Annotated in this window: 45 protein-coding genes and 2 pseudogenes (2 of these 47 cut by a window edge); 19 read left to right on the top strand and 28 right to left on the bottom strand. The window is 72.9% G+C overall.

Annotation, left to right across the window (positions count from 1 at the left end; genetic code table 11):
* A protein-coding gene (locus AC0682_RS00530; protein ID WP_478530244.1) for an exo-beta-N-acetylmuramidase NamZ family protein crosses the window boundary here: on the top strand, positions 1–357 show its final stretch. Its footprint begins 918 nt before the window's first position; 357 of the gene's 1,275 nt are visible here — the last part of the coding sequence; the start codon falls outside the window, past its left edge; the stop codon is at positions 355–357.
* Positions 358–530: 173 nt separating this feature from the next.
* Here the strand turns inward: AC0682_RS00530 and AC0682_RS00525 are convergent, their stop codons facing one another.
* The gene (locus tag AC0682_RS00525) at positions 531–1,013 is read right to left on the bottom strand and encodes a GNAT family N-acetyltransferase (RefSeq protein ID WP_478530242.1); all 483 of its coding nucleotides are present in this window, start codon (positions 1,011–1,013) and stop codon (positions 531–533) included.
* A 234-nt stretch (positions 1,014–1,247) separates the two neighbouring features.
* Here AC0682_RS00525 and AC0682_RS00520 point away from each other — a divergent pair, with 234 nt between their 5' ends.
* Together AC0682_RS00520 and AC0682_RS00515 are read left to right on the top strand one after the other, a co-directional pair.
* Positions 1,248–1,865: a hypothetical protein gene (locus AC0682_RS00520; RefSeq protein ID WP_478530240.1), complete on the top strand. Its 618-nt coding sequence runs from the start codon at positions 1,248–1,250 to the stop codon at positions 1,863–1,865.
* A gap of 155 nt (positions 1,866–2,020) precedes the next feature.
* On the top strand, positions 2,021–2,755 hold the full coding sequence (locus tag AC0682_RS00515) for a 3-keto-5-aminohexanoate cleavage protein (protein ID WP_478530238.1): 735 nt from the start codon (positions 2,021–2,023) through the stop codon (positions 2,753–2,755).
* Here AC0682_RS00515 and soxR read toward each other — a convergent pair.
* Entirely contained in the window at positions 2,752–3,234 is a 483-nt protein-coding gene (soxR, locus tag AC0682_RS00510) for a redox-sensitive transcriptional activator SoxR (protein WP_478530236.1), read from the bottom strand. The two genes, AC0682_RS00515 and soxR, sit on opposite strands and share 4 nt — an antisense overlap.
* A gap of 115 nt (positions 3,235–3,349) precedes the next feature.
* Here soxR and AC0682_RS00505 point away from each other — a divergent pair, with 115 nt between their 5' ends.
* Positions 3,350–3,811 carry a MaoC family dehydratase gene (locus AC0682_RS00505; protein ID WP_478530235.1) on the top strand — a complete coding sequence of 154 codons (462 nt, stop codon included), beginning with the start codon at positions 3,350–3,352 and terminating at the stop codon, positions 3,809–3,811.
* Between the two features lie 4 nt (positions 3,812–3,815).
* On the opposite strand, the gene AC0682_RS00500 is transcribed toward AC0682_RS00505, so the two are convergent.
* The 3 genes from AC0682_RS00500 to AC0682_RS00490 all read right to left on the bottom strand — a co-directional run bounded on the left by AC0682_RS00500 (position 3,816) and on the right by AC0682_RS00490 (position 6,136).
* On the bottom strand, positions 3,816–4,469 hold the full coding sequence (locus AC0682_RS00500; RefSeq protein WP_478530233.1) for a TetR/AcrR family transcriptional regulator: 654 nt from the start codon (positions 4,467–4,469) through the stop codon (positions 3,816–3,818).
* 88 nt (positions 4,470–4,557) lie between these two features.
* On the bottom strand, positions 4,558–4,848 hold the full coding sequence (locus tag AC0682_RS00495) for a YiaA/YiaB family inner membrane protein (RefSeq protein ID WP_019763967.1): 291 nt from the start codon (positions 4,846–4,848) through the stop codon (positions 4,558–4,560).
* A gap of 100 nt (positions 4,849–4,948) precedes the next feature.
* The gene (locus AC0682_RS00490) at positions 4,949–6,136 is read right to left on the bottom strand and encodes an acyl-CoA dehydrogenase family protein (protein ID WP_478530231.1); all 1,188 of its coding nucleotides are present in this window, start codon (positions 6,134–6,136) and stop codon (positions 4,949–4,951) included.
* Between the two features lie 77 nt (positions 6,137–6,213).
* On the opposite strand from AC0682_RS00490, the gene AC0682_RS00485 reads away from it, so the two are divergent.
* The 3 genes and pseudogenes from AC0682_RS00485 to ppk2 all read left to right on the top strand — a co-directional run bounded on the left by AC0682_RS00485 (position 6,214) and on the right by ppk2 (position 8,750).
* A complete protein-coding gene (locus AC0682_RS00485) occupies positions 6,214–6,891 on the top strand; it encodes a TetR/AcrR family transcriptional regulator (RefSeq protein ID WP_478530229.1) in 678 nt (225 codons plus the stop codon).
* A 289-nt stretch (positions 6,892–7,180) separates the two neighbouring features.
* Positions 7,181–7,774, top strand: a pseudogene (locus AC0682_RS00480) (DMT family transporter); the annotation flags it as partial.
* Positions 7,740–8,750: a polyphosphate kinase 2 gene (gene ppk2, locus AC0682_RS00475; protein WP_478530227.1), complete on the top strand. Its 1,011-nt coding sequence runs from the start codon at positions 7,740–7,742 to the stop codon at positions 8,748–8,750. The pseudogene AC0682_RS00480 and the gene ppk2, both read left to right, overlap by 35 nt.
* A gap of 26 nt (positions 8,751–8,776) precedes the next feature.
* Here ppk2 and AC0682_RS00470 read toward each other — a convergent pair whose 3' ends face one another.
* The 4 genes from AC0682_RS00470 to AC0682_RS00455 all read right to left on the bottom strand — a co-directional run bounded on the left by AC0682_RS00470 (position 8,777) and on the right by AC0682_RS00455 (position 14,653).
* Positions 8,777–9,856 carry a Zn-dependent alcohol dehydrogenase gene (locus AC0682_RS00470; protein WP_478530225.1) on the bottom strand — a complete coding sequence of 360 codons (1,080 nt, stop codon included), beginning with the start codon at positions 9,854–9,856 and terminating at the stop codon, positions 8,777–8,779.
* Between the two features lie 36 nt (positions 9,857–9,892).
* Entirely contained in the window at positions 9,893–11,287 is a 1,395-nt protein-coding gene (locus AC0682_RS00465; RefSeq protein WP_478530223.1) for an aldehyde dehydrogenase family protein, read from the bottom strand.
* A 364-nt stretch (positions 11,288–11,651) separates the two neighbouring features.
* The gene (locus AC0682_RS00460) at positions 11,652–13,895 is read right to left on the bottom strand and encodes a molybdopterin-dependent oxidoreductase (RefSeq protein WP_478530221.1); all 2,244 of its coding nucleotides are present in this window, start codon (positions 13,893–13,895) and stop codon (positions 11,652–11,654) included.
* 146 nt (positions 13,896–14,041) lie between these two features.
* Positions 14,042–14,653: a TetR/AcrR family transcriptional regulator gene (locus AC0682_RS00455; RefSeq protein ID WP_478530219.1), complete on the bottom strand. Its 612-nt coding sequence runs from the start codon at positions 14,651–14,653 to the stop codon at positions 14,042–14,044.
* Between the two features lie 347 nt (positions 14,654–15,000).
* On the opposite strand from AC0682_RS00455, the gene hmgA reads away from it, so the two are divergent.
* The 4 genes from hmgA to AC0682_RS00435 all read left to right on the top strand — a co-directional run bounded on the left by hmgA (position 15,001) and on the right by AC0682_RS00435 (position 19,975).
* Complete coding sequence (gene hmgA, locus AC0682_RS00450) at positions 15,001–16,320, top strand: homogentisate 1,2-dioxygenase (RefSeq protein WP_478530494.1); 1,320 nt, start codon at positions 15,001–15,003, stop codon at positions 16,318–16,320.
* Between the two features lie 176 nt (positions 16,321–16,496).
* The gene (locus tag AC0682_RS00445; RefSeq protein ID WP_478530217.1) at positions 16,497–17,306 is read left to right on the top strand and encodes a GntR family transcriptional regulator; all 810 of its coding nucleotides are present in this window, start codon (positions 16,497–16,499) and stop codon (positions 17,304–17,306) included.
* Positions 17,307–17,392: 86 nt separating this feature from the next.
* Entirely contained in the window at positions 17,393–18,709 is a 1,317-nt protein-coding gene (locus tag AC0682_RS00440) for a type ISP restriction/modification enzyme (protein ID WP_478530215.1), read from the top strand.
* Between the two features lie 69 nt (positions 18,710–18,778).
* The gene (locus AC0682_RS00435; protein WP_478530213.1) at positions 18,779–19,975 is read left to right on the top strand and encodes a CaiB/BaiF CoA transferase family protein; all 1,197 of its coding nucleotides are present in this window, start codon (positions 18,779–18,781) and stop codon (positions 19,973–19,975) included.
* Positions 19,976–20,159: 184 nt separating this feature from the next.
* Here the strand turns inward: AC0682_RS00435 and AC0682_RS00430 are convergent, their stop codons facing one another.
* The gene (locus AC0682_RS00430) at positions 20,160–20,423 is read right to left on the bottom strand and encodes a hypothetical protein (protein WP_478530211.1); all 264 of its coding nucleotides are present in this window, start codon (positions 20,421–20,423) and stop codon (positions 20,160–20,162) included.
* Between the two features lie 242 nt (positions 20,424–20,665).
* The gene (locus AC0682_RS00425) at positions 20,666–21,475 is read right to left on the bottom strand and encodes an SGNH/GDSL hydrolase family protein (protein ID WP_478530209.1); all 810 of its coding nucleotides are present in this window, start codon (positions 21,473–21,475) and stop codon (positions 20,666–20,668) included.
* A 245-nt stretch (positions 21,476–21,720) separates the two neighbouring features.
* Between AC0682_RS00425 and AC0682_RS00420 the strand changes: the two genes are divergently transcribed.
* Positions 21,721–22,815 carry a DUF5925 domain-containing protein gene (locus tag AC0682_RS00420; protein WP_478530207.1) on the top strand — a complete coding sequence of 365 codons (1,095 nt, stop codon included), beginning with the start codon at positions 21,721–21,723 and terminating at the stop codon, positions 22,813–22,815.
* Between the two features lie 138 nt (positions 22,816–22,953).
* Here the strand turns inward: AC0682_RS00420 and AC0682_RS00415 are convergent, their stop codons facing one another.
* Entirely contained in the window at positions 22,954–23,328 is a 375-nt protein-coding gene (locus tag AC0682_RS00415; RefSeq protein ID WP_478530206.1) for a GntR family transcriptional regulator, read from the bottom strand.
* 116 nt (positions 23,329–23,444) lie between these two features.
* Between AC0682_RS00415 and AC0682_RS00410 the strand changes: the two genes are divergently transcribed.
* Positions 23,445–24,365 carry an N-acetyltransferase family protein gene (locus AC0682_RS00410; protein WP_478530205.1) on the top strand — a complete coding sequence of 307 codons (921 nt, stop codon included), beginning with the start codon at positions 23,445–23,447 and terminating at the stop codon, positions 24,363–24,365.
* A complete protein-coding gene (locus tag AC0682_RS00405; RefSeq protein ID WP_478530203.1) occupies positions 24,346–24,870 on the top strand; it encodes a ribonuclease FAU-1 family protein in 525 nt (174 codons plus the stop codon). The genes AC0682_RS00410 and AC0682_RS00405 overlap by 20 nt, the downstream gene beginning before the upstream one ends.
* A gap of 33 nt (positions 24,871–24,903) precedes the next feature.
* On the opposite strand, the gene AC0682_RS00400 is transcribed toward AC0682_RS00405, so the two are convergent.
* Both AC0682_RS00400 and AC0682_RS00395 read right to left on the bottom strand, forming a co-directional pair.
* On the bottom strand, positions 24,904–26,397 hold the full coding sequence (locus AC0682_RS00400) for a methyltransferase domain-containing protein (protein ID WP_478530201.1): 1,494 nt from the start codon (positions 26,395–26,397) through the stop codon (positions 24,904–24,906).
* Positions 26,398–26,655: 258 nt separating this feature from the next.
* A complete protein-coding gene (locus tag AC0682_RS00395; RefSeq protein WP_478530199.1) occupies positions 26,656–29,214 on the bottom strand; it encodes a glycoside hydrolase family 9 protein in 2,559 nt (852 codons plus the stop codon).
* A 597-nt stretch (positions 29,215–29,811) separates the two neighbouring features.
* Between AC0682_RS00395 and AC0682_RS00390 the strand changes: the two genes are divergently transcribed.
* Both AC0682_RS00390 and AC0682_RS00385 read left to right on the top strand, forming a co-directional pair.
* Positions 29,812–30,906 (top strand): lytic polysaccharide monooxygenase, encoded by a 1,095-nt coding sequence (locus AC0682_RS00390; RefSeq protein ID WP_478530197.1) that lies wholly within the window; start codon positions 29,812–29,814, stop codon positions 30,904–30,906.
* Between the two features lie 464 nt (positions 30,907–31,370).
* A complete protein-coding gene (locus tag AC0682_RS00385) occupies positions 31,371–32,432 on the top strand; it encodes a lytic polysaccharide monooxygenase auxiliary activity family 9 protein (RefSeq protein WP_478530195.1) in 1,062 nt (353 codons plus the stop codon).
* A 111-nt stretch (positions 32,433–32,543) separates the two neighbouring features.
* Here the strand turns inward: AC0682_RS00385 and AC0682_RS00380 are convergent, their stop codons facing one another.
* The 4 genes from AC0682_RS00380 to AC0682_RS00365 form a co-directional block, all read right to left on the bottom strand.
* The gene (locus tag AC0682_RS00380) at positions 32,544–33,437 is read right to left on the bottom strand and encodes an esterase/lipase family protein (RefSeq protein ID WP_478530193.1); all 894 of its coding nucleotides are present in this window, start codon (positions 33,435–33,437) and stop codon (positions 32,544–32,546) included.
* A gap of 247 nt (positions 33,438–33,684) precedes the next feature.
* On the bottom strand, positions 33,685–34,686 hold the full coding sequence (locus tag AC0682_RS00375) for a DNA polymerase Y family protein (RefSeq protein ID WP_478530191.1): 1,002 nt from the start codon (positions 34,684–34,686) through the stop codon (positions 33,685–33,687).
* The gene (locus AC0682_RS00370; RefSeq protein ID WP_478530493.1) at positions 34,683–38,279 is read right to left on the bottom strand and encodes a DNA polymerase III subunit alpha; all 3,597 of its coding nucleotides are present in this window, start codon (positions 38,277–38,279) and stop codon (positions 34,683–34,685) included. Before AC0682_RS00370 ends, AC0682_RS00375 begins: the two co-directional genes overlap by 4 nt.
* Positions 38,280–38,583: 304 nt before the next feature.
* Positions 38,584–39,669: a S1 family peptidase gene (locus AC0682_RS00365; RefSeq protein ID WP_478530189.1), complete on the bottom strand. Its 1,086-nt coding sequence runs from the start codon at positions 39,667–39,669 to the stop codon at positions 38,584–38,586.
* Positions 39,670–40,053: 384 nt separating this feature from the next.
* Here AC0682_RS00365 and AC0682_RS00360 point away from each other — a divergent pair, with 384 nt between their 5' ends.
* Positions 40,054–40,965, top strand: coding sequence for an alpha/beta fold hydrolase (locus AC0682_RS00360; protein ID WP_478530188.1), 912 nt, complete (start codon positions 40,054–40,056; stop codon positions 40,963–40,965).
* A gap of 160 nt (positions 40,966–41,125) precedes the next feature.
* Here AC0682_RS00360 and fxsT read toward each other — a convergent pair whose 3' ends face one another.
* The 4 genes from fxsT to fxsA all read right to left on the bottom strand — a co-directional run bounded on the left by fxsT (position 41,126) and on the right by fxsA (position 49,157).
* A complete protein-coding gene (gene fxsT / locus AC0682_RS00355; RefSeq protein WP_478530186.1) occupies positions 41,126–45,058 on the bottom strand; it encodes an FxSxx-COOH system tetratricopeptide repeat protein in 3,933 nt (1,310 codons plus the stop codon).
* Positions 45,055–46,404 (bottom strand): FxsC protein, encoded by a 1,350-nt coding sequence (gene fsxC / locus AC0682_RS00350; protein WP_254812891.1) that lies wholly within the window; start codon positions 46,402–46,404, stop codon positions 45,055–45,057. The genes fxsT and fsxC overlap by 4 nt, the downstream gene beginning before the upstream one ends.
* A 111-nt stretch (positions 46,405–46,515) precedes the next feature.
* A complete protein-coding gene (gene fxsBH, locus AC0682_RS00345) occupies positions 46,516–48,903 on the bottom strand; it encodes a radical SAM/SPASM protein FxsBH, inactivated beta-hydroxylase extension form (protein ID WP_478530185.1) in 2,388 nt (795 codons plus the stop codon).
* 86 nt (positions 48,904–48,989) lie between these two features.
* Positions 48,990–49,157, bottom strand: coding sequence for an FxSxx-COOH cyclophane-containing RiPP peptide (gene fxsA, locus AC0682_RS00340; protein WP_478530183.1), 168 nt, complete (start codon positions 49,155–49,157; stop codon positions 48,990–48,992).
* Positions 49,158–49,367: 210 nt separating this feature from the next.
* Here fxsA and AC0682_RS00335 point away from each other — a divergent pair, with 210 nt between their 5' ends.
* Positions 49,368–50,297 (top strand): DUF4231 domain-containing protein, encoded by a 930-nt coding sequence (locus AC0682_RS00335; protein WP_478530181.1) that lies wholly within the window; start codon positions 49,368–49,370, stop codon positions 50,295–50,297.
* Positions 50,298–50,315: 18 nt separating this feature from the next.
* Here AC0682_RS00335 and AC0682_RS00330 read toward each other — a convergent pair whose 3' ends face one another.
* The 4 genes and pseudogenes from AC0682_RS00330 to AC0682_RS00315 all read right to left on the bottom strand — a co-directional run.
* Positions 50,316–50,795 carry a hypothetical protein gene (locus AC0682_RS00330; protein ID WP_478530179.1) on the bottom strand — a complete coding sequence of 160 codons (480 nt, stop codon included), beginning with the start codon at positions 50,793–50,795 and terminating at the stop codon, positions 50,316–50,318.
* A gap of 203 nt (positions 50,796–50,998) precedes the next feature.
* The gene (locus AC0682_RS00325; RefSeq protein WP_254812890.1) at positions 50,999–51,898 is read right to left on the bottom strand and encodes a S1 family peptidase; all 900 of its coding nucleotides are present in this window, start codon (positions 51,896–51,898) and stop codon (positions 50,999–51,001) included.
* 243 nt (positions 51,899–52,141) lie between these two features.
* The gene (locus tag AC0682_RS00320) at positions 52,142–52,966 is read right to left on the bottom strand and encodes a DUF1684 domain-containing protein (RefSeq protein ID WP_478530177.1); all 825 of its coding nucleotides are present in this window, start codon (positions 52,964–52,966) and stop codon (positions 52,142–52,144) included.
* A 228-nt stretch (positions 52,967–53,194) separates the two neighbouring features.
* Positions 53,195–53,428, bottom strand: a pseudogene (locus tag AC0682_RS00315) (hypothetical protein); the annotation flags it as partial.
* A gap of 499 nt (positions 53,429–53,927) precedes the next feature.
* Between AC0682_RS00315 and AC0682_RS00310 the strand changes: the two are divergent.
* Positions 53,928–54,371: a cell division protein SepF gene (locus tag AC0682_RS00310; RefSeq protein WP_478530175.1), complete on the top strand. Its 444-nt coding sequence runs from the start codon at positions 53,928–53,930 to the stop codon at positions 54,369–54,371.
* 67 nt (positions 54,372–54,438) lie between these two features.
* On the opposite strand, the gene AC0682_RS00305 is transcribed toward AC0682_RS00310, so the two are convergent.
* Both AC0682_RS00305 and AC0682_RS00300 read right to left on the bottom strand, forming a co-directional pair.
* Positions 54,439–55,659 carry an acyl-CoA dehydrogenase family protein gene (locus AC0682_RS00305; protein WP_254812887.1) on the bottom strand — a complete coding sequence of 407 codons (1,221 nt, stop codon included), beginning with the start codon at positions 55,657–55,659 and terminating at the stop codon, positions 54,439–54,441.
* 103 nt (positions 55,660–55,762) lie between these two features.
* A protein-coding gene (locus AC0682_RS00300; protein WP_478530173.1) for an MFS transporter crosses the window boundary here: on the bottom strand, positions 55,763–57,304 show its 3' portion. Its footprint extends 246 nt past the window's final position; the window shows 1,542 of its 1,788 coding nt (coding positions 247–1,788); its start codon lies off the right edge, out of view; its stop codon occupies positions 55,763–55,765.

Below are 57,304 nucleotides of genomic sequence, written 5' to 3'. Positions count from 1 at the left end.
TGGGCCGCCGCCGCCAACGCGCTGCGGCTGCCCGGGGTCGCCTTCCGGGAGGCGTACTTCGCGCCGACGTTCTCCAAGTTCCAGGGGAAGACGGTGGGCGGGGTGCAGGTGCACGTCCGGGACCGGGAGGTCTTCGACCCGGTCCGCACGGGCATCGCCCTGCTGGTGACGGCGAAGCGGACGTGGAGCGGGTTCGCCTGGCGCCCGGACAACTGGATCGACAAGCTCACGGGGAACACCAGGGTCCGCACCATGATCGACGCGGGGGCGGACACGGACGCGGTGGTGGCCGCGTGGCAGGAGGACCTGACGGCGTTCCGGGCGCAGCGGCGGAGGTATCTGCGGTACGGGGGGTAGTGCGGGCGGGGCGGTCCGGGGCGGGGGTGGCGCGGACCGGGGACGGTAGGGGCGGGCGCGGGGCGGGGCGACCGGGACGCCGTCGAGCCGCGCGCCGAGCTGGAACGTAGGGGCGGGCGCGGGGCGGGGTGCTCCTTCGGGAGGCACCGCGCCCCGGCCGGTCCCGGCCCGTCTCAGCCCGTGAGGTCCAGGTCGCCGAGGTTCTCGCCGTCCGCGGTCAGGCCGTGCTTGCGGTAGCCGAGCTTGAGGTAGAACTCCTCCGGGCCGCCCTCCCCCGGGTGCCAGGTCACCGTCGACACCGTCCCGCCGCGTCGGCGGATCTCCTCGTTCACCGCGCCCACCGCGAACCGTCCGTATCCCCGCCCCTGCTCACCGGCGGCAACGGCCAGCCGCCAGAGGCCGGAGCGCGGCGGGGCGTCCGGCAGATCCGCGTCGTAGTCGAACGGGACGCCGAAGAAGGCCATCACGAAGCCCACGACCCGGTCCCCGTCACAGATCAGCCGGGGCCAGGCGATCTCGGGGTGCACATAGGCCTCGGCCAACGACTGCGCGACCGGCGAGACGAACTTCCGCTGTTCGGGAGCGACTTCCAGGCGACAGGCTTCGAGGACCGTGTCGGGTGTGACCTTTTCCAGGCGGGGGGATGCTGCTGTCATACGCGCAGCCAACCTCACCCCTCCGAGCAGCGCCATTGACTTTCCCCACCCGCCCCGGCACCGCGGTGCGCCCTCTCACCACCGTCCGCGCGCCCTTCCGCTTCCGTCCGTGGCACCCGTCCGACATGGGGAGTCTCAGCCAATGGACGGTTTCCATCTTTCGATGGAGCCGAAACGGGCAGGCGTACGTCCACTCGTTGACGCCGATGGACGAACGACGGAGGTGGCAGTGGCATGGCCGGTTTCCGGAGTCTTGCGAGACAGGTCCGCGATCCACGGAGCGATCTGGCGCTGCGGCGGTACTCGCTGCGCAAGTGCCTGGAGAGGTTCGCCCCCTACGGACACCGGGCGACCTGGGACCATCTGTGCGCCCGGCACGGGATCGATCCCGAGGACCGGGCCCCCGATCCGGCGCGGCTGCTGGCCGCCCTGGAGGAGCTGGAGGAGGCGCGGGCCATCTGGCTCGCCTACGAGGCGGGGTTCGCGGAGCGGCGGCGGCGCGAGAAACACGAGGGCCTGCGGCGGCCGGGCGCGTTCGACGACTGGCACCGCCGGACGTGGGGCGGCCACGGGGTGGCTCGCTGCGCCGACCCGGAGGTCCACCCCGGCGAGCCGCTGGCCGAGGTGCTGCGCCGGCTGATCACGGCGCTGGGCTCGGGCCCCGGCTCCGCCTGCCCGGTCTGCGCGGACACCGGGATCGAGTGGCGCGAGGTGCCGGAGCGCGGGCGGGAGGCGTGGTCGGGTCCGGTGTGCACGGGGTGCGGGATCGCGGTGCCGCGGCCGGTGCTGACGGAGCACTCGCTGGCCAGGGCCAGGCTGGTACGGCACCGGAGGCTCACGGCGGCGGCGTAGGAGGCCTGGGCTCGGGCCTGTCGCCGGCTTTCGGACTCGTTGCCGCCTGCGCCCGCTGCCGGTTCACCGGCTGCCGGCTGCTCCAGACCTGTTGCCGGTCCCGGCCTGTCGCCGACTCGGACCCGTTGTCAGTGGCGGGTGTCACCATCGGGGACATGATCCAGGTCTGCCTGAACGGCCGCCGTGGTGCGGACGCCTCGGCCGCCGTGCCCCTGTCCCCCGAAGCGCTGGCCCGGTCGGCGGCCGAGGCCGTCGCCGCCGGGGCCACCGACATCCATGTGCATCCGCGGACCCCTTGCGGGCAGGACACGCTCTCGCCCCGGGTGGTGGCCGCGACGCTGACGGCGATACGGGCGGCGGTGCGCGTCCCGGTCGGGGTGACGACGGGCGCCTGGGCCGAGCCGGATCCGCGGCGCCGGGCGGAGCGGGTGCGGGAGTGGACGGTCCTGCCCGACCACGCCTCGGTCAACTGGCACGAACCGGGCGCCGAGGAGGTGGCCGCCGCGCTGCTGGAGCGGGGCGTGGGCGTGGAGGCCGGGCTCTGGTCGGGCACGGAGGGGCACCGCCTCTTCCGCCGCTCCCCACTGGCACCCCGGGTCCTGCGGGTGCTGGCCGAGGTGACCGACACCGATCCGGCGACGGCGACCGGTTCCGCCCGGCTGCTCCTGGCGGAGGTGGGCGCCGCCCACGGCCGCCCGGTGCTGCTGCACGGAGAGGAGGACGGGGCCTGGCCGGTGGCCGCGCTGGCCGTCCGGCTCGGCCTCGGGGTGCGGATCGGCGCGGAGGACGTGACGGTGCTCCCGGACGGCCGCCCGGCCCGCTCGAACGCGGAGCTGGTCGCCGCGGCGGTGCGGTTACGACAGAAGGGCGCCCTGCCGGGCAGGCCCTAAGGGCGGTCCTCCGCCGGGTCCTGCCTGCGCTCGGGCATCAGGCGGGAGCCGGTGATCCGTTCGCCGGTGATGTCGTCGGGGTTGGAGAGGACGCAGGTCTCCAGTGACAGGCAGCCGCAGCCGATGCAGTCGGTCAGATGGTCGCGCAGCCGGTGCAACTGCTTGATGCGCTCGTCCAGTTCCTGGCGCCAGGTCTCGGAGAGGCGGGCCCAGTCGTCCCGGTTCGGCGTGCGCTCCTCGGGCAGCGAGGCGAGGGCGTCCCGGATCGTGGCCAGCGGGATGCCGACGCGCTGGGCGGCCCGTACGAAGGCGACGCGGCGCAGCGCGTCACGCGAGTAGCGGCGCTGGTTGCCACTGGTGCGGCGGCTGCTGATCAGGCCCTTGGACTCGTAGAAGTGCAGAGCGGAGACCGCGGCGCCGCTGCGCGCCGAGAGCTGGCCGACCGAGAGTTCGTGGAGTGTCTGCGGAAGCTGGGGCACCCCTCAAACCTACTGCCATGTCGTTGACAGGAACGCGCCGCGCCAGGATGCTGAGCAAGCGCTTGGACATCTCGCACCGCAGAGTGCGGCACGCCGGAAGGCAGGGACCGGGAACATGGCAGAGCCGAAGATCTTCACGTCCGCGCAGGAGCTGCTCGACGGAGTGGGCGGGCAACTGGGCCACAGCGACTGGCTGGAGGTGGACCAGAAGCGGATCGACCTGTTCGCCGAGGCGACCGGCGACCACCAGTGGATCCATGTGGACCCGGAGCGCGCGGCGTCCGGGCCGTTCGGCACGACCATCGCGCACGGCTATCTGACGCTCTCGCTGCTGCCCGCGCTGGTTCCGCAGGTGATGCGGGTCGAGAACATGAAGATGGGCATCAACTACGGGGCCAACAAGGTCCGTTTCCCCTCCCCCGTCCCGGTCGGCTCCCGGCTGCGGGCCACGGCGGTGCTGACGAACGTCGAGGAGGCCGGGGGCGGCGTGCAGGTCACGGCCCTGGTCACGGTCGAGCGCGAGGGCGGCGACAAGCCGGCGTGCGTGGCCGAGTCGGTGTCGCGCTACTACTTCTGATCGGCTACTTCGGAGCGGCGCCGGGGCCCTGGGGCTTGTGCGGGGCCCCGACCATGCGCAGGACGAGGTCGGCGTAGAGCGCGCCGACCTCGTCGGGCGTGCGGCTGCCCTGGGCGTTGAACCAGCGGGCCACGTCGATGCAGAGGGAGAGCACGGCGAGGGTGGTGCCGGGGACGTCCGGGACGTCGAACTCCCCCGCCCGCACGCCCTCGCTGATGATCCTGCGCACCACCGCGTCGCTCCGGCGGCGCAGCTCGACGATCTCGGTACGGTGTTCGGGGCCGAGGGCGTCCAGCTCGTACTGGACGACGCGGGCGGTGGTGTGGCGCTCCGCGTGCCAGCGGACGAAGGACCGTACGGCTCCGGCGAGCCGCTCGGCGGCGGTGCCGTCCCGGTCGGCCTCGGCCTCCAGGAGGTACAGCGCCCGGTCGTGGCCGATCTTGCTGATCCGGTGGAGCAGCTCTTCCTTCGTCTTGTAGTGGATGTAGAGCGCGGCCGGGCTCATCCCGGCCCGGCCGGCGATGTCGCGGGTGGTGGTCGCGTGGTAGCCGCGCTCGGCGAAGGCGTCGACCGCGGCGACGAGGAGCCGCCTGGCCGCCTCGGGCGTGACCTCGCCCCAGGCCGCGTCCTCGGCGCTCGTCTCCTCCGGCGTACTCATCGCCCGGTGCCCCTCTCCGTCAACAGGACGAACACCATACCCCGAAGCTGAGCAAGCGCTTAGGGGCGTCTCGGGGGCCGGTCGGGTTTCAGAGCTTCTGGAAGGGGTCGTGCTCGGCGAGGATCTTCTCCAGCCGGGCCTGGTCGACCCGGCTGACGATCTGCCCGGCCTCCTGCCGGTCCCGGATCACCTTGGCGAGGGTGAAGCAGGAGGTGACGAGGTAGAGCACGCCGATGGCGAGGAAGCCGCGCACCCAGGCATCGGCGTCGAGGAAGAAGATACCGAGGGCCACCGCGCCCATCGCCACCAGGAAGGAGGCGACGGCCTGGCCGTAGAAGGCGGCGGTGCTCTGCTGCTTGACCGTTGTCGTGTCACTCATGGGCCCAGCATCCGCCGACGTGGCGCACGCCACATCCGCGCCCGTACTCATGCGGATACTCAGACAGGCGTACGAGCCGTGGCGGCCGGTGCGGGTGGGCTCAGAACGCCGAGACTCCCGTCAGCGCGCGGCCGATGATCAGCTTCTGGATCTGACTGGTGCCCTCGTAGAGCGTCATCACGCGGGCGTCGCGCAGGAGCTTGCCGACCGGGTACTCGTCGATGTAGCCGTAGCCGCCGAAGACCTGGAGGGCGTTGTTGGCGCAGCGGACGGCGGCCTCGGAGGCGTACAGCTTGGCCTGGGAGGCGGCGGTGGCGAACTCCTGGCCCCGGTCGATCAGGTCGGCGACCCGCCAGGTGAGCAGCCTGGCCGCCTCGACGTCCACGGATATGTCGCTGAGCAGCTCCTGCACGAGCTGGTGGCCCGCGATGCCCTTGCCGAACTGCTCGCGCTCCCCCGCGTACCGTACGGCGGCGTCCAGGGCGGCCTGGGCGATGCCGACACAGCCGGCCGCGACCGACATCCGCCCCTTGGCGAGGGCCGACATGGCGACGGTGAACCCCTTGCCCTCGGGGCCGAGGAGGGCGGTGGCGGGGACCCGGACGTCCTCCAGGACCAGTTCGGCGGTGGCCTGGCCGCGCAGTCCGAGCTTGCCGTGGATGGTGCGGCGGGTGAGGCCGGGGGTGTCGGCGGGGATGAGGAAGGCGGAGACGCCGCGGTGGCCGGGGCTGTCGTTCGTCCGCGCGAAGAGCAGGACGACATCGGCCCAGGTGCCGTTGGTGATGAACATCTTGGTGCCGTTGATGACGTAGTCTCCCCCGCTCTCGGCTCCGCTCGAGCGGGAGGTGCCCCCTCCGACGCGCACGGCCCGGGTGGTGAGGTTTCCGGCGTCCGAGCCGGTGCCGGGTTCGGTGAGGCCGAAGCAGCCGATCGCCTCGCCGGAGGTGAGCCGGGGCAGCCACTGCCGTTTCTGCTCCTCGTCCCCCCAGGAGGCGACGGTCTTGGCGACCAGGCCGAGCGAGACGGAGACGATCCCCCTCACCGAGGAGTCGCCGCGGCCCAGCTCCTCGGTGACCAGGCAATACGTGAGGTGGTCGCCGCCGGAGCCGCCGTACTCCTCGGGGACGGTCAGGCCGAGGAAGCCGAGCGCGCCGAGCTTCTCCACGATCGACCTGTCGACGTTCTCGGCCCGGTCCCAGGCGACGACGTGCGGCGTGACCTCCCGGGCCACGAACTCCTCGGCCAGCCGTCGGACGGCCTCCTGCTCCTTGCTGAGTTCCAGGTTCACGGCGGCCCGCCCCATCTCTCGTAGAGCACTTAATTAGCACTGCTAGTTTCTGGTTCGCAGCGCCTACTATGAGCCGCATGGCCCGACCGCGCAAGCCCCTCCTGAGCAGAGACCGCATCGTCGAGGCGGCGAGCGCGCTCGTGGACGCCGAAGGGCTGGACGCCGTCTCCACGCGGCGGCTGGCATCCGCCCTGGGGGTCAGCGGGCCCTCGCTCTACAACCACTTCCGCAACAAGGACGAGATCCTCGACGCGGTCGCCGACGCCGTCTCCGTACAGGTCGATCTGTCGATGTTCGAGGAGTCGGACCCGCGCGACTGGCGGGAGGCCCTGCACGACTGGGCCCTCTCCTACCGAGCCGCCCTCGCCGCGCACCCGCACATCGTCCCGGTCCTCGCCCGGGGCCCGGGCCGCCGTCCGGCCGGGCTGCGGGTCGCGGACGCGGTGTTCGGGGCGATGGTGGGGGCGGGGTGGCCGCCGGCGCAGGCGACGCGGATCGGGGCGCTGATGCGGTACTTCATCACCGGGTCGGCGCTGGGGTCCTTCGCCGGGGGCTTCGTCGACGACGAGAGCGCGTACGACCCGGCGGACTACCCGCACCTGGGCCAGGCGCACCTCCTGGCCGAGCGGCGGCGGGCGGTGGACGAGGGGGCGTTCGAGGTGGGGTTGCGGGCACTGCTGGACGGATTGGCGCTCCAGTTCGAGGAGTACGCGCGGCCCACGGACACGGTTCGGCGGGCGCCGAACCGTCCTTGACGCACCCTGGGCCCATGAGCCGTTCACCGCGCCCGGCGGGCCGTCCGACCAGGGCCCGCCGGCGCGTCACGCCGCGTCGGCCGCCCTGCTCGCGGACGGGACCCGCGCGGACGCCTCGGCATCCGGGTCACCGAGGCGATGACCGTACGGGGGCTGCTACGGCAGGACACCGGGTTCGCGCCGACGGAGGCGGGGCCCGGCTGGTTCGACCCGCTCGGCATCCCCTTGGACCGCGCCTGAGCTGCCCGTCCGGCGCGCCTGCGGCCGGGACCGGCGCCCACCCCGTCCTCTCCCGCGCCGCCTGCTGCTGGGCATGGGCATCTCGTTCTCCGGTGCCGTCGTCGTCGGCCTCGCGATGTCCGGGCACGGCGGCTCGTCCGTGCTGGGCGTGGCGCTCTGCCTGCTGGCCGCGGTGGTGTACGCGCTGGGGGTGGTGAGCCAGAAGCCGGCGCTCGCGTACGGTTCCTCGCTCCAGATCAGCACCCTCGGCTGCCTGATCGGCGCCGCGGCATGCCTCCCGTTGACCGGCGTACTGATCTCGGAGGCGGCCGAAGCGCCGCTGCCGGCCACGCTGAACATGGTCTACCTGGGCGTCTTCCCGACCGCGCCCGCCTTCACCACCTGGGGTTACGCACTGGCCCGGACGACGGCGGGCCGGATGGGCGCCACCACGTACGCGGTCCCGGCGCTGGTGGTGCTCATGGCGTGGGTGCTGCTGGACGAGGTGCCGACCCCGCTGGGTGTCCTCGGCGGGCTGCTCTGCCTGGTCGGGGTGGCGGTCTCGCGCAGGCGTCAGCAGACTGGGGCCCAGAGGTGGAAGTCCGGCCGGGCCGGTGGAGGGAACCGTCATGACGCGGAGCACCAGAGCGTACGGCAACCGTAACGGCGGCAGGAAGAAGGCGGACGGCGAGGAGGCCGCGCGGGCGGCGCGCCACGGGGGCCCGTATCTCGACGGCTTCAAGGTGGCAGACAGCGGTGACGACGACCCGGTCCTGGTGGAGCCGGACGGCCATGCCCGGGACGCCTGGCGGGAGGACTACCCGTACGAGCACAAGCTCCAGCGCCGCGACTACGAGAGGGCCAAGCGCGCCCTCCAGATCGAGCTGCTGAAGCTCCAGCACTGGGTGAAGGAGCGCGACGAGCGGCTGGTGATCCTCTTCGAGGGGCGGGACGCGGCCGGCAAGGGCGGCACGATCAAGCGGTTCACCGAACACCTCAACCCCCGCGGGGCCCGCATCGTGGCGCTGGAGAAGCCCACCGAGCGCGAGCGCACCCAGTGGTACTTCCAGCGGTACGTGGCGCACTTGCCGAGCGCCGGGGAGATCGTGCTGTTCGACCGCTCCTGGTACAACCGGGCCGGGGTGGAGCGGGTCATGGGGTTCTGCACGACCCGTGAGTACCTGGAGTTCATGCACCAGGCGCCGGGGTTCGAGCGGATGCTCGCCCGGGACGGCATCCACCTGGTGAAGTTCTGGTTCTCCGTCTCGCGCAACGAGCAGCGCAACCGGTTCATGATCCGGCAGATCGATCCCGTGCGGCGGTGGAAGCTGAGCCCCGTCGACCTGGCCTCACTGGACAAGTGGGACGAGTACACCGAGGCCAAGGAGCTGATGCTGTTCCACACCGACACGGCCGACGCGCCGTGGACGGTGGTGAAGAGCAACGACAAGAAGCGGGCCCGGTTGGAGGCGATGCGCCATGTGCTGGACCGCTTCGACTACCCGGGCAAGGACCCCGAGGTGGTCGGGGTGCCGGACCCGCTGATCGTGGGCCCGGCCTCCCGGCTGTTCGAGCAGGGCGAGATGGACGCCCGGCTGCTGGGGCCGGTCGCCTCGACCTCCCGCACGACGGACTACTGAGGGCTGTCCCAGACAGCCCTGAGGACTCAGAACACCACCAGCGCCCGGCCGCCCCTGCCCGCGACCATGGTGTCGAACGCGGCCGGGATGGCGTCCAGGCCGATGCGTTCGGTGACCATCATCGACAGGTCGAACCGGCCCGCGCGGATGTGGTCCGCCAGGGCCGGCAGATCGCGGGCCGGGTCGCTGTTGCCGTAGACGCAGCCCGTCAGGGACCGGCCCCAGTGGAAGATCTCCAGGGCGTTGAAGGTGACCTCCTGGTCCTTGCCGCCGATCCCGACGACCGTCGCACGGCCGCCGCGCCGGGTGGACTCCCACGCGGCCCGGATGGTCGCGGGGCGGCCGACGCATTCCACGGCCACGTCCGTGCCCTGGCCGCCGGTGAGCTTGCGGATCTCGCGCGGGGTGGTGGCGGAGGCGATGACGTAGTCGGTGGCACCGGCCTGCCGGGCCAGCTCCTCCTTGGCCGGGGAGACGTCGACCGCGATGATCCGGGAGGCGCCCGCGATCCGGGCCGCCTGGAGGACGGCGAGGCCGACACCGCCGATCCCGAAGACGACCACGCTCTCGCCCTCGCGGACCCTGGCGCTGTGGTGGATGGCCCCGTAGCCGGTGAGTACCGCGCAGCCCAGGAGGGCGGCGTCGGTGAGGGGGATGCCGTCGGGGGCGGGGAGCACGCAGTTCGCGGCGACCACGGTCTCCTGCGCGAAGGCCGCCACGTTGAGGCCGGGGTGGAGTTCGGTGCCGTCGGCCGTACGGGCGTGGAGGTCGGCGGTCCCCTTCAGCGCGTCGGCGCAGAGCCAGACCTCCCCGATCCCGCAGTGGAAGCAGGCACCGCAGGAGGGCGCCCAGTTGAGGACCACGCCGTCTCCGGGCGCGACATGCGTGACGCCGTCCCCGACCGCCAGGACCGTACCCGCGCCCTCGTGGCCGAGGACGGCGGGCACCGGGACCCGCATGGTGCCGTTGGACAGGGACAGGTCGGAGTGGCAGACCCCGGCGGCGGCGAGCGCGATGCGCACCTGGCCGGGGCCGGGCTCCGGCAGGACGATGTCGGTGATCTCCAGCGGAGCTCCGACGGCGGGCAGTACGGCGGCGCGGACCACGAACAGGCTCCTTACACAGGAAGGGAGTTACGGGGGTCAGAACTGGAGCGACTTGGTCTGGAGGTACTCCGCCAGACCGTGCGGCCCCAGCTCGCGCCCCACGCCCGACTGCTTGTAACCGCCGAAGGGGGCCAGCGGGTTGAACCGGCCGCCGTTGATGTCGACCTGCCCGGTCTCCATCCGGCGGGCGAAGGCCACCGCCTCCTCGTCGTCGGCCGCCCACACGGCTCCCGCGAGCCCGTACACCGTGCCGTTGGCGATCCGGAGGGCGTCCTCCACGTCCTCGTACCGGAGGATCGAGACCACCGGGCCGAAGATCTCCTCCTGGGCGATGGCCATGTCCGGGGTGACGTCCGCGAAGACGGTGGGGCTGACGTAGTAGCCGGTCTCCAGCGGGGCGTCGGGGCCTCCGGCGACCAGCCGGGCGCCCTCCTCCATCCCCGTGCGGATGTAACCGGTCACCCTGGCCTGCTGCTTGGCGTTGACGAGCGGGCCGACGCGCTCCCCGGGGACGTACTTGCCAACGGCCTCGGCCGCGAGCGTCACGGCCTCCTCGTACCGGTCGGCGTCGACCAGCATCCGGGTCCACGCGCTGCACGTCTGCCCGGAGTTGGACATCACGTTGGCGACGCCCACGTTGACCGCCCGGGCGAGATCGGCACCGGGCAGGATCACGTTGGCGGACTTGCCGCCCAGTTCGAGGGCGACGCGCTTGACCGCCGCTCCGGCGGTGGCGCCGATCTGCTTGCCGACGGCGGTCGAGCCGGTGAACGAGACCAGGTCGACACCCTCGTGCGCGGCGAGCGCCTGCCCGGCGACCGGGCCGAGGCCGGTGACCAGGTTGAAGACCCCGGGCGGCAGCCCGGCGGCCTCGGTGGCCTCGGCGAAGAGCTGGGCGGTGAGCGGGGTGTCCTCGGCCGGCTTGAGGACGACCGTGCAGCCGGCGGCGAGCGCGGGGGCCACCTTGGCGACGATCTGGTGGAGCGGGTAGTTCCAGGGGGTGATCGCGCCGACGACCCCGACCGGCTCCAGCAGGACGGTGGAGGTGCCGATCCTCTCCTCGAAGGCGTACGAGGCGGCCAGTTCGGCGTAGGAGGCGGCGACCAGCACCGGCAGGCCCGCGTGGACCGTCTGCGAGAGCGGCAGCGGCGAGCCCAGCTCGGCGGTGATCGTCTCGGCCAGCTCGTCCTTGCGGGCCGCGAGCGCGTCGCTCAGCGCGGAGAGCCGGGCGGCGCGCTCGCCGGGCGGGGTGGCGGCCCAGCCGGGGAACGCGGCGCGCGCGGCCTGGACGGCCGCGTCGACGTCCTCGGCGGTGCCCGCCGGGACGTGGCCGATGGTCTGCTCGTCGGCCGGATTCACGACGGCGATCGCGTCCTGGCCGACGGCGGGCCGCCACGCGCCGCCGATGTACATCTGGTCATGGGCCTTCATGGCTGAGTCCTCCCGGACGGGCTGTGCCGACGCCGACGCCGAGTACGGGGCGTACGGTCCCGACCGCCCAAACTAGCGCCGTTAGTTTTCCGGCGCCAGGGAGCCGCCGGAGACGCCCGTCACGCCGGGAGGCAGACGCCCCCGGCGCGCCCCGGCCCGCGAGCCCTCGGCCGGTAGGCCCGTCACGCGCTGCGATCCAGGGGCACGTTGCGCTCACGTGCGGGATCGGGCGCGGGCGGTACGCGCGGCGGCGGGGCGACCGCGCGGACCGCCGCCGGGACGAGGAGCGCGAGGGCCGTCGCATGAGTGGTGCCGGAGGGCGTCCGGGGATGCGGGGCACCAGATCGCGCCGAACAGGACGGTGTCAGTCGGACGGGGTGACGGTGACGGGGATGGCGTTGAGCACCGCCGTCCCCGAGAGCGGGTCCAGGAGGGTGCCGTCGAGCAGCTGGTTCACGTTCGCCCCAGGGGTGGCGGCGGCCACGGCCATCCGGGTGCCGGGGCGGCTGTGGCCCCAGCCGTGCGGGAGGCTCACCACTCCGCTCCGTACGGTGTCCGTGATCTCGGCCGGTGCCTCGATCCCGCCGCCCGCCGACTCGATCCGTACGGTCGCCCCGTCCGCGACCCCGAGCCGGGTCGCGTCGTCGGGGTGGATCTGGAGGGTGCAGACGTTGGAACCGCCGCCGAGCGAACCGACGTTGTGCATCCAGCTGTTGTTGGAGCGCAGATGGCGGCGGCCGACGAGGACGAGCGGGGCGGGCCGGCCGTCCAGCGCCCGGCGCAGGCGCGGCAGATCGGCGGCGACCGGCGCGGGAAGCAGCTCGATGCGGCCGGAGCGGGTGCGCAGGAGCTCCGGGAGGCGGGGCTTCAGCGGGCCGAGGTCGATGCCGTGCGGGTGGGCGATGAGTTCCTCCAGCGTCAGTCCGTACGGGCCGAGCCGGAGCATGAGGTCGAGGCGGCGTTCCGGGCCGGTGCGGCCGGTGAGTTCGCCGGCCAGCTCCTTCGGGGCGCCCGCCCTGGTGATCGCGGTGGTGATGGCGAGGTCGTCGACGGCGGAGGGCGGGGCGCCGTGCATCCCGCTCACCGCGAGGATCAGCCGGGCGTGGATCTCGCTCTCGTCCATCCGCCCGTCCTCCAGAGGCACCGGGGCGGGGGTGTAGCGGACCTGGTTGTGCACGGCGAAGGAGTTGAACGCGAAGTCGAAGTGGGCGCTCTGCGAGGGTGGCGGCGGGGGCAGGACGACATCGGCGTGGCGGGAGGTCTCGTTCAGGTACGGATCGACGCTGACCATGAAGTCGAGGTGACCCGCGAGCGCCGCGTCGAGCCGGTCGCCGTCGGGGGCGGAGAGGACGGGGTTGGCGGCGAGCACGATCAGGGCGCGGATACGGCCCTCGCCGGGTGTCTCGATCTCCTCCGCCAGTGCGGCGGTGGGGAGTTCGCCCTTGGCCTCGGGGTGGCCGGAGACGCGGCTCGCCCAGCGGCCGAGGGCGAAGCCCTTGCCGGGGGTGGGGCCCTTGCCGGGAGCCGCCGGGCGGCGCGCGCGGGCCGTCGCGGAGAGGGGGAACAGCGCGCCGCCGGGGCGGTCGAGGTTGCCGGTGAGGATGTTCAGGACGTCCACCAGCCAGCTGGCGAGGGTCCCGTGCTCGACGGTGCAGCTGCCGATCCGCCCGTAGACGGCGGCGGTGGGGGCGGCGGCCAGTTCGCGGGCGAGCGCGGTGATGACGGCCGCGTCCACGTCGCAGGCGGCGGCGACCGCGTCCGGGGTGAAGTCGGCCAGGGCGACGGCGAGTTCGTCCAGGCCCTCCAGGTGCCCGGCGAGCGCCCCCGGGTCCACGAGCTTCTCCGCGAAGAGCACCTGGGCCATCGCGGCGAGCAACAGCGCGTCGGCACCCGGCCGGATCGCCACGTGCCGGTCGGCGAGACGGGCGGTACGGGTGCGGCGCGGGTCGATCACGGTGAGCGTGCCGCCGCGTCGGCGCAGCGCCTTGAGGCGGCCGGGGAAGTCGGGGGCGGTGCAGAGGCTGCCGTTGGACTCCAGCGGGTTGGCGCCGATCAGGAGGAGGTGGTCGGTGCGGTCGAGGTCCGGTACGGGGATGGCGTTCGCGTCACCGAAGAGCAGGCCGCTGGAGACGTGCTTGGGCATCTGGTCCAGGGTGCTGGCCGTGAAGACGTTCCGGGTGCGCAGGGCGGCCAGCAGCAGGGGCGGGTAGAGGGCGCCCGCCATGGTGTGGACGTTGGGGTTGCCGAGCACCACGCCGACGGCCTGCGGGCCGTGCGCCTCGGCCAGGGCCGGTATCCGGGCGGCGATCCGGTCGAACGCCTCGCTCCAGGTGGCCTCCCGCAGCTGCCCGTCCCCGTCCCGTACGAGCGGGACCCGCAGCCGGTCCGGGTCGGCGTCGAGCCCGCCGAAGGACGCCCCCTTGGGGCAGATGAAACCCCGGCTGAAGACGTCGTCGCGGTCGCCCCGCGCTCCGGTGACGGCGGTCCCCTCGATGGTGAGGGTGAGGCCGCAGGTGGCTTCGCAGAGGGGGCAGATACGGGGTGCGGTACGGGTACCGGTTCCTGTTCCGGCTCCGGTTCCTGTTCCTGTACGGGATGCGTGGGACATGGGCCCTCCCCGGGCGGCGGCGCGCGTACGACGGTGTCGGCACGGCGAGCATACCGACCGGTACGCATGACGGGGAGGTGCCGGGGGACCGGGGTTGAACCGGGGCCGGGACCACGGAGGTTCCCCCGCCCGCGCCCCGGTCGTCCTCAGTCCAGGATCTGCGCGAGGTACGCCCGTACCAGCGTCCGGGTCTCCGCCACGAGCGCCGGGTCCCCCTCCGGGTCCGTGCGGAAGGCGAGCTGGAGCAGGGCGTCGGCGGCCTCGACGCTGACCAGGATGACCCGCAGCAGCTCAGGCCCGGGTTCGCGGTCGAGGTGCCCGGAGAGGAGTTCGGCGAGGCGGCCCGCCAGGCGCCGGTTGGCGTCGTCCGCCGGGCCCTCCGCGGGCGACGGCGGCCCGAAGTCGACCAGGGCGAACCCGGGCACGGTCCGCTTCATCTCCAGGTACTCGTCCAGCACCGCGTCGATGGCGCCGCGCCAGTCCCCGGCGGGCACGGATTCGAGCCGGGCCGTGATGCGCTCGGCGTACAGCTCCAGGTTCCGCAGCGCGAGGGCGTCGACGAGGGCCCTCTTGTTGGAGAAGAAGCGGTAGACGGAGCCGATGGGCACCTCGGCGCGCAGGGCGACGTCACGGGTGGAGAGCTGTTCGTAGCCGGTCTCGTCGAGCAGTCCGGCGCAGGCGTCGAGTATCCGGGCGAGCCGGTCGGCGCTGCGCTGCTGCACGGGGGCGCGGCGGAGGTTCGGGTTCGGGTGGGGCACGGACCCATGATGCCGTGGGCCCCCACGGCCCGGGGGTCGGACCTCCCCGTACTCGCCCGTACACACGTGCCGGACCTCCCCGCAGCCGCCCGTCCGCACGCGCCCGGACCTTTTGCACCCGCCCGCACCCACGCACCGGACCCGCCCGCACCCGCGTCCACCGAACCTCCCTGCCCCGCGCGAGTGGCCCCCGCCCCCGACGCCGGGCCCTCTCCGCCCGCATACGCCCCGAATGGCGTGATCCCTGCCGTTGACGTGCCCGCCCCTTATTCCTACGGTGTCCCATAGGATTCGTTGTCCGGCGGATCCACGGGCTTCATCGGCATCGGGAGTGCGGGATGAGCGGGATGAGCGGGATCGAGCAGGCCAGGAAGACGGCGGAGGCGCTGACGTACTCCTCCGGTTTCGGCAACGAGCACAGTTCGGAGGCGATCGCGGGGGCGCTGCCGCACGGCCGGAACTCGCCCCAGCGCGCGCCCCTCGGCCTCTACGCCGAGCAGCTGAGCGGCTCCGCGTTCACCGAGCCCCGCGCGGACAACCGCCGCTCCTGGCTCTACCGGATCCGCCCCTCCGCCGCCCACCCGGCCTTCACCCGGACCGGCAACGGCAATCTGCGCACGGCCCCCTTCACTGAGAGCGTGCCGGACCCGAACCGGCTCCGCTGGAACCCGCTGCCCGATCCCGCCCCCGGCACGGACTTCCTGGCCGGGCTGTGGACCCTCGGCGGCAACGGCGACGCCACCCAGCGCACCGGTATGGCGGTCCACCTCTACCACGCCAACTCCTCCATGACCGACCGGGTGTTCAGCGACTCCGACGGAGAGCTGCTGATCGTCCCGGAGCGCGGCGGACTGCTGCTCCGCACCGAGCTGGGCCTGCTGCGCGCCGAACCGGGCCATGTCGCGCTGATCCCGCGCGGGGTCCGCTTCCGGGTGGAGCTGCTGGACGAGACCGCACGCGGGTACGTCTGCGAGAACTACGGCCGCCCGTTCGCGCTCCCGGAGCTCGGGCCGATCGGCGCCAACGGCCTGGCGCACGCCCGGGACTTCCTGGCCCCCGTCGCCGCGTACGAGGCCGAGGACCGGCCGGTGGAGGTGGTCAACAAGTACTGCGGGAACCTCTGGACGGCCACGTACGGCCACTCCCCCCTCGACGTCGTCGCCTGGTACGGCACGCACACCCCGTACGTCTACGATCTGCGCCGGTTCAACGTCATCGGCACGATCAGCTACGACCACCCCGACCCCTCGATCTTCACGGTGCTGACCTCGCCGTCCGACACCCCGGGCCTGGCCGGTGTGGACTTCGTCGTCTTCGCGCCGCGCTGGCTGGTGGGCGAGGACACGTTCCGGCCGCCGTACTTCCACCGGAACGTGATGAGCGAGTACATGGGGCTGATCGAGGGCGCGTACGACGCGAAGGCGGACGGCTTCGTCCCCGGCGGCGGCTCGCTGCACACCATGATGTCGGCCCACGGACCGGACCGGGAGACCTTCGACCGGGCGAGCGCGGCGGAGCTGAAGCCGCAGAAGATCGACGACGGTCTGGCGTTCATGTTCGAGACCCGGTGGCCCATCATCGCCACCCGGCAGGCGGCCGAGGCCGACCACCTGCAGCGCGGCTACGACGACGTGTGGCAGGGTCTGAGCCGCAACTTCCGGCCGTAGGCACAGGCGGCGGCGAGCGGGCGGCGGAGCGGCCCGGAGGACGGGACGGGGACGACGTGACGGAGAGCCATGGGACGACGGGTGAGTTCGCGACGCGCGAGGACGTGGGTGCCCGTGCGGCCTCGGGGCCCGCTGGGGCCGAGGCGGGGTCCGGGACTGCCGCTCCTGGAGCCGACGTGAGCGGGACGCGTCCGTCGCCCGCCGGGTCTCCGTCGCCCGCCGGGTCTTCGGCCTCCCCGCCCTCCTTCGCCCCCGACTCGCTCGTCCTCAACCGGAAGCTGCCTCTCTGGTATCAGGTCTCCCAGTCGCTGCGCGCGTCCATACTCGGCCGTCCGCAGGACGCCTCCCTCCGGCTGCCCACCGAGGAGCAGCTCGCCACGCACTACGGCGTCAGCGTGCTCACGATGCGCCAGGCGCTGAAGGAGCTGGAGACGGAGGGGCTGATCAGCCGGCACCGGAGGCGCGGCACGTTCATCGAGCCGCGCGCCCGGCGGGCGACCCCGGTCCGGCTGCTGGGCTCGGTCGACGCGATCGTCGCCCAGCAGTCCGGGGACGCCACGACGGTCCTCGGCCACGGGGCGGTGCCGGTGCCGGGCGATCTCGCGGAGTTCTTCCCGGACTGCGGCGAGGTGGTCAGCTTCCGGCGGCTGCGCCGCGACGGCGAGAGCGGTGAGCCGACCAACTGGGCGGAGAACGCCGTACGTCCCGAGGTCGCCGCCCGGATCGACCTGGCCGACCTCGAACGCTGGCCGATGACGAAGGTGCTGCACGACATCGTGGGGGTCACGATCTCCCGGATCACCGACACGGTGGAGGCCCGGCTCGCGGACCCGGTCACCGCCGACCTCCTCCAGGTCCCGCTGCTGAGCCCGATCCTGCACTACACGGGCGTCACGTACGACGAGAAGGGCCGCGTGGTGGATGTGGCCCGGATCCGCTACCGGGGCGACCGGTTCTCCTTCTCCGTGACGGTGGAGGCCCGCTGACCCGTCCCCCTGGGGTACCGCCCCGCCGTTACGATGCGAACGGGTCACGGCGGCCCCGTTCACGGCGGACAGGGGAGGACGGCTCGGTGGCAGCGCGCAGGACGGCGACTGCGAAGGCTACGGACGCGGCTACGGCCACGGGCTCCCCGCACCACCTGGAGCTGGACGAGCTGATGCCGTGGTCGGTACGCCCCCTGAGGACCGGCCGTTCCTGGGTGCGCGGCCCCGACCCCGCCGCGCTCCGCGCCCGCTGGGAGCGGCTGGCCGCCGCCGAAGGGGCCGAGCAGGAGCGGCTGTTCCGCCCGAGCCGCTCCCGTACGCCGCACACAGCCGTCGCCGCCCTGCCCGGCCGGTCCGCCACCGCCACCGCCACCGGGGCCCCTGCCGGCACCGGCCGCTTCGCGCGGGAGCCGGGGGGCTGCCCCGATCCCGTACGGATTCTGCACGGTCCGTTCGACGAGCAGTGGCTGCTCCCCGACCACCGGCTGATCGACGCGGCCCGCCCCGAGCTGTGGCGGGTCAGCGACGAACGGCAGCTCTTCGCGGTCGAACACGGTTACGTGCCCCACGCCACCGGGTCCGGGCCCGCCCTGTCGGTGACCCATCTGCTCCCCGACGGGCACTCCCCCGCCGGGCGGCCGGGCCGGATCAGGCCGCTCTACCGGCGGCCCGGCGCCGCCGACCCCAATCTGGCCCCGGGGCTCCTGGCCGTGGTGCGGGCACGGCTGGACCCGGAGGCCACCCCCGAGGCCGTCCTCGCCTGGACCCTGGCCGCCGCGGTGCCCACCCCCGTCGGCTGCCGGGTCCCGCTGCCCGCCGATGCCGAGGTGTGGGCTGCCGGGGTGGAGCTGGGCGAGGAGCTGGTGCGGCTCCAGCTGCGCGGGGCCCGGGGCGGGGAGCGGCCCCGGCTGCCGGGCGGGCGCAGGCCCTACGTCCGGGCGGCGCTCCCGGCCCGGCCGCCCGGGATCGCGTACGACGCGGAGGCCGAGGCGCTGGTCATCGGGGAGGGCCGGATCTCGCCGGTTCCGGCGGCGGCCTGGGGGTTCACGGTGAGCGGGGTGCGGGTGCTGGAGCTGTGGTTCGGCCGCCGGGCGGCGGCCGCGGTGGGCGCGGTGCCCGAGGGGGCGGACGCGGACGGGCTCGACGCGGTGGGGGCGCGCGGGTGGAGGCCCGAGTGGACCTCGGAGCTGCTGGAGCTGATCACCGTACTGGCCCTGCTGGACGGGGTGCGGCCCCGGCGGGAGGCGCTGGCGGCCCGGCTGGAGGGGGCGGCGGCGCCCCTGATCTCCCGGGAGGAGCTGCGGGCGGCCGGGGTGCTGCCGGTGCCCGTCTCCGCACGGCGCCCGGCCTCGGTCCTCGGCCACCAGGAGGAGGGCCCGGAGGGGCAGTTCGCGCTGCTGTGAGGAACGCGGGCCCGCCGCGAGCGGCGGGAGGGGTGACAGATCCGCCGGTCACACGGTATGCACGGGGCCATGGATACCTCGCCCCTCCCCCTCGACGGCATCACGGTGGTGGCCGTCGAGCAGGCCGTCGCCGCCCCCTTCGCCACCCGCCAGCTCGCCGACCTCGGGGCCAGGGTGATCAAGGTGGAGCGCCCGGACGGCGGTGACTTCGCGCGCGGATACGACACGGCGGCCCGGGGCCTCGCCTCGCACTTCGTCTGGTGCAACCGGGGCAAGGAGTCGCTGGCCGTCGATCTGAAGGACCCGCGCGGGCTGGCGGTGGTGCGTGAACTGGTCGCCGGGGCCGATGTGTTCGTACAGAATCTGGCGCAGGGCGCGGCGGCCCGGCTCGGTCTGGACGCCGCGGCGCTCTGTGCGGCGCACCCGCGGCTGGTGGCCGTGGACATCTCCGGGTACGGGGAGGGCGGACCGTACGCGCACAAGCGGGCGTACGACATGCTCGTGCAGTGCGAGGCGGGGCTGGTCTCGGTGACCGGGACCGCCGGACAGCCGGTGAAGGCAGGCATTCCGGCGGCGGACATCGCGGCGGCCATGTACGCGTTCTCCGGGGTGCTGGCGGCGCTGCTGCGACGCGGGACCACCGGGCGCGGCGGGCCGGTGGAGGTCTCCATGCTGGACGCGCTGGCCGAGTGGATGGGCCACCCGCTGCACCAGGGGATGCACGGGTCCGCGACCCCGCCGCGTACCGGGCTCGCGCACTCGGTGATCACGCCGTACGACGCGTACGGCACGGCCGACGGCGAGCGGGTGCTGCTCTCGGTGCAGAACGACCGGGAGTGGCGGCGGCTGGCCGAACGGGTGCTCGGTGAGCCGGAGTTGGCGGACGATCCGGAGTTCGCGACGAACACCGCCCGGACCGCGAACCGGAAGCGGACCGACGAGGTGGTGGGGCGGGCGCTGGCCCGGCTGACGGTCCGTGAGGCGCTGCACGCGCTGGAGGCGGCGGGGATCGCGTGCGCCCGGCTGAACACGGTGGCCGATGTCGCGGCGCATCCGCAGCTGGCGGCGCGGGACCGGTGGCGGGAAGTGGATTCACCGGTGGGGCCGTTGCGGGCGCTGCTGCCGCCGATCACGCTGCCGGGCGGGGCGGAGCCCCGGATGGGTCCCGTACCGGCACTGGGGGAACACACCGACGCGTTGCTGCGGTCCCTGGGGATGACGGACGAACAGACGGCGCTGCTGCGCCGGGACGGGGTGGTCGCCTGATCCGTCGGCGGTGGCGAGGGGTCCGAGCGGTAGGGCCGCCCCGAGCGGCGGGCCGGCCCCATGGCGGACGCGTCGTCGATGAAGGTCGTGGCGCCGTGGACGACGACGGGTGTGCCGTCGATGACGGACGGCGTGTCGCCGGAGACGGCTGATGCCCCGCCGCCCGCGGTCGACGCGGCGTCGGTCAGTGGCGGCTGCCGAAGAGCGAGCGCCGCAGTCGCCGCAGCGGGGCGAAGAGCGACACACGGGCGCTCCTGCTCCGTCGGCTGTGCGCGACATCACGCGAGGTCAGCTCACGCATCAGCAGCGTCGCTTCCGCCGCCTCGCGCTGCGGCACGACAGGGCCGCCGAGCACCGCGAGATGGCGGTCGAGGCGCGTACTGGTCGCACCGCTTCCACAGGTGATGGCAGGCACCCGCGGCCTGCTCCGCACCGTTATCTGTTCCATGTCACTCCCCACCCGTACGAGGGCACCCGGTCCGGGCAGGTTAACCCTATCGCCCCACGGTGACACACGGGTATCCCGCCCGCAGGATCGAGCACACGCATACGGAGGTTGACGACCAGTTACCGAATTCGCCTGATTCCCGGGCGACTTCGGACAGTTCGGATGGGCCGTTCGACGGTGCGGGAGACCCCGGAAGCCGGGGCCTCCCGCACAGAGGGGCGGTTGGCGGCGCAACTACCGCGTCAGGCAGCCGACTTGAAGACCGGCAGATAGCCACCCGACTGCCCGGCGGCGGTGGGGTGGTAGGACTCACCGATGTTGAGCCAGTTCACGCTGTGCAACCAGGAGTTGCTGGAGCAGATCTCGTGACCGGTGAAGGCCCCCCTGACATCACCGAAGGTGAAGCCGTGGTCGGCGGCGCGCTTGGCGGTGGCGGTGTTGAGGTGGTCGGAGGCGGCGTTGATGGCGGAGCGCTCCCGCTCGCTGAGGCCGGCCACACAGGTGCCGCTCAGCTGGTAGAAGCGCGGGTAGCCGAGGACGACGACCCGGGCGTTGGGGGCCTTGGCCCTGATGGCGCTGTACACGGAGTCGAGCCGGCCGGGCAGGGTCGAGTCGACGTAGGCGCGGGCGGTGGCGACGCGGTTCAGACAGGTGGCCTCGGACTGCAGGACACAGGTCGTCATGACGTCCGCGAAGCCCGCGTCGTTGCCTCCGACGGAGATGGAGACCAGATCGGTGGAGGCGTTGAGCGGCCCGAGCTGACTGCTCGTGACGTCGTTGGTGCGGGCGCCGGAGCAGGCGGTGAAGGCGAAGCTGGACGGGGAGTTGGCGTTGGCCCAGAGCCGGGGGTAGGCACGGGTGCTGCGCTTGCAGTTGCCGCTGGCGCTGTCGTAGCTGCCGGCGCCGACGCCGGAGGAGTACGAGTCGCCGAGGGCGACGTAGTCGACGGCCTTGACCGACGAGTCGGCGTTCGCGATCCCCGCACCGGTCAGGGCGAGGGCGGCACCGAGCAGGAGCGAGGACGAGAACGCCACAAGTCTGGACATCTTCATGGGGGCACTCCTTGGGGTGGGGGGAGTCGGTGAGCAGGGGGGTATCTGCGCTACTCCGTAGTAGCAGGGCACCGGACCGACTGGAAGTGTTCATGCCAAAAATTAGTTCCGAGTGCTTCCGCCCGCCGTCCTGAGTTCAACGCGCGCGCCGTGGAGCGCCGGTGCCGTTCCGTCACTTCCGGGGCGGTTCGCCCACCGGGGGAAACCCGGTGCACGGGGTGGCCCCGTGCCGGATCATGGGCGCCATGCCAGCCAACCCCGAATCCGCTCTGCCGATCCGGCTCAACGTCGACGACAGCGATTCGCCGTCCGACGTCGTCGACGCGCTCTTCCTCGGCCGCTTCGCGACGGGCGAGCAGCCGTACTCCCACAGCTCCTCCCTCGACCGGGTCAAGGCCGGGGCGGCCCTGCTGCCCCCGCACGCCGCGGTGCTGCGGTCCGCCCGCGACGACGACCGCAGCGCCACGCTGGCCGAGGGCGACGGCTGGACCCTGCTGGTCTCGCGGTGGAAGCACGGCGCGGACGTCACGGTCACCGCGACCAGCCCCGAGCTGGCGGCGAAGGTCCTCGGCCAGGCGACCGACGGCGCCCAGGACGAGCCGGAACCGCAGCCCGACAACGTGGCCATGGGCTTCTGGTACGTCTCCCCGCGCCGCGGCCCCTACCGCACCACCCGGCAGATCACCGCCGGGAGCTGGGACGAGATCCGCCCCAACTACACCGCCCCGGTGGCCGACGCCATGGACCGGCTGATGAAGGTCACCCCGGACGACATCGCGGGCCGGCTGCTCCTCCTGCACGGACCGCCGGGCACCGGCAAGACATCGGCGCTGCGCACACTGGCCCGCTCCTGGCGGGACTGGTGCCAGGTCGACTGCGTGCTGGACCCGGAGCGGCTCTTCAACGACGTCGGCTATCTCATGGACATCGCGATCGGCGAGGACGACGGCTCGGCGAAGAGCCGGTGGCGGCTGCTGCTCCTGGAGGACTGCGACGAGCTGATCCGGGGCGAGGCCCGGCACACGGCGGGCCAGGCGCTCTCCCGGCTGCTGAACCTGACGGACGGCCTGCTCGGCCAGGGCCGGAACGTGCTGGTGGGGGTCACCACCAACGAGGACCTGGAGCGGCTGCACCCGGCAGTCGTCCGCCCGGGCCGTTGCCTGGCCCGGATCGAGGTGGGACCGCTGACGCGCCGGGAGTCGGTGGCCTGGCTGGGCACGGAGGAGGGCGTGGGCCGCGAGGGCAGCTCGCTCGCGGAGCTGTACGCCCTGCGCCGGGGCACCGGCCCCGCGTCCGTGCCGAAGCAGGACGCGGGCGCGGACGCGGGTCTGTATCTGTAGGAGCGGATACGGGGGCGGGCTCCGGGAGGGGTACGGGGGCACGATCCGCGGCGCACACGAGGGCGGGCGCGGGCGCCTCCGCTGTGAGGGGCGCCGGGTCCCCCCACCGCAGCGCGTCCCCTCGGCGCGCCCGTCACCTCAGCGTGCGTACGCCGCCCGTACCGCGTCCTGGGCGAGCGCGAGTGCCCTCTCCCGGGAGAGCCCGAGCCGCTGGGCGGCCTCCGCGTAGCTCTGGGCCGCGGCGGCGGCCTTCTGCTCGGCGGCTCCCCCGGCGGCCGCGACGAAGCTCCCGTTGCGCCCCCGGGTCTCGATCACCCCGTCGGCCTCCAGCGCGCGGTAGGCCTTGGCCACGGTGTTGGCGGCGAGGCCCAGCTCCTCGGCGAAGCCGCGCACGGTCGGGAGCCGGTGGCCGACGGGAAGCGCACCGGAGCGGGCCAGTTCGGAGAGCTGGAGGCGCAGTTGCTCGTACGGGGCGATGCCGGAGTCCGGGTCCAGGACGATCTTCTCAGTCACCCGCCGATTGTCCCCCACGGACCCCCTCGGGGACGGCCCGGCGAACGGAGCGCCCGCGCCCCCACGGCCGGAAAAGGGGAGGCGGTCGTGGCAGGGCCGCGCGTAACCTCCGCCGCATGACAGTGATTGTGCGCGATTTCCGGCCGTCCGACGCCGAGGCGTGGACCCGCGTCCGGCGGGCGGTGGTCCCGTATCTGGTCACCACCCCCGAGCAGGTCACCCACGACCTGGCACACGCCAACCCGGACCGGCACTACCGGCTGCTGGTGGCGGAGCGGGACGGCGAGATCGTCGGCACCGCGCAGGCCGGCATCGCCCACGACAGCCCGGCGCCGGGGCAGGGGTTCTGCACCCCGCACGTCCTGCCCGGCCACACCGGCCGCGGGGCGGGCTCACTGCTGCTGAGCACAGCGGAGGAACATCTCGCGCAGGCCGGAGCCACGGTCGTGCACGCCTGGGTGCTGGACACGCCGGAGAACCTGGAGTTCGCGCGCGCCCGGGACTACCGGCCGGGCCGCTCCGCCCACTTCCAGCACCTGGATCTGGCGGGCGGAACCCTGCCCCCGCTCCAGGAGGTCCCGGCAGGCGTCGAGCTGAGGCCGGGGTCCGCGTTCGACGACGACCCGCGGCCGCTCTTCGAGGCGGACGCCCAGGTGACGCTGGACGAGCCGAGCGACATCCCCACCGAACTGGACGACTACGAGGACTGGCTGACGAACATCTGGCGCCACCCGGCCTTCGACGCCGCGCTGACCACGGTGGCCCTGGTGGACGGCCAGGTGGCGGCCTTCAGCGCGGCGGGCACCGACGGGGAGCGGACGTACTCCAGCAACATGACCGGCACCCTGCGGGCCTTCCGGGGGCGGGGCCTGGCCAAGCTGGCGAAGAACGACTCGCTGCACCGGGCGCGGGCGGCCGGATACACGGACGCCTACACCTCCAACGACACGGGCAACGGCCCGATGCTCGCCATCAACAAGTGGTTCGGCTACACGGTCCGCGCCACGGAGGTCCGCCATGCCCGCACCCTCGGCTGAACCCGGCACACCCAGCTCCCGGCAGCCCGTGGTCGTCGCCCTGACGAAGGCGGGCCGTACCAAGATCAGGTATCCGGCGGAGCCGGTACGCGACGACGGCACCCGGATCACCGTTCGGGCACCCTGGGCCGCGCCGGGGGTCCGGGACTTCGGCTTCGTACGGTTCGAGCCGGGCGATGTCCTCACCGAGCACTACTGGCGGGACCGGTGGTACGCGGTGAAGGAGGTGCGCACCGGGGGCGGCGGGCTGAAGGGCTGGTACTGCGACATCACCCGGCCCGCGGTCCTGGCCGGCGGGGTGCTGACGGTCGAGGATCTGGACCTGGATCTGTGGGTGTCGGCGGACGGCTCCTGCGTACTGCGGCTGGACGAGGACGAGTTCGCGGCGAGCGGCCTGGCCGGGCGTGACCCCGAGGCGGCCGGCGCGGCGACCGCCGCCCTGGACGCGCTGGAACGGCTGGCCCGGACGGAGGACCTGAAGGGGTTCAGGGACCTGCTGACCTGATCGCACCGCACGCCTGCGCCCGCCGACGGGGCCTCAGGGTCCGGCCCCGGACTCCACCACCAGCTCCACCTCGTACCCCGCGCCGTCCTCCAGACGGACGGCGTGGTGGCCGTCCCCACCGGCGTACGGGTGGCGGTCGGGGTGCGGCAGGCGCCAGCCGTACGCCGGGGCCTTTGCCGCCAGGGAGTCCAGCGCGGCCCGGTCCGCGACATGGAACGCCAGGTGGTTGAGGCCCGGACGGCGGCGGTCGTGGTGGCCGGCGGAGATGTCCGGGGACTGTTCGAGGACCACATAGGTCTCCCCTCGCCGCCAGCTACGGCCGTGCGGCCAGCGCTGGTAGGGGAGATGGCCGAGCCGCTCCAGCAGCCACCCCCAGCTCCGCTCGGCGGCCGCCAGCTCCGGCACCCCCAGCTCGATGTGGTGGACCTGGCCGGTCCGCTCGCCGGCGGACGGCAGGGCCACGGCCCGCCGGGGGCCGTCCGGCCGGTGGGCGATCGGGTCGCCGTCCTCGTGCCAGTGCATCAGGAAGTGCTCGCCCGACCGGTAACCGTCCAGGCCCGCACGGCAGTAGGCGACCATGTCGTCCGGGAGGGCGTCCAGCGGGAACCAGTCCAGCTCGGAGCACTTCTCCGGCTCCGCGTTGCGCGGCGGGCGCTCCTCGTCGTACTCCGCGAGGAAGAACCACCCCATGCGCGCCCCACCGCCCGGCCCGCGGTGCTGCATCACGAGGGCGACCCGCACCTCGTCCGGGTCCAGGACGACACCGATCTCCTCGGCGGCCTCCCGGATCATCGCCTCGCGCACGTCCTCGCCGTCCTCCGCGTGGCCGGAGGGCAGGTGCAGCAGGCCGTCCGCGTATCCGGTGCCGGCGCGGCGGGCGAGCAGGACGTCCGGGCCCCGGCGCAGGATCAGGTGGACGTCGACGACCTCGGTGTGGCGCCGGGGCGGCTCGGCGCGGGCTACCAGGGCGTACCGCTCGTCGTCCACCTCCTTGCCCCACAGCCGAGCGTCACCCGCCAGATCCTCGTGGTGGACACGCTCGGTGTGCGCGGCGAGCAGGGCGGTGAGCCTGGCGGCGGAGAGCCCGACGCCACCCCCCGCCCCCTCGATCAGGACCAGCCGCCCGCCGGGCTTCAGCAGGCCGAACCAGTGCTCCAGGGCGGCCACCGGATCGGGCAGCAGCCGGACGACGTGCCGGGCCACGATCACGTCGAACGCCCGCTCCCCCACCGGCGGCCGGGCCGCGTCCCCCACCAGGACCTCCGCCCCGGTCCCGGCGAGCTCGGCGCGGGCCAGCTCGGCCGTCCGGGGCGACCGGTCCACGGCGGTGACCCGGTGCCCCTGCCCGGCGACGAGCAGCGAGAGGCTCCCCGTACCGCACCCGAGATCCAGCACATCGCCGCGGGTGGCGGGCAGCCAGCTCTCCAGCCGGTGGGCCCACGCATCGCGTACGACAGGGTCGAGCAGCCCGTGGCCGGGCTCCTCGTCGAAGGATCCGGCAGCCGCGTCCCAGTCGGTCGTCGTCATGCCGCCGATACTCCCAGCCACCACGGACAGGGGCGGTCCTCCCGGCCTCCTTTCGGCCGTTCTGCCTCCGCACGAGGGCCAGCCGGTACACCGGCGGCCCGGCACAGCCGCTCCGTGCCGGGCGGGTGCGCGACGCGGCGGCACGGCGCTCTGCTCGTGGACGGGGTGCGCGGGAAAGGCGGTGGGCCGGGCCCCGCACGCCGAGTGCGGGGCCCGGCGGCGGCGCCTCCCGTCCGCGGGAGGGGGCGGGTCAGCCGGTCACCGTGGTGACGTCGTCGCGCAGGTGCCGCCGTTCAGCCTGAAGACCCGGGGGTCGTGGACGAGACCGGTGGGCCGGCCGTTGAAGCCGAACCGCACGGTGCCCCCGGGGGCGACCGCGGCGTTCCAGGCCAGGGCTTCGGCCGCGGCCCGCGGGCCGGTCTGCCGGATGTCGGCGCCCCAGGTGTCGGTCACCCGCTGCTGGTCGGCGAAGGTCCAGTCGAGCCGCCAGGACGCGAGGGGGCGGTCCCCGGTGTTCTTCACGGCGACCTGGGTGGTGAAGCCGTTGCTCCAGCGCTGTGAGGTGTAGGTCACCTCGCACTGGGCCCGCACGGGCTCACCGCCGCCCAGATCGTCGACGTAGGAGGCGATCCAGGCGAGTGGGGCGTTCCAGTTGATGGTGATCTCGTTGGTGGCCCAGGACTCGATGTCGTCGATGTAGCACATCGCCGGTGCGCAGCCCTTCAGTCTGGCCTGGGCGACCGGGTCCTCGATCGACGCGTTGGGGCCCCCGGCCAGCGATCCGGGTGCGGGGTTCGGCAGGGCCGGGTCGAGCTGGTTGGCCCAGAAGCGGTGGTGCTGGTTGCGCGCGTCCCGCTCGCCGTACCCGGTGACGTACGACTGGTTCAGCGGGTTGCGGCCCAGCAGGTAGTCGAGTCCGCGCAGTACGGCGTCACGGTAGGCGGTCCGTCCGGTCAGGTCGTGCGCGGAGCCCAGGACGACCATGTTGTTGGCGACCTGGCTGTTCGAGCCCCATACGTAGTGCCCGCCGTCGGGTGCGTAGGGGAGTCCGTACGCGGCCCGGGCCGAGTCGGCCGCGTAGCCGTCGGCCGCCTCGGTCACCGTGGCGCGTACCGTGGCGAGCTGGTCGGCGGACAGTCCGCCCGGGACGCTCGCGAGGTTCAGGGCGCCCAGCCCGGCGACCGAGCCCCACGACATTCCGCCGCGCGGGAAGACCGCGTCGGTGTCGCCGTGCAGCGGGGAGCGGAGGATCTCCGTGCGGTAGGTCTCCTCGCCGGTGGTGAGGAAGAGTTCGGCCGCCGCCCAGTAGAACTCGTCCCGCACGTCGTCGTCGCTGTAGGCGCCGCCGCCCGTGCCGTCCTGCGGATCGGCGAGGATGTCCGGGTGGCTCTTGGCCGCTGCCCACGCGGACCGCGCGGCCGACCGGCACCGCTCGGCGAAGCCGGGGTCATGGACCTGGAAGAGGCGGGCGCACTGGGCGGCGGTGGCCGCCAGGTTGAGAGTGGCCGCCGTGGTCGGCGGGTGCAGCTCCCGGGGCTGGGGGTCCCGGTCGGGCCGCAGCGGCAGTCCGGTCCACTCCTTGTCGTGCAGCTTGTGGTGGGCCATGCCGGCGAGGGGCTCGCCCGCGGGGACCTGCATCCGCATGAGGAATTCCAGCTGCCAGCGCGCCTCGTCGAGGATGTCGGGCGTTCCGTTCCCGTGCTCGGGCAGCCGGAGCTTCCCGTCACCGAGCGGCCCGGCGTCGGCGGTCGGCGCGTACAGGGTCCGTTCGTACGTGGACATCAACTGGGCCACCGCTATGCCGCCGTTGACCACGTACTTGCCGTGGTCTCCGGCGTCGTACCAACCGCCCCTCGCGTCGAGGCGGTAGTCGCACACGCCCGGTTGGCAGGGCACGTCGGCGTCGCCCTGATTGGGGCTCACCCCGATGTGGCCGGCCGGCCGCGCGTAGCGCTCGCCCACGATGTCCGCGTCGATCTCGATGCCGCTGCGGTTGTGGTAGAAGTACGCGAGCGCGTCGGTGCGCAGCGAGGCGTAGAGGTCGTCGCCGATGGCGAACGGTTCGCTCCGTTCCCCCGCGACCGTGACGGTGTACCCCTCCCCGGCGGCGGTCACCGCGGTGAAGTCGATGGTGTGGACGTGTTGCCGCGAGGTGGGGTCCGTGCCCGCCGGGGTGGTGGTGCCGTCGGCCACGCGTGCGCCTGCGGCCGATTCGAGCGTCCAGCGCAGCGGTTCGGTCGCGTCGCTGACGACGGTTCCGCTCTTGGGGCCGTGGGTGAGGTAGCCGACCTGGTTGACCCGGACCGGCGATCCGGTGTCCGGTTCGTACGGCGGCGGCGCGCTCCCGCCGCGCAGCGACACGTCGTCGACGCAGAAGGTGATGGGCTCGGCGCTGCCCCCGATCTGGAAGACGAGCTGGGCCGCGCCGTGGTCGGCTCCCGCCGTGAAGGTCTCCGTGACCCGTGCGGCGCTCGTCCCGATCTGCTGGGCGGCGGCCAGCTCGGTGGTCCAGGGTTCGGTCGCCATCTGGACGTTGGTGCGGATGGTGACGGGCGCGGTGGACGTCGCCGTGTAGCTCAGGGTGTAGGCCGCACCGGCGGTGAGGGGGAGACCGTTCTGTCCGACGATGGCGTCCCAGGGGTTGGCCGTGCCCGCGGGTACGTCGGCACACAGGCGCCCGTCCGAGACGGCGACGGGGCTGTTGGCCGTCGACCACCAGGGGGCGGTGCCGGCGGAGAAGTCCCCGTTGACGATGAGTTCGGGGGCCTCGTCGAGGGGCTGGACCGCGTCGGCGGGCGCGGCGAGGGCACCGGCCATCAGGCAGGCGGTGGCTGCTATGCCCGCTAAGGCGCTGACGCGTCGGGAGCGGCCCGGGCGGGGGTACGGACGGGGCACGGGAGACGAGGATGGCGGCACGCTGACGTCCTTTGGGTGTGAGGGAAGGGCAGGGGGTGACCGGTTGCACCGGCACCGCCCCCGGTGACGCATGCGAGTGGGAGCGCTCCCAAATCTGCGGTCCGCAGGGCGCACCGTCAAGCGGTTGCACAGGATTCGCCGCCCGCCGGGCATGCGGCGAGGGTGGCTCCAGAACCTCCGAGCCCCCACCAGCCGCACATCGGTCCGCGTGAACCATTTCGTCCGACGGGTTGTCAGGGGCACGGCAATACTCCTATGGTCCGTAGTGCCTACACATGGGAGCGCTCCCAGATGCAAGCGGCGGGCGCTCCCCGCTTCCTCGATCGCCCCTCCGGCCGTCTTCCGTGCAGAGGTCCCGATGCGAGCGTCACCGCGCCTCCGTGCCGTGCCCGCCCGCTCGTCTCTCCCGCCGAGACCGCCCCGGCGCGGCCCGGCCCACAGGGGTCCCACCGCGGAGCACGGCCGGAAGGCCGTCCCCACACAGGCACAGGAGACCTCATGACCAGACGCAACAAGCTGTTCACCTCGCTGGCGGCGGTGTTCGCGACACTGCTCGGCGGATTAGGCCTGACGCTGATGGGCCAGAGCGACGCGCAGGCCCACGGCGTCACGATGGCCCCGGGATCGCGCACCTACCTCTGCATGCTCGACGCCAGGACGGGCACCGGCGCCCTGGACCCGACCAACCCGGCGTGCAGGGCCGCGCTCGCCGAGAGCGGTGCGAACGCCCTGTACAACTGGTTCGCCGTGCTCGACTCCAATGCCGGTGGGCGGGGGCCGGGTTACGTACCGGACGGGAAGCTGTGCAGCGCCGGTGACCGGTCGCCGTACAACTTCACCGGCTACAACGCCCCGCGCTCCGACTGGCCCCGGACGCATCTGACGTCCGGCAGCACGATCCGGGTCGAGCACAGCAACTGGGCCGCGCACCCGGGCTCCTTCCGGGTGTACCTGTCCAAGCCCGGCTACTCGCCCACCACCGCGCTGGGCTGGGGCGACCTGGACCTGATCGGGACCGTCACCGACCCGCCGCAGTCCGGCGGACCCGGCACGGACGACGGCCACTACTACTGGAACCTGGACCTGCCCTCCGGACGCTCGGGCGACGCGGTGATGTTCATCCAGTGGGTGCGCTCGGACAGCCAGGAGAACTTCTTCTCCTGCTCCGACATCGTCTTCGACGGCGGCAACGGCGAGGTGACCGGCATCCGGGGCTCGAACGGCACCCCCGGCCCGGCACCCGCCCCGACCCTCCCCCCGAGCCCCGCGCCCACGGACCCGCACACCGGGTGCATGGCGGTCTACAGCGTGACCAACTCCTGGAACGGCGGCTTCCAGGGCTCCGTCGAGGTCATGAACCACGACACGAGGGCGCGTGAGGGCTGGGCCGTGCAGTGGAAGCCCGGCCCGGGCACGCAGCTCAGCAGCGCCTGGAACGGCTCCCTCACCACGGGACCCGACGGCACGCTCACCGTCAGGAACGCCGACCACAACCGCACCATCGCACCGGAGGGCAGCGTCACCTTCGGCTTCACCGCGACTTCGACCGGCAACAACTTCCCGGTCGGCTCGATCGGCTGCGTCGCTCCATAGTTCCCTCAACCAGCGTATGGGGGGCAGGGCTCCGGGCGTGGCGCCGCCCCGGCGCTGTCCGGCCGGTCACGGCCGGGCAGTGCCGGGAGGGTCACGGGCGGCCGGAGAGAACCCGCACGAAGGCCGGGCGGGGGGCCGCCGGTCCGTCGCCGGCGCACCGGCCACCCGTGGCGGTTGGCCCCCCGCGCGCGCAGGGGGGCCGACCGGGGAGCCACCGCTCGTGGCCAAAGGCGTGTCCACCCGGACGGCCATGGACGCCGGAACGCTCCGACGTGGGCTTGCGACCCGCTCGCCCTCCTCCCGTCTCAGCCCCCTCTTAGCCCCTCCTTAAAGCGACCATAAGGATCCCCTCCACCCCGCCCCAGCAGGGGTTTTCGGCGTTTCGAGGGGCTAGCTTGCTGAGCGCCGGGACGGATTCAGGGACCGGCGCCCCACTGTTGTGCCGCTGTGAAGGAGAACCCTCCATGACCGCTCGTCGCAAGGCCGCCGGGATCGTCGCCCTCGGTTTCGCACCGTTCGCGCTGGCCGGACTCGCCGCTACCCCGGCGCTCGCGCACGGTTCGCTGACCGACCCGGTGAGCCGGGTGTCCGCGTGCTTCGCGGAGGGGCCGGAGAACCCGGTGTCGGCGGCGTGCAAGGCGGCGGTGGCGGCGGGGGGTACCCAGGCGCTGTACGACTGGAACGGGGTGAACATCGCCAACGCTGCCGGAAAGCACCGGGAGTTGATCCTGGACGGCAAGCTGTGCAGCGCGGCCAACGACAAGTTCCGCGGGCTCGACCTGCCGCGCGCCGACTGGCCGGCCTCCCCGGTCAAGGCGGGCAACCACACCTTCAGGTTCCGGGCCACCGCCCCGCACAAGGGGTCCTTCGAGCTGTACATGACCAAGGCGGGGTACGACCCGTCGAAGCCGCTGGCCTGGTCGGACCTGGAGGCGAAGCCGTTCGCGGAGGCCACCGACCCGAAGCTGGTGGACGGTTCGTACGTCTTCGAGGGGAACATCCCTGACCGGGCGGGGCGGCAGCTGATCTACACCGTGTGGCAGCGCTCCGATTCACCCGAAGCCTTCTACGCCTGCTCCGATGTGGTCTTCGGCGGCGGGTCGGGCGGTGCCGGTGGTGGCGATGCGCAGGAGGAGGAGCCCGGGGGTGAGTCGCCCAAGACCGATGGCGGTGCTCCCGCTCCCGCGCCCGCGCCCTCAGCCCCCTCCGCGCCTTCCGAGGACGCCATCACCAAGGGCGCCGCGAAGTCGTCCGTCGAGCACAACGGGCACGGTGACGACGACGCAGGCACCGGCGCCAAGGTCAACGTCGCCGCCCCGGCCCCCGAGGGGAGGACCGAGGCCGAGGGGAATGCGCCGCAGGCCAACGCCGTCGGGCAGAGCGACGTGCTGGCCGAGACCGGAGGGTCGAGCAGCAGCACCTACCTCGCGGTGGGCGGGGCTGCCGTGCTCGCCGCCGGCGCGGGCGTGCTCTTCGCCTCGCAGCGCCGCCGGGCCACCGCCCCCGGCCGCCGTCGCGGTCGCTGACCCGCTGAGCCGCCGCCCCGGGCTTCCGGGGTGAGGCGGTCGCAGGAGAACGGGCCGAGGCCGCTGTCCGCCCCACCGGACGGCGGCCTCGGCCCTGGGCGGTTCCGGGTGTCAGCCGATCACCGAGGAGCAGGTGGTCGGCGTGGCGCGTGCCGGGTCCAGGGCGTTGGTCACCTCGTGGAAGGCGATCCGGTCGATGGTGCCGATCGCCACGTGCTCGGACAGGTCCAGCGGGCACAGGTCCTGGAGCAGGACGTTGCGCACGCCGGGGCCGTCCAGGTACTGCGTGCGGTACGGAGTGACCACCTGGTCGTACTTGGTGGCGATGACGGTGTAGCGGACCCCGGGTACGGTGTCGCCGCCCGCCGTGAGCTTGGTGATGAACGGCGAGCCGACGACCTGGTCGGCGAGGGCGGGGGTCTTGTCGTTGATGAACTTCTCGACGCCGGGGAAGTACGGCAGCAGCTTGGTGAGGCCGAGCAGGGTGGTGCCGTGGTTGCTCGGGGCGATGCCGACCAGGGCGTTGACCTTGGCCGCGCCACCGAGGAACTTCAGGTAGTAGTGGGGCATCATGCCGCCCTGCGAGTGGCCGACGATGTCGGCCTTCGGGGCTCCGGTGGCGGCCAGCACCTTGTCGACGAAGGCGCTGAGCTGTTCGGCGGACTTGTCGACGGGGCCGAGGCCGTGGAAGAACGGCACACCGGGGAGCTGGCCGTAGTCGAGGGAGAAGACGCAGTAGCCCCGGTTGACCAGGTAGGGGGCGAGGCCCAGCCAGTTGTCGATCGAGTTCCCGAAGGTTCCGTGGACCAGGACGACGGGACGGGGATGGGCGGCGGAGGGCTTGCAGGAGTAGTCGTTCCAGCCACGTGAAGTGGCCGTCGCGGCGGTGGGGGTCGCCGCGGTCGCGGTCGCCGTGGGGGCGACCAGAAGGGCGATGGCCAGGAGGAAGGCGGCGAGGACGCTGCGCGTGCGGGGGACGCGCGCAGCACGGAACCAGGGCAGCATCGTGTGGTCTCCTTGCGGCTCAAGGGAGGTGCGATGGCGGTGCGCCCTGTGGCCCGGACCACAAGCTTTATGTGCTCATGCCAAATTACGCACGGGTAAGGTTCGGTGGGAAGTTACGCGTCGGTAAAAAGTGGCGCGGTCTCACCGTCGGCCGGGTAAGGGGCGTCCCGGACGCCTCCGGCACGTCAGCCCCGGTTGCGCGGTTCTGTGGCACCGGACAGCCGGCCCCAGGGCGTCGACCCGCCGTTCAGGCCGCGAGGCCCGCCGGCTTCACCGCGCCGGGGCCGAACCTCTCCCGCAGCCGGTCCGCCACCTCCTCGATCCGGCGCGACCGCTCGTCCGCCGGGTCGAAGGTGAGCTGACGGGAGGCGCGGGAGGCGTCGGCCAGCCCTTCCGCACGCAGCGCGATGCCCCGCACCCGGGCCCGCTGGAAGCCGAAGGACTCGTGGATCCGGTAGGCGAGTGCGGTGAGCGCGGCCGAGTGCGCCGTCGGCCCCCCCAGGGTGCGGCTCCGGGTCAGCGTGGCGTACCCGGTCCTGTCCGCGTACCGCACCGAGAGGACCAGCGACCGGCACACCAGCCCCTCGCCCCGCAGCCGCGCCCCCAGTTCCTCGGTGAGCGAGAGGAGGGCGCGGCGGTGCCGCTCGGGGGCGAGTTCGTCGTACGGGAAGGAGCGTTCGGCGGCGATCGAGCGGGCGGCCGCGTTCGGGACGATCCGGGTACGGTCGATCCCCCGCGCCCGCTCCCACAGCTCCCGCCCGGCCCGTGCGCCGGTGATGCGCTGGAGCGTGGCCAGCGGTGCGGCGGCGATCCGGCCGACGGAGTCGAGCCCGTAACCGCACAGGGTGCGCGCCGTGGCGGCCCCGACTCCGTCCAGGGCTGCGGCCGGGAGCGGTGCGAGGAACGCCGCCTCCGCGCCCCGGCCCACCACGAAGGTGCTCCCGGGCGCGGCCCGCCGGGCGGCCAGCCGGGCCACCATGGGGTTGGCCGCCGCCCCGATCGCGCAGTCCACGCCGTGCAGGGCGAGCGCCCGGACCCGGATCACCGAGGCCAGGTCTTCCACGTCCCGCCCGAAGTAGCGCAGCGCGCCGCCCACATCGGCGAGCGCCCCGTCCGGCGGGGCGGCCTCGACCACCGGGGTGAACGCGCCGAGCAGGGCGAGCAGTCCGGCATAGGCGGCGCTGCCGGGTGGACCGCCGACGGTCCTGCGGAACCGTAGGTACAGCACTCCTGCCGGGTCCTTCGTCATCCCGCGCTCCCCTGCGACCGGTGCCACAACTTCCTTCCGGTGGGCGCCCCTTCGCCGGGCGGCTGGAGGTCGGCCCAGGGGTTCATCTCGTAACCGGTCTCCATCCGTATACGACGTCCGGGACCGGATTCCCGCCCCTCGGCTCCTTCTCCCGGCTCCTCCTCCGCGAGCCTGGCCGCGACCGCGTCGAGCCCGCCGGTGCGCCGGAGTTCGGCCAGTTCGGCGAGGTTCCAGGCGGCCTGGCCCACCACACTCAGGCTGCGCGCGCCGCGCCGCTGCACCACTCCGCGCACCAGCAGCAGCCAGGAGTGGAAGACGGTGTGGGCGCACGCGGCGTGGCTGTCCTCGAAGAACGCCAGGTCGGCCAGGCCGGTGCCGTCGTCCAGGGTGGTGAAGACGACCCGGCGGCCGGAGCGCATCGGCGGGGTCTGGGTGGCCGCCTTCGCCCCGGCGACCAGCACGGTCTCACCGTGCCGGGCCTCGCGCAGCCGCTTCGCGGAGACCACTCCCAGCTCCTCCAGGAAAGCCCGGTGGTCCCCCATCAGGTGACGCGAGACGTCCATGCTCAGTACCCCGAGTTCGGCGCTCAGCCGCTCCGCCTCGTTGAGGTCGGGCAGCCCGAGCGAGCCCGTACGGTGCCCGTCGTCCAGCGGGAGCTGCCCGCCGAGTGCTCCGGAACCGGGGCTCCGGTGGGCGCGGTGGAGTTCAAAGAGGTGCAGCAGCAGGTCGCGGCGGTTGGCGCCGAAAGCGTCCAACGCGCCTACCTGCGCAAGCCGTTCGGCCACCGGGCGACCCGGCCGGGCGCGCTGCCAGAAGTCGAGCAGCGAGGTGTACGGCTGCCCCTCCTCGATCCGGGCCGCCTCCGCCTCGCTGATGCCGTGGACGTCCGAGAGCGCGAGCCGCAGCCCCCACGCCTCCTTCCGGCCCCGATCCCCCTCATCGGACACCAGTTCGATTCGATGGGTGACTGCCGACCGGTTCACATCCAGCGGCAGCACCGGCACCCCGCGCCGCCGGGCGTCCGCGAGCAGCAGCCGCTTCGGGTACATCCCTGGATCGTGCGTGAGCAGGCCGGCGTAGAAGGCCGCCGGATGGTGCGCCTTGAGCCAGGCCGACTGGTACGTCGGCACGGCGAACGCGACGGCGTGCGCCTTGGCGAAGCCGTAGCTGCCGAACGCCTCGATGATCTTCCAGGTGCGGGCGATCACCTCGGCGTCGTACCCCCGGGCCGCCGCGCGCAGCGGGAACCACTCCCTGATCCGGTCCAGCGACTCGGGGTGGGAGAGACCGCGCCGCACCCGGTCGGCCTCGCCCCGGCCGCAGCCGGTCATGATGTTCACGATCTCGATGATCTGCTCGTGGAAGACGACCACGCCGTAGGTGCCCTTCAGCGGTTCCTCCAGGTCGGGGTGGGGGTAGCGGACCGGCGCGCGGCCGTGCCGGGCCTCGATGAACGGCCGCACCATGTCGGCGGCGACCGGCCCCGGCCGGAACAGCGAGATGTCCACGACCAGGTCGTGGAAGGTGGCGGGCTGGAGCCTGGCGACCAGATCGCGCTGGCCGGGCGACTCGATCTGGAAGCAGCCGAGCGTCTCGGCGGAGCGGATCAGGCGGTAGGTCTCCGGGTCGCCCTGCGGTACGGCGTCCAGGTCCACCTCCGCGCCCGAGACACGTTTCACCTCGGCGACGGCGTGCGCCATCGCGGACTGCATCCGTACGCCCAGCACATCGAGTTTGAGCAGCCCGAGGTCCTCCACGTCCTCCTTGTCGAACTGGGACATCGGGAAGCCGTCGCCGCTGGTCGGCATCACCGGCGTACGGCGCATGAGCCCGGCGTCCGAGAGCAGCACCCCGCACGGGTGCATGGCGATCCCGCGCGGCAGCGCGTCGAGCCCCTCCACCAGCTCCCAGAGGCGCCCGTACTCCCCCTGGTTCCGTGCCACCTCCTCCAGTTCGGGCAGCTCCTCCATCGCGGCGCGCGCGTCGCGGGCCCGGATGTGCGGGAACGCCTTGGCGAGCCGGTCGGTCTCGGCCGGGTCCATGGAGAGCGCGGCGCCGACGTCGCGGATGGCGTGGCGCACCCGGTAGGTCTCGGGCATGGCGACGGTGGCGACGCGTTCGGGGCCGAAGCGTTCGATGATCCGGCGGTAGACGTCGAGCCGGCGGGCCGATTCGACGTCGATGTCGATGTCGGGCAGGACGAAGCGGCGCTTGGAGAGAAAACGCTCCATGAGCAGCCCGTGCTCGACGGGGTCGGCGTGGGCGATGCCGAGGAGGTGGTTGACCAGGGAGCCCGCCCCGGAGCCACGCGCGGCGACCCGAATGCCCATATCCCGCACATCGTCGACGACTTGAGCGACCGTCAGGAAATACGAGGCAACTCCCCGGTGGGCGATGATGTCCAGCTCCTCGTGCATCCGGTCCCAGTACGCGCGGTCGCGGTCGTAGCCGCGCAGCACCATTCCGGCGGCGGCCCGGGAGGTGAGCACCCGGTGGGCGGTACGCCGGTCGGCGCCGACCAGGTGGGGCTCGGGAAAGTGGATCCCGTCCAGGCCGATGTCGGTGACGGGGTCGACCCGGCAGGCCTCGGCGGTCTCCCGGGTCTCCGCCAGCAGCCGGGCCGCCGCGCCCCGGCCGAGCCCGGCGGCGGAGGCGATCCGCTCGGCGGTCTCCCGCATGGCGCCCTCGCCCTTCAGCCAGCGCTCCCCGCTGTCCAGGGGTGAGCGGCGCGGGTCGAGGGGGACGAGCCTGCGGGCGGAGTCGAGGACGTCGGCGATGGGGCCCTGCCCCGGGTCGGCGTACCGGACGGCGTTGGTCAGCACGGCCCGTACGCCCTGGTCGGCGGCGAAGCCGAGGGTGCGGGCGGCCAGCCGCAGCGACCCGGGGCCGGCACCGGGGCGCCCGTGGTCGACGGCTTCGAGGCGCAGGTCGTCGCCGTACAGCTCCCGCCAGGGCGCGAGGAGCGCGGCGGCCCGGTCGGGGCGGCCAGCGGCGAGCGCCCGGCCCACCTCGGACGCGGGCCCGAGCAGCACGGTCAGCCCGTCGGCGGGCAGCGCGGCCCGGCCGACGACGGGCGGACCGGCGACGGAGAGCGGGCCGGATCCGTCGAGCGGGCGGGACCCGCCGGGGACCCGCACACCGTCCGGCGAGCCGCGCCCATCCGAGTCGGGCCGGGCATCGACGCCCCGCACCCCGTCGGCCGCCCCGCCCCGCGCGTGGGCGGCGGTCACCAGTCGGCACAGCTCGGCCCAGGCGTGGGCGCCGTCGCGGGCGAGGAAGGTGACCCGGGGTGCGGATTCATCGACAAAGGCACCCCCGCGCGCAGGAGTGCGCGAGGGCACCGCCCGGCGCGCCCCCTCCCCGTACGACACCACCGCGAGGTCCACCCCGAAGACCGGCCGGACCCCACCTCCCCCTTCGGCCCCCGTGCAGGCCTTTGCGAAGCGGATCGCCCCCGCGAGGGTGTCGCGGTCGGTCAGCGCGAGCGCGCCCATCCCCCGCTCGGCGGCACGCTCGACGAGCCGCGCGGGGTGCGAGGCCCCGTACCGCAGGGAGAACCCCGAGGCGGTATGCAGATGCGTGAAACCGGACATCCGCACCTCCTGGACCGTTCCGACCGTTCCGTCACTCACCACCCCCTGCTCTCCACCATAGACCAGCTTCGAACATTCGTACGATAACCAGTGTGCACCCCTTTCCGGGCGACCCCGACCAGGTGACGTACGGCCCCGTTCCCGAGGTCGGGCCGGGGCAGGGGGTAGACATGGCAGGTGCATGGCAACACCCTGCCAAGGTCTCCTGCCCCGTACCCGCCCCGGCAGGGACGCGACGGACACACGGGAGAGGCCCCCGGTATGGACCGGGGGCCTCTCCTCCGTACGTCGGTGCGGTGTGACGTCAGCCGATCTCGGCCCCGTAGGCGGCGAGCGCCTCGGAAACCGGCTGGAAGAAGGTCGTGCCGCCCGAGGAGCAGTTGCCGCTGCCGCCCGAGGTCAGACCGAGCGCGGTGCTGCCCGCGAAGAGCGCGCCGCCGCTGTCGCCCGGCTCGGCGCAGACCGTCGTCTGGATGAGGCCGTTGACGATGTCGCCGTTGCCGTAGTTGACGGTGGCGTCCAGCGCGGTGACCTCGCCGTCGTGCACCCGGGTGGTGGAGCCGCTGCGGACGACCGTCTGGCCGACCGTCGCGTCGCCCGCCTCGGTGATCTGCTGGGTGGAGCCGTCGTAGAGGTTGACCTCGCTCGGGTGCGCGATGTCCGAGGTGTACTTGACCAGGCCGTAGTCGTTCTCCGGGAAGCTGGAGCCCTCGGTGGTGCCGATCGCCTGGCCGCCCTGGCTGTCCGACCAGTCGGCGACCGACTCGGTGCAGTGGCCGGCGGTGAGGAAGTACGGCTCGCCGTCCTTGACCACGTTGAAGCCGAGCGAGCAGCGGGAGCCGGAGCCGAAGATCGCGTCACCGCCCGCGATGAGCGGCTTGAACTCGCCCTCGGTCTTCTTCAGTTCGGCCTTGCCGCCGAGCCCCTCGACCACGGCCGAGAGCTTCTTCCAGGCCGCGCCGTCGACCGTGCGGTCGGCGGTGACCAGGACCTTGTTGCTGACCGGGTCGACGGCCCAGGAGGTGCCCGGGATCGTCGCCTTGTCGGTGAGGGTCTGCCGGGCCGACTTCAGCTCGGCGAGGGAGTTCTCCACGACTCTGGCCTTGCCGCCCGCCTGACGGACCTGCTCGGCGGCGGCCTCGTCGACGACGTTCACGACGAGGACCTTGGCCGTGCTGTCGTAGTACGAGCCGGCCGCGTCCGCGCCCAGGTCCCGGTCGAGCGTGGTGGCGAGCTTTCCGGCCGCGTCCGCGCTGAGCGTCTTGACCGCGAACCGGGACACGTCGTCACTGGCGTTCGCAGACTGGAACGTGAAACCCGCTACGACCAGGGCGACCACGGCCGACCCGGCGACCGTCGCGCGCTTCCTGGATATGCGTCGATGCTTCAACTTCGACCTCCTGTGGGGCCGTGCACGGAGCATGTGGGGTGCCCGAACACGGAGGATGGGGCGCCCACTATTCCGAGGGGACCAGGAGCACACAAGGTCGACTTCCGGACGTGCACACGGCACCGACGCTTCACCCGCGCCATGTTCACTTACCCCGGGTCACGCCATGTCGGTTCCGTTCGCGAACACCCGGTGCAACCGGTGGCGGCCCCTGGGTGAGGACTAGTCCTGTCTGGTATTCGCCCCCATGGAGGGCCGACCGGATGCCGACGAGTCCCTGACAGGACGGTGATGAGGTCCCGACGGGGAGTGCCGGTTGCCGCCCTGATGGGTCATCATCGAAAAGTCGGCAGACGCCGGGGGGACCGAGCTGAGGAGGCGCGGGTGCGCGGTCGGGTGCGCGCGGCGGACGGGCGGCATCTGATGGTGGAGCGGCTGGGGGACCCCCGGGGCAGACCGGTGTTCCTGCTCCACGGGACCCCGGGCAGCCGGCTCGGCCCCGCCCCCCGGGGCATGGTCCTCTACCAGCGCCGTACCCAACTGATCACCTACGACCGGCCCGGGTACGGCGGCAGCGACCGGCAGGCGGGCCGCCGGGTCGGCGATGTCGTCGAGGACGTCCGGGCCATCGCGGACTCGCTCGGGCTGGAGCGGTTCGCCGTCGTGGGGCGCTCCGGCGGGGCCCCGCACGCGCTGGCCTGCGCGGCACTGCTGCCCGAGCGGGTGACCCGGACCGCCGCCCTGGTGACGCTGGCCCCCTGGGGTGCGGCCGGGCTCGACTGGTTCGACGGGATGGCCGCGTCCAACGTGCTCGCGTACTCCACGGCCGCCACCGACCCGGACTCCTTCACCGAGTCCTTCATCGTCCGCTCGGCGCAGATCCGGCAGAACCCGGTGCGGCTTCTGGACGATCTGCGCCGGGAGCTGACCGACTCCGACCGTATGGTGGTCAACGACGCGGGCATCCGCTCTATGCTGCTGCGCAACTACAGCGAGGGGCTGCGGACTTCGGCGTACGGCTGGATCGACGACGCGATCGCGCTCTGCAGCCCCTGGGGGTTCGACCCGGCCCTGATCACCGGCCGGGTGCTGCTCTGGCACGGGGTGAAGGACGTCTTCTCACCCGTCGGCCACTCCCGCTGGCTGGCCGGGCAGATCCCGGGCGCCACCGCCGTACTGGAACCGGCAGCGGCGCACTTCGACGCGCTCTCCGTCCTGCCCGGCATCCTCAACTGGCTGCTGGACGACCGGGAGCACCCACCCGACCGGCCACTGCCCACCCCGACGCCGGGCTGACCGGACGGGCCGACAGGCCGACCGAACGGGTTGACGGGCCGACCGGCGGGGCCGACCAGGGCGGGCGGTCCAGCCGGACGGCGGCTGAGCAGATCCGCCCGGCCCCCGGACCCGGTGGCCGGGGCGGTGCCCCGGAGGCGCCGCGCCGGACGGACCGGCCTCACACCGCCAGCGGTTCCAGCTCCCTCCGGAAGCGGCGTTCGTCGCGGGCCATCTGGGTCAGCGGGTGCTCGTCCCCGAGTTGCCGCGAGAGTTCGCCCAGCACCTCGGCCCGCACCCGCGCGGCCTCCTCCTCGCGCCCCATCGCGTCCAGCGTCACCGCCATGTTCGAGATCAGCGCCAGCGTCTCGGGGTGGTGGGCCCCCAGCACCTGCCGCAGCTGCGCCGCCAGCCGCTGTTCCGTCTCCAGCACCAGCGGCAGGTCGCCCCGGTCCGCCGTGGCGTTGGCCAGGTTCATGACGCAGAAGAGCGTGTTCGGGTGCTCCCGGCCGAACCGCTCCCGCATCGACGCCACCACCAGTCTCAGGATCTGCTCCGACCGCTCCGCCTCCCCGGTCCCCGAGAGGTAGACGCCCAGGTTGTTCTGGGCGGCCAGGGTGTACGGGTGCTTCTCCCCCGGCACGTTCATGTACTGGTCCACCACCTCCTGGGCGGTGTCCCGGGCCCCCACCGCCTCCCCGGCGGCGAACAGGTCGGCCGCCAGGTTGAGGTCGCAGGCCAGCGAGTCGGGGTTGGCGGAGGTGTACTTCGCCTTGTACCGGGCGCGGGTGGCGACCGTCAGCCGGCGGGCGTCCTCCAGCCGGCCGGCCCTCCGCAGCGACACCGCCAGGCTCTTGGCCGCGCTCAGCGTCGTCGGGTAGGTGCGGCCTAGCGTCTCCTTGAAGCTCTCGTAGGTGCGGCTGAGCAGTCCCACGGAGTCCTCGTACCGCCCCACCTCACGCAGGTCGCGGGCGAGGTTCATGGCGGAGGAGAGGGAGTAGGGGTGCTTGGCGCCCAGCACCTCGGTGCGCCGGTCGTAGACGTCCTGGTCGATCTCGCGGGCCCGCGCGTACTGGCCGATGCTCCGCAGGTTCAGGGCGAGGTTGTTGGCGGCTGCCAGGGTCCTGGGGTGCGAGTCGTGGAAGATCTGGCTGAAGCCCTCGTGGGCCTCGGTGGCCAGCTCGATCGCCTGGCCGTACTCCCCGAGCAGCCCCAGGTCGATCGCCAGGCTGCTGGTGGTCATGTAGGTGTGGGGGTGCTCGGGGCCGAGAACCTCCCGCTGCCGACGCAGGGTGAACTCGTCCAGCTCCTTGGCCTCCACGTAACGCCCCCGCGTCCGCAGGATGTTGGAGAGGTGGAAGCAGAGGTAGAGGTACTGCAGATCGCGCTCGCCCAGCATCTCCAGCCAGCTCTGCCGCAGCTCCTCCCCCAGCGTCCACGCGGTCCGGATGTCACCGCGCTTCCACAGGTAGCGGACCCGGTCGATGAGGAGCCTGCGGGTCTCCGGCTCCTTGCAGTGGCGGGCGTCGGAGGGGCCCAGGTGCGGCCAGATCGTGGCGAAGCGCGGCCAGGTCTCCGGGTTGTCGATCGGCTCGTCGTCGTCGGGCCGGGCGCCGGCCAGGATGCGGTGGACGACATGGCGCGCCTCGCGCTGCTCCTCCTCGCTCAGCTGGGCCTTGATCACGGCCTGGACGAGGCGGTGGACCTGGATGGAGTTGGAGACCTGGTCGACCTTGGCGAGGGCGAACCGGCCGATCTCCCGGATGACCCGGCCCAGCACCAGCTTCTCCTGGAGCGAGGAGTCGTACGGCTTCAGCGCCTCGATCATCTCCTTGCTGTAGAGCAGGTTGGCGGAGATCGGCTCGGGGGCGAAGAAGGCGCAGAGCTGGAGGAGGCGCACCGCGGCCGGTGAGCGCTCCTTGAGGCGGGCTATGGAGATGTTCCAGGTGGCGGCGACCGGTTCCGGGTAGCCCGCGGGCTGGTTGAGGGCGAGCACCTGGGGCGCCTGGCGGGCGAGCTGTTCGAGGTAGGTGTCGATGGGGGTGGCGGTCTCCGCGATCCAGGCCGCCGCCTGTTCGACGGCGAGCGGCAGGTCGCCCACGGCGGTGGCCACCTGGTCGGCGTCCTCGTCGCTCAGCCCGGGGGCGCGGCGCTGGAGGTGCTCGATGGACTCCTCGCGGAGGAAGACGTCGACGGGCAGCGCGTCGCCGTGCTGGGACCAGCTCTGGTTGCGGGAGGTGACCAGGATGTGGCCGGAGCCTCCCTGCGGGAAGTGGCGGCGCAGGGTCTCGGGGTCGTCGGCGTTGTCGAAGACCAGCAGCCAGCGGTCCGAGGGCACTCCGCGCCGCAGCAGGTCGACGGCTTCCTGGGAGGCGGCCGCCATGTCGTCGCCGCCCTGGGCGCCGAGCCGGACGGCGAGTTCGGCGAGGGAGGCGATCACGTCGTCGGACTGCTCGGACGATATCCACCAGACCAGGTCGTAGTCGGCCATGAAGCGGTGCACGTACTCCAGGGCGACCTGGGTCTTGCCGACGCCGCCGAGCCCGTACAGCGTCTGGGGCTGGGGCAGGACGACGGCCATACCGCCGCCGAGCTGGTCGCGCATCCGCTCCAGGACGAGGGAGCGGCCGGTGAAGCCGGGGTTGCGGGGCGGTACGTTCCAGATCCTCGGTACGGTGCCGGGGAAGCGCGGCCCGGGGGTCATCCCGTCGACCATCTGGACGGGCCGGTCCAGGGCCCGCATCAGGGCGGTGGTGGCGTGCACCTCGTCCAGGCGGAAGAGGTCGACCGGGTTGCGGTCGATGTACGGGGCGGTCAGGCGTACGTCCCCGACGCGCAGCGGCAGCAGCTGGCGCCGACCGCCGCCCGGGTCCTCGGCGACGGCCCTTTCCCACAGGTCGACCGCGCGCTGCGACTTGAGGTAGGCGGTGGAGAGGAGCACCACGGTGCGGGCGGCGTTCTCGGTGGTGAGGGCCCCTTCCTCCGGGGGCCGTTCGGCGGAGACGTCGCGCGGGACGACCCGGAAACCGGCCCGCGTGAGGACCGCTTCGATCCAGTCGGCCCACATCCGGTTCTCCGCCACGTAGCTGAGGAGGAGGTCGGCGGGGAGGGCGGGGCGGCGGCGGGTGAAGGCGTCCCGGATGCGCAGCCGTACCTCTTCCCCGACCGGGGGCATCGAGGTGATCTCGCGGTCGGTGATGACGGCGGTGAGCCGTTCGAAGGCGGAGAGCAGGGAGTTGGTGAGGCCCGCCTCGTCCCCGAAGGTGGCGAGCGTCTCCTCGTAGGCGTAGTAGGGGCGGTAGGGGATCTCCACCGCGCCCCAGTAGGCGGTGAGTTCGTCGCCGGACAGGTCGCGGGGCAGCCGGTCGAACTTGAGCCGGGCCAGCGCCCGTCCGGCGTCCGCCTTCTCCTTCTCGCCCTCGTCGATGCGCATGGGGACGGGGAAGATGCGGATGGGGCGGCCGGTGTAGCGCTCGGCGATCTGGCGGGCGACGGAGGCGGCGCCGTCGATGGACTGGTCGCTGAGGGTGAAGCAGTCGACAAGGGCGTCGGGGAGGTGGACGGTGCAGATGTCGGCGATGTCGCTGAGGCCGGTCCGGCTGTCGATGAGGACGTAGTCGTAGTGGGTCTTCATGTCCTCGCGCAGCGCGTCGAAGAAGTGGCCGCCGCCGAGCCGGTCGTAGAAGTTGTCCCAGTCGAAGGTGGAGACCGTGGCGGAGTACTCGCGGTTCTGCCGTCCGGCGGAGACGAAGTCGAGCGTGCCGCCCTGGGGGAACTCCCAGCCCAGCACCTCCGGGGTGAGGGAGACGGCGTGCGGCTGGATGCGGGCGTAGTCGCGGTGCCAGTCCTCCGCGCGCTGGGCGGGGCTGGTCGCGGCCCAGGCGTACTCGGTGATGAGGTCGATCACGCCGGTGGTGGCGCCGAGGGTGGCGGGTTCGAGGAAGGGGTGGAAGAACCGGTGGAGCCCGGGCGCCTCCAGGTCCCAGTCGACGGCGAGCACCCGCTTGCCGTTGGCGGCGAGGATCCAGGCGGTGTTGGCGAGGGCCATGGTGCGCCCGGTGCCGCCCTTGTACGAGTAGAAGGTGACGATACGCCCGTCACGACCGGCACTCATAGGTCCTCCGCTTCCGTCGCAGGGTCGTGCGGGTCGGGTGTGAAGCTGGTATGGCCCATGGGGCCGGTCAGCCGGGTCCGTTCGCCGTGGCCGCCGCCCGCGGGACCCGGCGGGTAGGCCGTGGCGTGCCGCAGATACTGCTGGGCGGCGACCTCGACGACCTGGGGCAGGATCTGGCCGAACGCCTCCATCGTCGGCACGCCCCGGGCGGCGGCCCGGCAGAAGGCCCGTCCGTGGCGCATCTTGGCCGGCATGGTCGCTTCCAGTTTCTGGGTCAGTTCGGCCTCCGCCGCCCGGCTCTGGTGGTCCTCGCGGCTCCACGGCACGACCATGGTCACCCAGGGCCGGTCCTCCGCGTCGAAGGCGGCGAGCCGGCGTCTGCGGTCCTCGTCCTGGAGGGCCCAGCGGTCGACGAGGAGGATCTCGGGGGTGCTGGGCGGCGCCTTGCCCTCGGGGCGGCCGGACTCCTCGTCGAACGAGGTGATCTGGGCCTGGTAGTTGAGCGAGCGCACCAGCTCCTCGGCGACATAGGCCAGGGGGCGGGCGGCGGCCGGGTGGTAGGGGTTCCAGTCCTGCGGGTGGTCGCCGTAGTAGTGGCTGTCGCGCCCGTCGGGCAGGTCGTGGCGGGTGGGGGCGGCGATGGTGATCCGCATCGGGCGGGGGGCGCCGACCCCGCTGCTCGGGGAGCCGAAGGCGCTGGGGGCGAGGCGGTAGTCGACGGGTCTGCCGGTGTCGATGCGGACGGTGTCGGCGACGCGGACGATGCGTTTGGCCAGTTCGTAGACGGCCCGCTCGTACTCCTGGGCGAAGAGCCTGAGCTTGATCAGACCGTAGAGGCCGTCGGTGACGTACCGTTCCCCGAAGTCGCGGTGGTTGAACTGTAACCGCTCGGCGGAACCCGGCAGTTGACTGGGAGGCACCGGCACCCACAGAGCCGGGACGATCGCTTCGGCGGGCTGGTTGGAGCGGGCCCGGTGGTGGATGGCCCGCTGCTCGAAGGCGTGCCACTCCTTGCCGCACATCTCGCTGGCGAAGTAGCGCGGGGAGAAGAGCGGGACGAAGACCCGGCAGGTGGCGAGCACTTCACCGAGCCTCTCCGACCAGCCCTCGCCGGAGCGTATCTCGCGGTCCATGAAGCCGGCGGAGGCACCCGCGGGAAGATCGGTCATGGCCATCACATGGCCGCAGAGATCGCGGAAGAGCCGTTCGACCCACATGTCGGGGTCCGTTCCGCTGGCGACCCCCGGAGTGTGCGCGTAGCTCAGAAAGAAGTACGGCCGATGGTCCGCCGCTCGCTGCTGCGTCGATGCGTGCACACGACCCCCGTCCTGTGTGAGCACTCGCATCCGGGGAGAAGGAAGGGAATGCGAGCGAATTCATCATTCCGGAGCGGACTGTGCTCCACCCCCCTGCCGTTCGGTCATTGAACGCTGCTTTTCAGTCAACCGTGTCCGTCTTCACCGCACTGCCGTCCACTCCGTACCGGTCTTGCAACCGTTCTTCCCCGATGTCCCGTCTGTTCCGTTGATCTCTTTACGCATCACGGCGAGCAATTGCTTTCCGTCGACGGTCGTCTCGGCCGCTTCTCCGATCATGTCGAGGGCTTGCGGAACTCCGGCGAGGAACTCCGGGGCGAAGAGGGCGAGCCCGACCCGTTCATAGGTCTCCGACAGCAGCCGGGAGAACGGAACGGCCTCCTCCTGCTCCCCTCGCTCCTCCTGCCAGGGCAACCGATGATCCCAGGAACCGTCCGACGCGTACAGATCCGTGACCTCGCGCAGCGCCCGCAGCTTCGCCCGCCGGAAGCCGCGCAGCAGGGCGGTCGCGAGGGTGTGGGCATCGCCCCCGGCCACGATCCCGAGCGCCCCGTACCCATGGCGTCCGGCCTGGACCGGGGCGCCCTCGGTGAGCGGGGTGAGGGTGGTCAGGACGGTGGCCGCCTCGGCCGCCTGGTCCGGGACGGCTTCCGCCAGCAGCGCCCAGGCCTCCGCGAGGGAGGCGGACCATGCCTCGGCTTCCTGCGGGTCCAGCCGGTGGGCGGCGGACGCCTCGAAGCAGGAGCGGTACGGATCGAGATCGTCGAGCAGTACGTGTGCGGGTTCGGGGCCGGGGTCGCGCACGGGCGCGGGGCTCTGCACCTGACCGGGTGCGGGGCCGGTCCCCTCGGCCGACTCCGGAGCGCGTACGGACCAGGCGTCCGCCCGCAGCGCGCGTACGGGCCGCCAGTGCGGGCCCTCCCCGGCTCCGCGCGCGATACGCAGCACGGCCGCTCCCGTACGTACGGCGAAGCCCTCGCCCTCCGCGCGCACCAGCGCCGTCCCCGCCTCGCCCGCCTCGCCGATCCGGACCTCCCCCAGGGTCGGCAGGAAGAGGCGGCCGTCGCGGTGGACCACCGGGACGGCCACACCCAGACGGGCGTGCACGGCGGCGGCGGCCACCGATGCGGCCAGCCGCTCCACCGGGGGGCCGCCCACCGACCGGCCGGCCCGTACCGCCTCCAGGGTGTCGAGCAGCCAGGTACGGGTGTAGGGGTGGGCGAGGACCAGATCGAGCCCCGCCTGACCGGCCGGGGCGCTCTCGACCTCGGCGGCCAGCGCCCATGCCGCCGCCCACGCCTCCCCGCCCGCGCCGTCGAGCCTGTCGTGGAGGTGGGCGAGCAGGGTGCGGGTCAGATCCTGCTGGGCGGAGAGCAGTTGGCCCGGGTCGCGGACGGCGGGCGACTCGCAGGCGGCGGCGGTCCGCTCCTCGATGCCCCGGATCAGCGCGGCCAGGTCGGCGCAGTAGACGGAGGGGTTGTCGAAACCGCCTGCCGGGCTGTAGCGGTGGGTGTAGAGCCCGCCGCCGCACGAGCGTACGACGGGGCAGCGGCGGCAGGTCGCGCTGACCCCGGCCAGGCCCAGTTGGCGGGCGCGGACCCCGGGGTGCGCGGCGACCTCGTCGAAGCTGTGGGTGAAGACGTCGAACCCGGTGGCCGCGGCCCCTTCGTAGGCGCTCTTGAGGGAGTCGACCTGCTCCAGCTGGCCGTCGGTCTCGACGACGACCAGGTCCGTGGGGGCGAGGCCGAGGGATTCGGTGAGGCTGGGGCCGCCGTTCAGGGTGGAGAGCACCGACGAGAAGAGGCGGACCGGCACCGGCCGCCCCTGCTCCTGCCAGCGGTCGAAGACGGTGAGCAGCCACGCGGCGTAGGCGGTGGGCGACCCGTCCGGGCGCGGTGGCGGCTCGCCCCAGGTGGCGTGCGGCAGGAGGAAGTCGATGAGGGGAGGCTGGAGTTCGGTGAGCGCGTCGAGGACCGCGACCGGGTCGTTGGCGATGTCGATCGTGCAGAGGAGGCCGAGGTCGAGGTGGCGGTAGCGCTCCTGGCGGAGCAGGGCCACGGCCTTGAGGACCCGCGAGTGGCTGCTGCGCCCGTCGGCGTAGCGGCGGTGGCGGTCGTTGGCGGCGCGGTCGCCGTCGAGGGAGATGCCCACCTTGACGTCGAACTCGTCGAACAGGTCGAGGTAACGGGGGCTGAGCTGGAGGCCGTTGGTGTGGATCCGCAGATCCAGTTCGGCGGTGCCCGCCAGGGCCGAGGTGAACTCCTGGCAGACGCGGCGCAGTCGGGCCGGTCCCGCGAGCAGGGGCTCCCCTCCGTGCAGGATCACTGACACGGAGGGCAGGGCGTGGGTCCTGGCGTGTTCGGCCAGGCGTCGAGCCGTCCGGGAAACGACATGGTCAGAGATCGTCCTGGGCCGGGTTCGCCAGCTCTGATCAGCATGTTCGTAGACATAACAATGGTCGCAGGCCAGATCGCACCTGCTGTGAACCTTCAGAACGATTTCGCGGAACGGGACCGCGGGTCCTGTCATTCCACCAGTCTAGTCCAGCGCTCCGCGCCGGAATTCCGGTGGCGCGAAAGCCTTCGGCAGAGAGCCGAAGCCTTCGACAGAGGGTCTCAGAGAGCGGAGTTGAAAGTGGAAATGCGAGGAGGGCGGCCGTCGGCCGCGGGGACCACTCGCGCGAGCTTCGCGGTGGCCTGGCCACCGGAAAGATCGATCTTGGCGAGCGGCACACGGCTCTTCTTCGCATCAGCGAAGAGGGGGGATGTCTCGTAGGTCTTCACGGCCGTCCTAGGGGGGCTCGTTCCGGTCAGGGGGGCACCACCGCCAGCTGCACCATTGCAGTGCCTGGCGGCACGACTTTACTCTCAAGAACTAGGTGCGCAACTCGTGTCGCGGCCCCGTGGTCCGAGTGACATACGGGACTGCTCCAAATGGTTCGGAATATTTCCTTCCGACAACGGAGCCCCACTACATGGGATACGGGAGTGAACATGACGGCGATTCCCGGACCTCTCCAGAGCATGGTCTTCAGGAACGCCGACCTGCCCGCTCTCTTCCACCGCACGGACGCCATCGCCGTCTCCCGCCAGCGGGAGGCCGTGAACACCACCCGGATCCAGCTGGCGCTGCTCGTGGCGGGCGCGGTGCCCGCGGCGCTCCCCTGGCGCGCCGAAAACGGGCTCGCCATCCAACTACTGCACGGGGCAGCCGTGTTGGCGTATCTGGGTGTCCTGTTCACGACCTACCTCGCCTCCCGCCGCAAAGCAAAGTCGCACTGGCAACTCAACCGTTCCGCGGCGGAGTTCATCAAGTCCCTCTGCTGGCGGTACGCGGTCCACGGTTCCCCCTTCGACACCTCGGCGCCGCACCCCGAGGCGCTCTTCGCCAGCCGGCTGGAGGAGGGGCTCCAGGAGCTGCGGAAGGTGGGCTGGAGCGATCCCCGGGAGACGATGGCGGAGCGGGACGACGCGGTCATCACGGACTCCATGCGGGAGTTACGGGGCAAGGCCTTCACCGTCCGCAAGGAGACCTATGTGCGGGACCGGCTGATCGAACAGCGGCGGTGGTACCGCAGGCGGCGGCTGGTCTCCCGGCGCGGGGCGCTCGTCTGGTCCGGGGCGATCGTCGCGCTGACCCTGCCGGCGCTGGCGCTGAGCGTGTCGCAGACCTTCGGGGTGGGACGTTCGTTCGGGCTGACCGGGGTGCTGTCGGCAGCGGCCGCGGCCTGTCTCGCCTGGAACGAGCTGCGCCGCCACCATCCGCTGATCTCCGCGCACTCCCTGGTGGAGGACGACCTGGAGTCGATGCAGGCGGCCATGGAGACCACGCTCACCGAGCGGCAGTGGCCGGTGGCGGTCTTCGAGACCGAGCGGATCGTATCGCCCGAGCACACGGACTGGCTGGCCCGCCACCGTACGTGACGTGCCGTCGTCCTCACGTCAGCCCCGCTCCACGCCGTCCCGCCAGATGACGGTGACCGGGCGGCCCAGCATGCGGGCGTAGTCCACGATGTCACCGGTGCCGCCGAGGCCCCGGGCCGGGCGGCCGTCCCAGACGGCCAGGAGCAGGTCGCAGTGGTCCGCGATGTAGGCGCCCGCCGCGTAGTACGCCTCGTCGGTGGAGTGCGGGAAGTCGAGCCGGACCTCCTGGGCGGCGCGGGACTTGAGCAGCCGGTAGCGGGCGAGGTCGGCGGCGGTGTCGAAACAGGCCTCGTAGTCGCCGCTGGGGATCACCACCGTCAGCTTGGCGCCCCGGGCGAGGGCGAGGTCCGCGAAGAGCTGGTCGGCGCCGACGGCCAGGCTGGAGAGCACCTCCGTGGCACCGTCGAGGCCGGAGAGCGCCGAGCGCAGTCCGGCGAGCACATGGCCCCGGGCCCCGGCGGGGATGGTGCGGTGACCGGTGATCCCGATGCGATTCACGGAGCTGGAACCCCCTGGTGTCGGCGCTTCCCGTGCGGCCGGTCCTGTCGCCATCCTCTCAAGAGCCGGGGGTGTGCGGGAGCCCCCGTCCGGCATTCCGGACGGGGGCTCTTATGTACGGACAGCTCCGGGCCCGGCCGGTACGCCGGGGGGGGCGAGCCCGGAGCGCCGGGTCACGGGACGCGACGCGCCTCGTGGGCCGGTCAGTACACGCTGACGCCGTACGCGTTCAGGGCTTCCACGACCGGCTGGAAGAAGGTCGTGCCGCCGGAGGAGCAGTTGCCGCTGCCGCCGGAGGTGAGGCCGATCGCCCGGGTGCCGGAGTAGAGCGGTCCGCCGGAGTCGCCGGGCTCGGCGCAGACGTTGGTGCGGATCATGCCGTACACGACCTGGCCGCCACCGTAGTTGACCGTGGCGTTGAGGCCGGTCACCGAGCCGCTGCGGGTGCCGGTGGTGGAGCCGCGGCGGGTGACGGCCATCCCGACGGTGGCGTCGGCGGCGCTGGTGATGTCCTGGCCTCCGACCGAACCGTCCTTGGGGATGGTGGTGTTGGTGTAGCGCACGATGCCGTAGTCGTTGTTGGGGAAGCTGGATCCGGAGGCCGTCCCGAGCACGGTGGTGCGGGCGGAGTTGGCGTACCAGGTGCCCGTGCCGTTCGTGCAGTGCCCGGCGGTCAGGAAGTAGTAGGTGGAGCCGCTGCGGACGTTGAAGCCCAGCGAGCAACGGCCGGTGTTGGAGTAGATCGCGTCGCCGCCGGAGATCAGCTTGCTGAACTTGCCGGGGGTGCGCTCGATGGTGAGGGCGGAGGCGTTGGCGCCCGCGGCCTTCTTGATCCGCGCGATCTCCGCCTGGGTCACCGTGCTGTCCACGGTGACCAGGAGGCGGTTGGTCTTCGGGTCGATGTTCCAGGCGGTGCCCGCGATGTCGGCGCCGAGGACGGCGTCGCTCGCGGAGGCCAGCTGGTCGGCGCTGAAGGTGCCGGTGGATTCGGCACTGGCGGTGGGGACGGTGAACGCCGCGACGGCGGCGAGTCCGGCGAGGACGGCCGTGGTACGGACGCGTCTGCCGTGGTTGCGGCGGGGGTTGGTGCGCTTGATCCTCACTTCGGGTTCCTCCGAGGGGAATCGGGGGCCCTCCTGTGGGGTGGCGGGCCCGTGAGGCGCAGTCGGGGGCGTGTCCGGATCTCGAATTCGCCATGCCCCTGACAATCGCTGACGGGAGTATCGAGGCGTCCGGACAGCGGACGCAAGCATGCCTTTCAGCCACGCGCGTCCCACCCGCCCCCAGCAGCAGTCGCAGGGCCGCCGGGAGCCGGAGAGCGCGCGGGGCCGGGAAGACCGCGCGGTTCAGACGTCCAGGCGGTTCCGCTCCCCCGCCGCGACCGGCACGGTGAGGGTGTTGCCCGGAGGCGGGAAGGGGCAGAGGAAGTGGTCCGCGAAGGCACACGGCGGCAGCAGCGCGCGGTTGAAGTCGACGCTCAGGCTGCCGTCCCCGGCGGGCCTTCCCGGGCGGAGGAAGCGGAAGCGGTAGCTGCCGTTCCCGCTGGTGGCGTCGGCGAAGACGGCCCAGAGCGAACCGTCCTCCTCGACCGCGACCCGGAGCGTGTGCTCTTCTCCGGCCACCGTGAAGGCGATCTCCCCACCGAGCCCGAGCCCCCGCTCGGCCCCGTCCGCGTTCGCCACCCGGACGTCCCGCTCCTCGGCGTACGGCCGGAAGGCCCCCGGCAGTACCCAGGCCGGGTCGTACGGGGTGGCGTCGATGGTCGAGAAGGCGTGCCGCGCGGGTGCGTCCGGGTCGAAGTCCCGTACCGCCCAGAGCCCTTCACGGCGGATCACCACCAGCCGCCGGTCCCCCCGCGCCACCTGGGAGTCGTCGGCGGGACCACTGTCCGCGCCCAGCCGGACCTCGCCGGTCAGCGGCTCGCCGTCGACGACGATGCCGTCCTCGACGGTGGCGGTCAGCACCACCGCGTCACCCTCCTCGCGCCACCGCCCCGGGACGGCCGGAATTCGCCCGTCCGGGTAGTCGGAGAGCCAGTGGGTTCCGGTCAGGGCGAGCGGGCCGTAGGGGGCCGCGACCGCGAGGACGCGCCCCTCGTGCCACCGCTGCCACTCGCGGGCGGCCGCGCCCGGCGCCCCCGCCTGATGGTGCTGCTGTGCGTCCGTGCTCATGCGCTCAACCTTTCCACACCGGCTCCGCGAGGCCGAGGTGCGACCGCAGCGGGAGCCGGAGACCCGGAGCGGAATGCGCCGCTCGCCTGGAGGAGCGGGACGGCCCGGTCGACGAAGCCGTCCAGGCCGCCGGGGTGAGCGCGCGCGAGCCGAAGCAGCCCGGGACGGACGGGGCCGGCGGGACCGGCAGAACCGGCGGGACCGGCAGAACCGGCGGCACCGGCGGGCTCAGTAGTCGCACCCGCAGGACTCGCCGCGACAGCAGCAGCCGTCGCCGCACCGGCCGCAGCAGTTGCCCGCCTCGCAGCAGTCCCCGCAGCTCGGGCACGGCGCCTCCCGCCGCTCCCGGCTCCAGGGGCCCTCGTAGCTCCCGCAGCACATCCGGCAGGTACAGGCGAGCCCAGCCCACACCGGGCACCCGGCGATCAGCCCGCGCCGGTCGCGCGGCGGCCGGGGGCGGGGGCGGCGCGGCCTGTCTGAACCTCCGTCAGGGACCGAGACCATCAGACCGGCACAGTTCGCGACAATCCGGGCGAACTGTCCGTGACCCGCCCTCAGAGCCAGGCAGAGGCCGCAGAGATGGGCCGTCTCCTCGGTGCGCAGGCCTTCGGGGGGGGGCGGCGGGGACAGGGCCTCACGACTCCGAACACGCCCCTCCCCCGCGAGCTGTTCCCGCCGGCGCGCGCCGCTCGCGCACCCGAGCGCCGTACATCGTGTCGAGCGATCCGTTCACCCGTACGTCCCCCAGGTCACCCGTACGGACCGGCGCATCATATTTTCTCATCGGAACCCCCGTTATCCAGGAGGAACCTTGACGAACCGCCACATGTTCTGCACCAGTACCGTCACGAATCACCTGCGCGGCGACTATCCACTTGGCGCGGTATCCGCATCATGGACGACCATAGGGATACGTAAGAGATGCGGAACACCAAGGAACCGCGGTTGAGAGGAGGCGTCCATGGGATCGGTGCGCAAGGCGAGTGCCTGGCTGGGCCTCGTGGAGGACCACGACGAGCGGTACTACGACGACGAGTACGCCGAGGGTGCGGAGACGGGCACGGGCAACCAGGCCTGGGTCACCGACCCCCGGGTGCAGGTGGCCTCCGAGGCGGCCGAGGAGCGGGACCGCCGGATCGCCACGGTGACCCCGGACAGCTTCCGGGACGCCCGGGCCATCGGTGAGCTGTTCCGGGACGGTGTCCCGGTGATCGTCAACCTCACGGCCATGGACCCCGCCGACGCCAAGCGCGTGGTGGACTTCGCCGCCGGGCTGATCTTCGGCCTGCGCGGTTCGATCGACCGGGTGGCCACCCGGGTCTTCCTGCTCTCCCCGGCCGACACCCAGGTGGTCGCCGGTGAAGCCGCCGGACGCACGTCCGACGGCTTCTTCAACCAGAGCTGAGCAGGGCGCTCGCCGGAGAGTTCCGGTCAGCGCCTCCGGTCGGCACGCCCCGCGGGACGTGCCGCGGTCACCGGAAGGCGTCGAGACCGGTGAGCGCCTTGCCCAGCACCAGCTGGTGCATCTCCACGGTGCCCTCGTACGTGAGCACCGACTCCAGGTTCGTGGCGTGCCGCATCACGGGGTACTCCAGCGAGATCCCGTTGGCCCCGAGGATCGTGCGCGCGGTGCGGCAGATCTCGATGGCCTCCCGCACGTTGTTGAGCTTGCCGAAGCTGACCTGCTCGGGGCGGAGCCGCCCCGCGTCCATACGCCTGCCCAGATGATGGGCGAGCAGGATGCCCTTGTGCAGTTCGAGTGCCATGTCCGCCAGCTTCGCCTGGGTGAGCTGGAAGCCGCCGATCGGCCGGCCGAACTGTTCCCGGGTCCGCGCGTAGTCGAGCGCCGACGCGAAGCTGGCCCGCGCCGCACCCATGGCACCCCAGACGATCCCGTACCGCGCGTGGCTCAGACAGCTGAGCGGGCCGCGCAGCCCCTTCGCCTCCGGCAGCACCGCGTCGGCGGGGAGCCGGACGCCGTCCATGACCAGCTCACTGGTGACCGAGGCGCGCAGCGACCACTTGTGGTGGATCTCCGGCGCGGAGAAGCCGGGGGTACCGGTGGGGACGACGAAGCCACGGATGCCCCGGCCCTCGTCGCCCTCGTCGGTCTGCGCCCAGACGATCGCGACCCCGGCGACCGAGCCGTTCGTGATCCACATCTTGCGGCCGGTGAGCACCCAGTCCTCACCGTCGCGCTTGGCGTACGTCCGCATCGCGGCGGGGTCGGAGCCGTGGTCGGGTTCGGTCAGCCCGAAGCAGCCGATGGTCTCGCCGGCCGCCATGCCGGGCAGCCACCGCTGCTTCTGCTCCTCGGAGCCGAAGCGGTGGATCGCGTACATGGCGAGCGACCCCTGTACGGAGACGAGCGAGCGGATCCCCGAGTCGGCGGCCTCCAGCTCCAGGCAGGCCAGCCCGTACTGGACGGCGCTCGCCCCGGCGCAGCCGTACCCGTCGAGGGACATGCCGAGCGCGCCCAGCGATCCCAGCTCCCGGGCCAGCTCCCGGATGCCGGGCAGCTCCCCCTTCTCGTACCACTCGGCGATGTGCGGCAGGACCCGGTCGGCGGCCCAGGTGCGGACGGTGTCGCGGATCGCGAGGTCGTCGGGGCCGAGCAGGTCGTCGATGCCGAGGGGGTCGGTGGCGTCGAACGGAGGGAGCTTCGAGGGCTTGGCGGACTCGGTGCTGGACATGAGGGTGCCTCCGGCGGCTCGCACGGTGTCCGGAAGAGTGGGGTCCGGCCACGCCTTCCGGAAACTAGCAGTGGTAGTCAGGGCGTCGTGGAGACGTTACGGCTCAGGGTGCCGCCCGTCCAGAGCCGGTCGCCTCGGCCGGCTCGCGCGGCGCGGGGAGCGTCACGCGCCGGGCCGGGCACTCCACGGTCCTGGGCTCCACGGTCCTGGGCTCGGGGACGGGGCGCTCGGCGGCCTCGGGTCCGGCGGCCGGGTGCTGAATTGCCTCGTGCGCGGTGGGGGCGGGGACGCGGGGCTCGTCGGCACCGGGCTCCGGCGGAGCGCCGCCGTCGGGGCAGGACTCCTTCGGCGGGCACTCCATCGCCCTCGGCAGCCGCAGGGCGGCCAGCGCGCCGATCAGCAGCAGCCCCGCGCTGACGAAGAGCGTGATGTGCAGCCCGCCGACGAAGGCGTGCCGGGCCGTGGAACGCAGCAGGTCCCCGAGCGGGCCGCCCAGCTCGGCGGCGACCTGGTAGGCCTCGCCCAGCGAGTGGGAGGCCTCCGCTCCGGCGCGGGCGGGTACGCCCTGGTCGCGCAGGGAGGCGAGGCCGGGAGCGTAGGCGGCGTTCATGACGCTGCCGAGCAGGGCGATACCGAGCCCGGCACCGAGCTGGTAGGAGGTCTCCCCTATCGCCGCGGCCCCGCCCGCCCGCTCCGCCGGGGCGTCGCTGAGCATCGACTCGTACGCCCCGAAGAGCGTCGTCTGGAGTCCGAAGCCGAGCAGGACGAAGGCGCCGGTCAGCAGGGCGGGCCGGTCGTGGTGGCCCATCGAGGTGAGCAGCAGCACGGAGGAGGCGGTCAGGACGAAGCCCCAGCCCACCATCCTGCGGGGGCCGAGGCGGCGCAGGGTGTACGAGCCGGTGGCGCCCGCGGCCATCGCGGCGAAGGTCAGCGGCAGCAGCCGCAGCCCGGTCTCCAGCGGGCTGAGCCCCAGCACCAGCTGGAGGTACTGGACGGCGATCAGTTGGAGGCCGACCAGGGCCAGCATGGCGAGCACGATGCAGCCGACGGCGGTCGAGAAGGCCGGGCGGGCGAACATCGAGATGTCGATGAGCGGGTGGGCTCGGCGCTTCTGGCGGCGTACGAAGAGGATGAGCAGCGCCAGTCCGAGGGCCAGCGGGACCAGCGTGACCGGGTCCAGGAGGCCCGCCCCGCCGCCCAGCCGCTTGACGCCCAGGACGACGCCGAGCACCCCGGCCGCGGCCATCAGCGCGCCCAGCACATCCCACGGCCCGTCCTGGGAACCGCGCGACTCCGGCAGCAGCCACCGGCCGAGCGGCAGGATGACCGCCATCAGCGGGATGTTGATGAGGAAGACCGAACCCCACCAGAAGTGCTGGACCAGGAAGCCGCCGACGACCGGCCCGGTGGCGGCGCCGACCGCGGCCACCGCGGTCCACACCCCGATGGCGAGCGCCCGCTCCCGCCGGTCGGGGAAGACCTGGCGCAGGATCGACAGGGTGGCGGGCATGATCATCGCGCCGCCGACGCCGAGCAGGGCGCGGGCCGCTATGAGAACGGCGGGGGTGTCGGCGGTCGTAGCGAGCAGCGAGGCGGCGCCGAAGAGGCCGTAGCCGAGGAGCAGCACGCGCCGTCTGCCGACCCG

This window comes from Streptomyces sp. NPDC043746, assembly GCF_056436485.1.
The sequence above is the reverse complement of the archived record's forward strand: the minus strand, read 5'-3'. Positions and strand labels throughout refer to the sequence as shown.

Coding starts and splice junctions, on each gene's coding strand:
- AC0682_RS00405 (WP_478530203.1), top strand. CDS start 24,346: ATGCCCGCACCCTCGGCTGAACCCGGCACACCCAGCTCCCGGCAGCCC.
- AC0682_RS00390 (WP_478530197.1), top strand. CDS start 29,812: ATGACCAGACGCAACAAGCTGTTCACCTCGCTGGCGGCGGTGTTCGCG.
- AC0682_RS00335 (WP_478530181.1), top strand. CDS start 49,368: ATGACGGCGATTCCCGGACCTCTCCAGAGCATGGTCTTCAGGAACGCC.
- fxsT (WP_478530186.1), bottom strand. CDS start 45,058: ATGAGTGCCGGTCGTGACGGGCGTATCGTCACCTTCTACTCGTACAAG.
- AC0682_RS00310 (WP_478530175.1), top strand. CDS start 53,928: ATGGGATCGGTGCGCAAGGCGAGTGCCTGGCTGGGCCTCGTGGAGGAC.
- fxsBH (WP_478530185.1), bottom strand. CDS start 48,903: ATGACAGGACCCGCGGTCCCGTTCCGCGAAATCGTTCTGAAGGTTCAC.
- ppk2 (WP_478530227.1), top strand. CDS start 7,740: ATGACGCGGAGCACCAGAGCGTACGGCAACCGTAACGGCGGCAGGAAG.
- AC0682_RS00495 (WP_019763967.1), bottom strand. CDS start 4,848: ATGAGTGACACGACAACGGTCAAGCAGCAGAGCACCGCCGCCTTCTAC.
- AC0682_RS00320 (WP_478530177.1), bottom strand. CDS start 52,966: ATGAGCACGGACGCACAGCAGCACCATCAGGCGGGGGCGCCGGGCGCG.
- AC0682_RS00430 (WP_478530211.1), bottom strand. CDS start 20,423: ATGGAACAGATAACGGTGCGGAGCAGGCCGCGGGTGCCTGCCATCACC.
- AC0682_RS00435 (WP_478530213.1), top strand. CDS start 18,779: ATGGATACCTCGCCCCTCCCCCTCGACGGCATCACGGTGGTGGCCGTC.
- AC0682_RS00385 (WP_478530195.1), top strand. CDS start 31,371: ATGACCGCTCGTCGCAAGGCCGCCGGGATCGTCGCCCTCGGTTTCGCA.
- AC0682_RS00485 (WP_478530229.1), top strand. CDS start 6,214: ATGGCCCGACCGCGCAAGCCCCTCCTGAGCAGAGACCGCATCGTCGAG.
- fsxC (WP_254812891.1), bottom strand. CDS start 46,404: ATGCGAGTGCTCACACAGGACGGGGGTCGTGTGCACGCATCGACGCAG.
- AC0682_RS00305 (WP_254812887.1), bottom strand. CDS start 55,659: ATGTCCAGCACCGAGTCCGCCAAGCCCTCGAAGCTCCCTCCGTTCGAC.
- AC0682_RS00525 (WP_478530242.1), bottom strand. CDS start 1,013: ATGACAGCAGCATCCCCCCGCCTGGAAAAGGTCACACCCGACACGGTC.
- AC0682_RS00410 (WP_478530205.1), top strand. CDS start 23,445: ATGACAGTGATTGTGCGCGATTTCCGGCCGTCCGACGCCGAGGCGTGG.
- AC0682_RS00465 (WP_478530223.1), bottom strand. CDS start 11,287: ATGAAGGCCCATGACCAGATGTACATCGGCGGCGCGTGGCGGCCCGCC.
- AC0682_RS00515 (WP_478530238.1), top strand. CDS start 2,021: ATGATCCAGGTCTGCCTGAACGGCCGCCGTGGTGCGGACGCCTCGGCC.
- AC0682_RS00400 (WP_478530201.1), bottom strand. CDS start 26,397: ATGACGACGACCGACTGGGACGCGGCTGCCGGATCCTTCGACGAGGAG.
- AC0682_RS00395 (WP_478530199.1), bottom strand. CDS start 29,214: ATGGCCGGTGCCCTCGCCGCGCCCGCCGACGCGGTCCAGCCCCTCGAC.
- AC0682_RS00420 (WP_478530207.1), top strand. CDS start 21,721: ATGCCAGCCAACCCCGAATCCGCTCTGCCGATCCGGCTCAACGTCGAC.
- hmgA (WP_478530494.1), top strand. CDS start 15,001: ATGAGCGGGATCGAGCAGGCCAGGAAGACGGCGGAGGCGCTGACGTAC.
- AC0682_RS00460 (WP_478530221.1), bottom strand. CDS start 13,895: ATGTCCCACGCATCCCGTACAGGAACAGGAACCGGAGCCGGAACAGGA.
- AC0682_RS00375 (WP_478530191.1), bottom strand. CDS start 34,686: ATGACGAAGGACCCGGCAGGAGTGCTGTACCTACGGTTCCGCAGGACC.
- AC0682_RS00520 (WP_478530240.1), top strand. CDS start 1,248: ATGGCCGGTTTCCGGAGTCTTGCGAGACAGGTCCGCGATCCACGGAGC.
- AC0682_RS00500 (WP_478530233.1), bottom strand. CDS start 4,469: ATGAGTACGCCGGAGGAGACGAGCGCCGAGGACGCGGCCTGGGGCGAG.
- AC0682_RS00380 (WP_478530193.1), bottom strand. CDS start 33,437: ATGCTGCCCTGGTTCCGTGCTGCGCGCGTCCCCCGCACGCGCAGCGTC.
- AC0682_RS00425 (WP_478530209.1), bottom strand. CDS start 21,475: ATGAAGATGTCCAGACTTGTGGCGTTCTCGTCCTCGCTCCTGCTCGGT.
- AC0682_RS00505 (WP_478530235.1), top strand. CDS start 3,350: ATGGCAGAGCCGAAGATCTTCACGTCCGCGCAGGAGCTGCTCGACGGA.
- AC0682_RS00370 (WP_478530493.1), bottom strand. CDS start 38,279: ATGTCCGGTTTCACGCATCTGCATACCGCCTCGGGGTTCTCCCTGCGG.